Source organism: Paenibacillus sp. FSL R7-0210 (assembly GCF_038009085.1).
GTDB lineage: Bacteria > Bacillota > Bacilli > Paenibacillales > Paenibacillaceae > Paenibacillus_AQ > Paenibacillus_AQ silagei.
In genome coordinates this window covers 57,672-114,489 of sequence record NZ_JBBPAR010000002.1, presented here as the reverse complement: position 1 = coordinate 114,489, position 56,818 = coordinate 57,672, and the positions used below count along the sequence as shown (strand labels likewise).

At 51.1% G+C, this 56,818-nt stretch carries 47 protein-coding genes, 3 rRNA genes and 2 pseudogenes (1 of these 52 running past the window's edge); 14 read left to right on the top strand and 38 right to left on the bottom strand.

From position 1 onward, the window contains the following. Positions 1–109: 109 nt before the first annotated feature. A complete protein-coding gene (ltrA, locus tag MKY64_RS33330) occupies positions 110–1,408 on the bottom strand; it encodes a group II intron reverse transcriptase/maturase (RefSeq protein ID WP_340950427.1) in 1,299 nt (432 codons plus the stop codon). Between the two features lie 665 nt (positions 1,409–2,073). Here ltrA and MKY64_RS33325 point away from each other — a divergent pair. Beyond that, a complete protein-coding gene (locus MKY64_RS33325; RefSeq protein WP_340958357.1) occupies positions 2,074–3,267 on the top strand; it encodes an IS256 family transposase in 1,194 nt (397 codons plus the stop codon). A gap of 380 nt (positions 3,268–3,647) precedes the next feature. On the opposite strand, the gene rrf is transcribed toward MKY64_RS33325, so the two are convergent. The 6 genes from rrf to MKY64_RS33295 form a co-directional block, all read right to left on the bottom strand. Further along, positions 3,648–3,764: ribosomal RNA gene (rrf, locus tag MKY64_RS33320) — 5S ribosomal RNA — on the bottom strand. Positions 3,765–3,920: 156 nt separating this feature from the next. Next, positions 3,921–6,849: ribosomal RNA gene (locus tag MKY64_RS33315) — 23S ribosomal RNA — on the bottom strand. Positions 6,850–7,085: 236 nt separating this feature from the next. Continuing rightward, positions 7,086–8,646 (bottom strand): 16S ribosomal RNA (locus MKY64_RS33310). Together the 16S, 23S and 5S rRNA genes form the textbook arrangement of a ribosomal RNA operon. Before the next feature lie 194 nt (positions 8,647–8,840). Next, positions 8,841–9,725: a hypothetical protein gene (locus MKY64_RS33305; protein WP_340958356.1), complete on the bottom strand. Its 885-nt coding sequence runs from the start codon at positions 9,723–9,725 to the stop codon at positions 8,841–8,843. A 156-nt stretch (positions 9,726–9,881) separates the two neighbouring features. Beyond that, the gene (locus MKY64_RS33300) at positions 9,882–10,652 is read right to left on the bottom strand and encodes a dioxygenase family protein (RefSeq protein ID WP_340958354.1); all 771 of its coding nucleotides are present in this window, start codon (positions 10,650–10,652) and stop codon (positions 9,882–9,884) included. Positions 10,653–10,658: 6 nt separating this feature from the next. Then, on the bottom strand, positions 10,659–11,318 hold the full coding sequence (locus MKY64_RS33295) for an alpha/beta hydrolase (protein WP_340958352.1): 660 nt from the start codon (positions 11,316–11,318) through the stop codon (positions 10,659–10,661). A gap of 159 nt (positions 11,319–11,477) precedes the next feature. On the opposite strand from MKY64_RS33295, the gene MKY64_RS33290 reads away from it, so the two are divergent. Continuing rightward, on the top strand, positions 11,478–12,029 hold the full coding sequence (locus MKY64_RS33290; protein WP_340958351.1) for a helix-turn-helix domain-containing protein: 552 nt from the start codon (positions 11,478–11,480) through the stop codon (positions 12,027–12,029). Positions 12,030–12,079: 50 nt separating this feature from the next. Here MKY64_RS33290 and MKY64_RS33285 read toward each other — a convergent pair. The 3 genes and pseudogenes from MKY64_RS33285 to MKY64_RS33275 form a co-directional block, all read right to left on the bottom strand. Next, positions 12,080–12,808, bottom strand: a pseudogene (locus MKY64_RS33285) (Type 1 glutamine amidotransferase-like domain-containing protein). A 105-nt stretch (positions 12,809–12,913) separates the two neighbouring features. Then, positions 12,914–13,720: a TrmH family RNA methyltransferase gene (locus MKY64_RS33280; protein WP_340958349.1), complete on the bottom strand. Its 807-nt coding sequence runs from the start codon at positions 13,718–13,720 to the stop codon at positions 12,914–12,916. Positions 13,721–13,751: 31 nt separating this feature from the next. Then, positions 13,752–14,411, bottom strand: coding sequence for a potassium channel family protein (locus MKY64_RS33275; RefSeq protein WP_036700269.1), 660 nt, complete (start codon positions 14,409–14,411; stop codon positions 13,752–13,754). A 194-nt stretch (positions 14,412–14,605) separates the two neighbouring features. On the opposite strand from MKY64_RS33275, the gene MKY64_RS33270 reads away from it, so the two are divergent. Next, complete coding sequence (locus MKY64_RS33270) at positions 14,606–14,842, top strand: small acid-soluble spore protein SspI (protein ID WP_036700271.1); 237 nt, start codon at positions 14,606–14,608, stop codon at positions 14,840–14,842. Between the two features lie 122 nt (positions 14,843–14,964). On the opposite strand, the gene MKY64_RS33265 is transcribed toward MKY64_RS33270, so the two are convergent. From MKY64_RS33265 to MKY64_RS33220, 10 genes are all read right to left on the bottom strand, one after another. Continuing rightward, positions 14,965–16,551, bottom strand: coding sequence for a peptide chain release factor 3 (locus MKY64_RS33265; protein WP_076082003.1), 1,587 nt, complete (start codon positions 16,549–16,551; stop codon positions 14,965–14,967). 343 nt (positions 16,552–16,894) lie between these two features. After that, a complete protein-coding gene (gene zwf / locus MKY64_RS33260) occupies positions 16,895–18,445 on the bottom strand; it encodes a glucose-6-phosphate dehydrogenase (protein WP_036731156.1) in 1,551 nt (516 codons plus the stop codon). A gap of 209 nt (positions 18,446–18,654) precedes the next feature. Then, on the bottom strand, positions 18,655–19,458 hold the full coding sequence (locus MKY64_RS33255) for a hypothetical protein (RefSeq protein ID WP_340958347.1): 804 nt from the start codon (positions 19,456–19,458) through the stop codon (positions 18,655–18,657). A 146-nt stretch (positions 19,459–19,604) separates the two neighbouring features. After that, a complete protein-coding gene (locus MKY64_RS33250) occupies positions 19,605–20,264 on the bottom strand; it encodes a response regulator (protein WP_036731152.1) in 660 nt (219 codons plus the stop codon). 15 nt (positions 20,265–20,279) lie between these two features. After that, entirely contained in the window at positions 20,280–21,314 is a 1,035-nt protein-coding gene (locus MKY64_RS33245; RefSeq protein ID WP_036731150.1) for a sensor histidine kinase, read from the bottom strand. A 39-nt stretch (positions 21,315–21,353) separates the two neighbouring features. Further along, entirely contained in the window at positions 21,354–22,001 is a 648-nt protein-coding gene (gene liaF, locus MKY64_RS33240; protein WP_209878920.1) for a cell wall-active antibiotics response protein LiaF, read from the bottom strand. A gap of 197 nt (positions 22,002–22,198) precedes the next feature. Continuing rightward, on the bottom strand, positions 22,199–22,906 hold the full coding sequence (locus MKY64_RS33235; RefSeq protein WP_339251092.1) for a PspA/IM30 family protein: 708 nt from the start codon (positions 22,904–22,906) through the stop codon (positions 22,199–22,201). A 3-nt stretch (positions 22,907–22,909) separates the two neighbouring features. After that, positions 22,910–23,389 carry a PspC domain-containing protein gene (locus tag MKY64_RS33230; protein ID WP_036731142.1) on the bottom strand — a complete coding sequence of 160 codons (480 nt, stop codon included), beginning with the start codon at positions 23,387–23,389 and terminating at the stop codon, positions 22,910–22,912. A 4-nt stretch (positions 23,390–23,393) separates the two neighbouring features. Next, the gene (locus MKY64_RS33225) at positions 23,394–24,071 is read right to left on the bottom strand and encodes a PspA/IM30 family protein (RefSeq protein ID WP_036731140.1); all 678 of its coding nucleotides are present in this window, start codon (positions 24,069–24,071) and stop codon (positions 23,394–23,396) included. Positions 24,072–24,118: 47 nt separating this feature from the next. Beyond that, positions 24,119–24,421 carry a LiaF transmembrane domain-containing protein gene (locus MKY64_RS33220; RefSeq protein ID WP_036731138.1) on the bottom strand — a complete coding sequence of 101 codons (303 nt, stop codon included), beginning with the start codon at positions 24,419–24,421 and terminating at the stop codon, positions 24,119–24,121. A gap of 154 nt (positions 24,422–24,575) precedes the next feature. Here MKY64_RS33220 and MKY64_RS33515 point away from each other — a divergent pair. From MKY64_RS33515 to MKY64_RS33200, 5 genes and pseudogenes are all read left to right on the top strand, one after another. Then, positions 24,576–24,665 (top strand): annotated as a pseudogene (locus tag MKY64_RS33515) (S-layer homology domain-containing protein); the annotation flags it as partial. A 174-nt stretch (positions 24,666–24,839) separates the two neighbouring features. Beyond that, entirely contained in the window at positions 24,840–25,526 is a 687-nt protein-coding gene (locus MKY64_RS33215) for a response regulator transcription factor (protein WP_340958344.1), read from the top strand. Then, complete coding sequence (locus MKY64_RS33210) at positions 25,523–26,557, top strand: sensor histidine kinase (protein WP_340958341.1); 1,035 nt, start codon at positions 25,523–25,525, stop codon at positions 26,555–26,557. The genes MKY64_RS33215 and MKY64_RS33210 overlap by 4 nt, the downstream gene beginning before the upstream one ends. A gap of 96 nt (positions 26,558–26,653) precedes the next feature. Further along, the gene (locus tag MKY64_RS33205; protein WP_036731130.1) at positions 26,654–27,352 is read left to right on the top strand and encodes an ABC transporter ATP-binding protein; all 699 of its coding nucleotides are present in this window, start codon (positions 26,654–26,656) and stop codon (positions 27,350–27,352) included. Next, the gene (locus MKY64_RS33200; protein WP_340958339.1) at positions 27,349–29,853 is read left to right on the top strand and encodes an ABC transporter permease; all 2,505 of its coding nucleotides are present in this window, start codon (positions 27,349–27,351) and stop codon (positions 29,851–29,853) included. The genes MKY64_RS33205 and MKY64_RS33200 overlap by 4 nt, the downstream gene beginning before the upstream one ends. 117 nt (positions 29,854–29,970) lie before the next feature. Here the strand turns inward: MKY64_RS33200 and MKY64_RS33195 are convergent, their stop codons facing one another. The 7 genes from MKY64_RS33195 to MKY64_RS33165 form a co-directional block, all read right to left on the bottom strand. Next, complete coding sequence (locus MKY64_RS33195) at positions 29,971–30,924, bottom strand: EamA family transporter (RefSeq protein WP_340958363.1); 954 nt, start codon at positions 30,922–30,924, stop codon at positions 29,971–29,973. Positions 30,925–31,053: 129 nt separating this feature from the next. Then, entirely contained in the window at positions 31,054–31,509 is a 456-nt protein-coding gene (locus MKY64_RS33190) for a hypothetical protein (protein ID WP_340958337.1), read from the bottom strand. Positions 31,510–31,557: 48 nt separating this feature from the next. Next, on the bottom strand, positions 31,558–33,987 hold the full coding sequence (locus MKY64_RS33185; protein WP_340958335.1) for an ABC transporter permease: 2,430 nt from the start codon (positions 33,985–33,987) through the stop codon (positions 31,558–31,560). Further along, positions 33,984–34,658 carry an ABC transporter ATP-binding protein gene (locus tag MKY64_RS33180; protein WP_036731124.1) on the bottom strand — a complete coding sequence of 225 codons (675 nt, stop codon included), beginning with the start codon at positions 34,656–34,658 and terminating at the stop codon, positions 33,984–33,986. The genes MKY64_RS33185 and MKY64_RS33180 overlap by 4 nt, the downstream gene beginning before the upstream one ends. Before the next feature lie 89 nt (positions 34,659–34,747). Then, positions 34,748–35,884 carry a HAMP domain-containing sensor histidine kinase gene (locus tag MKY64_RS33175; protein ID WP_340958333.1) on the bottom strand — a complete coding sequence of 379 codons (1,137 nt, stop codon included), beginning with the start codon at positions 35,882–35,884 and terminating at the stop codon, positions 34,748–34,750. Positions 35,885–35,922: 38 nt separating this feature from the next. After that, positions 35,923–36,597 carry a response regulator transcription factor gene (locus tag MKY64_RS33170; protein ID WP_036731187.1) on the bottom strand — a complete coding sequence of 225 codons (675 nt, stop codon included), beginning with the start codon at positions 36,595–36,597 and terminating at the stop codon, positions 35,923–35,925. A 3-nt stretch (positions 36,598–36,600) separates the two neighbouring features. Further along, on the bottom strand, positions 36,601–37,179 hold the full coding sequence (locus tag MKY64_RS33165; RefSeq protein WP_340958330.1) for a GbsR/MarR family transcriptional regulator: 579 nt from the start codon (positions 37,177–37,179) through the stop codon (positions 36,601–36,603). Between the two features lie 223 nt (positions 37,180–37,402). Here MKY64_RS33165 and MKY64_RS33160 point away from each other — a divergent pair, with 223 nt between their 5' ends. From MKY64_RS33160 to MKY64_RS33135, 6 genes are read left to right on the top strand one after another with little or no spacing between them, the layout of a single operon-like run. Then, positions 37,403–38,284 carry a carbohydrate ABC transporter permease gene (locus MKY64_RS33160; protein ID WP_076081990.1) on the top strand — a complete coding sequence of 294 codons (882 nt, stop codon included), beginning with the start codon at positions 37,403–37,405 and terminating at the stop codon, positions 38,282–38,284. Positions 38,285–38,320: 36 nt separating this feature from the next. Next, a complete protein-coding gene (locus MKY64_RS33155) occupies positions 38,321–39,163 on the top strand; it encodes a carbohydrate ABC transporter permease (protein ID WP_340958328.1) in 843 nt (280 codons plus the stop codon). A gap of 34 nt (positions 39,164–39,197) precedes the next feature. Next, a complete protein-coding gene (locus MKY64_RS33150; RefSeq protein ID WP_340958327.1) occupies positions 39,198–40,613 on the top strand; it encodes an ABC transporter substrate-binding protein in 1,416 nt (471 codons plus the stop codon). Between the two features lie 40 nt (positions 40,614–40,653). Continuing rightward, the gene (locus MKY64_RS33145; protein WP_340958324.1) at positions 40,654–41,460 is read left to right on the top strand and encodes an HAD family hydrolase; all 807 of its coding nucleotides are present in this window, start codon (positions 40,654–40,656) and stop codon (positions 41,458–41,460) included. Next, entirely contained in the window at positions 41,457–41,798 is a 342-nt protein-coding gene (locus tag MKY64_RS33140; RefSeq protein ID WP_340958322.1) for a DMT family transporter, read from the top strand. Before MKY64_RS33145 ends, MKY64_RS33140 begins: the two co-directional genes overlap by 4 nt. Positions 41,799–41,839: 41 nt before the next feature. Continuing rightward, entirely contained in the window at positions 41,840–42,766 is a 927-nt protein-coding gene (locus tag MKY64_RS33135; RefSeq protein WP_340958320.1) for a metallophosphoesterase family protein, read from the top strand. A gap of 124 nt (positions 42,767–42,890) precedes the next feature. Here MKY64_RS33135 and MKY64_RS33130 read toward each other — a convergent pair whose 3' ends face one another. The 11 genes from MKY64_RS33130 to MKY64_RS33080 all read right to left on the bottom strand — a co-directional run. Continuing rightward, positions 42,891–43,739 (bottom strand): MetQ/NlpA family ABC transporter substrate-binding protein, encoded by an 849-nt coding sequence (locus MKY64_RS33130; RefSeq protein WP_051478475.1) that lies wholly within the window; start codon positions 43,737–43,739, stop codon positions 42,891–42,893. 34 nt (positions 43,740–43,773) lie between these two features. After that, entirely contained in the window at positions 43,774–44,436 is a 663-nt protein-coding gene (locus MKY64_RS33125) for a methionine ABC transporter permease (protein ID WP_036731110.1), read from the bottom strand. Then, a complete protein-coding gene (locus tag MKY64_RS33120; protein ID WP_081751369.1) occupies positions 44,429–45,190 on the bottom strand; it encodes a methionine ABC transporter ATP-binding protein in 762 nt (253 codons plus the stop codon). Before MKY64_RS33120 ends, MKY64_RS33125 begins: the two co-directional genes overlap by 8 nt. A 305-nt stretch (positions 45,191–45,495) precedes the next feature. Further along, on the bottom strand, positions 45,496–46,458 hold the full coding sequence (locus MKY64_RS33115; RefSeq protein WP_036731108.1) for a carbohydrate ABC transporter permease: 963 nt from the start codon (positions 46,456–46,458) through the stop codon (positions 45,496–45,498). Continuing rightward, the gene (locus tag MKY64_RS33110) at positions 46,458–47,432 is read right to left on the bottom strand and encodes an ABC transporter permease (RefSeq protein ID WP_036731106.1); all 975 of its coding nucleotides are present in this window, start codon (positions 47,430–47,432) and stop codon (positions 46,458–46,460) included. The genes MKY64_RS33115 and MKY64_RS33110 overlap by 1 nt, the downstream gene beginning before the upstream one ends. A 90-nt stretch (positions 47,433–47,522) precedes the next feature. Continuing rightward, positions 47,523–49,223: a sugar ABC transporter substrate-binding protein gene (locus MKY64_RS33105; RefSeq protein ID WP_340958319.1), complete on the bottom strand. Its 1,701-nt coding sequence runs from the start codon at positions 49,221–49,223 to the stop codon at positions 47,523–47,525. A gap of 112 nt (positions 49,224–49,335) precedes the next feature. Continuing rightward, on the bottom strand, positions 49,336–50,883 hold the full coding sequence (locus tag MKY64_RS33100) for a response regulator (RefSeq protein ID WP_340958317.1): 1,548 nt from the start codon (positions 50,881–50,883) through the stop codon (positions 49,336–49,338). Positions 50,884–50,886: 3 nt separating this feature from the next. Continuing rightward, entirely contained in the window at positions 50,887–52,710 is a 1,824-nt protein-coding gene (locus MKY64_RS33095; protein ID WP_340958316.1) for a sensor histidine kinase, read from the bottom strand. 233 nt (positions 52,711–52,943) lie between these two features. Next, a complete protein-coding gene (locus MKY64_RS33090; RefSeq protein ID WP_340958315.1) occupies positions 52,944–54,491 on the bottom strand; it encodes a response regulator transcription factor in 1,548 nt (515 codons plus the stop codon). A gap of 671 nt (positions 54,492–55,162) precedes the next feature. After that, positions 55,163–55,777: a TVP38/TMEM64 family protein gene (locus MKY64_RS33085; protein WP_339251004.1), complete on the bottom strand. Its 615-nt coding sequence runs from the start codon at positions 55,775–55,777 to the stop codon at positions 55,163–55,165. A gap of 208 nt (positions 55,778–55,985) precedes the next feature. Next, positions 55,986–56,818, bottom strand: partial view of a glycine betaine ABC transporter substrate-binding protein gene (locus MKY64_RS33080; RefSeq protein WP_339251006.1) — the 3' portion only. 55 nt of this gene lie beyond the right edge of the window; the window shows 833 of its 888 coding nt (coding positions 56–888); its start codon lies off the right edge, out of view; the stop codon is at positions 55,986–55,988.

Below are 56,818 nucleotides of genomic sequence, written 5' to 3'. Positions count from 1 at the left end.
GGTCGAGTAGGCGGGGCCTTTCCTTCGTGGATTGTGCCCCTACCCCTCACAGATCCGTACGTGCGCAATTTACGCATACGGCTCTTCACCCCATCGTTCACAATTGGCCTTAATCGTAGATATTGACGTAGATCCGCGGCTTAGGTAGCCTGAATTCGTTTAGCACTTCGTAGAACCTCTCCCAGGTGAAACTCCTGCGCTGACTTCTGCGGTTTAGCCATGTATAGATCAAGTCGAGCGTTTGCATGTAATAGGTTTTTATTTTCTCCGAGTTATCCGTGATTCCATAGTATCGGTAGTGTCCCGACAGTTTGGACCGGATGACGCCTAGGAAATCCTCCTGCTTCATGTGGCGATTCCACCTGACCCAGCTCTTCATGGCTCTGACCTTCTGTCTGAATTTCTTCCCACTCGTTTTACGCTTTACCCGGAAGGTTCCTTTTCGGCTCTTGGCGCAGTAGTGCGTGAAGCCTAGGAAATCGAATGTTTTCGGTTTCCCTTCGCCCTTCCTCCGTGATTCTGCTTCCGCAAAACGACCGAACGCGATGATTTTCGTCTTCTCTTCCGCAATGCTTAACCCGAATTTCTCCAGCCGGAGCACAAGTGCGGTATAGAAGCGTTCTGCATCTTCTTTGTACTGGAAGCAGCATACAAAATCATCGGCGAAGCGCACCATTTCGGCTTGCCCCCCGCACTGCTTCCTCACCGTCACGGTAAACCATAGGTCAAGGACATAGTGCAGGTAGACGTTGGCTAGCAGGGGCGACACCACCGAACCTTGGGGAGTTCCTTCCTCCGTCGGTTCAAAGTGTCCATCCTCCTGAATACCTGCTTTCAGCATCCGTCTCACCAGCCGGTGGATGTTTGGATCTCCGATTCGCAGTTCGAGGAATTTCATCAGCCATTCGTGATTTACATGGTTGAAGAAGCCGGAGATGTCTGCATCGACGACATAGCTGGTTTTTCCCTGCTCGATGACCCGGTTTAGATGTTTCAGCGCACTGTGCATGTTTCGGTTCGGGCGAAATCCATACGAGAAATCCATGAAGTCTTGTTCATAAATGGCTTCCAGTACTCTTTTCAGCGCATGTTGCACCAGTTTGTCTTCATACGCAGGAATTCCTAGGGGCCGCATGTTTTTCCCGTCCTTTGGGATGTACACTCTTCTCGCGGGCTGAGGTCTGTAGCTTCTTCGCTTTAACCGGTCCACCAGGTGTGTTACATTCGCTTCCACGTTGGCTTCGTACGTCTCTTTGGTCGATCCATCGACTCCGGTTGCCTTTCCCGGTTTCATCTCTTTGTGACTTCTCTTTAATGCTTCTGTGTCAATGAGATGTCCGATGGAGTTGAACCGTAACTTCGGATCTGCTTTGGCCATTTCTGCTATTCTTGTTAATTTCGTTTCCATTTTTTTTTCCCACCTCTGTGTGTGGCCAATGTGTCCTTACCAAGATTGATGGGGTGTCGCCTGCCTTTCCTCCGCCCCCATTACAGGGGTTTCACAGGTCTTATGCGGCAATCCGACTCCCTGAACGCCGTTTGACATTCTTACGTGTTACGGCTTGTTTGCCATACTCCTGCAAAGGTTCCTAAATAGTACTTCTCTCGCAGAAGAGCGTCAGGGTCTCCCGAGTTGCTGAGTAACCATGGGTATACATGCCTGGCTCTTCGACCCCGGGGAAGCTCCTCCATCCTCGCCTTTTTTTTTTTTTTTCGGCTGGAGTCATGTTGTCTTCCGGGAAAGTGAGCCCGTCGACCTTCCCGTTTGCTGCATTTCGAGGCTCCATCACTTTCAGGCCTGCATCCTAACTGTCTACGCTTAAACGGCAGGGTTACCCTTGCCGCTCCAAGACTCGCTATTGGTGGCGTGGCTTTCGCCTTTCCAAGCAGGGGTTCCACCTGCTAAGTTACTCAACCTAGGCTCGGTCGCTCCACTTTTTACAGGAATTCTTTAAAAAAGTTACGGGCTAGATGGCGTAAAGTAAGTTGTGTACCAAGATTTGGAGCCTAGTCAGGCACCAAAAAAGTAGGGTATCCTCGGGATTGCGAAACCACCAAGGAGGAACCCTACCAATGAATATTTTACCCGAAAGTTCTCTGAATAATCTATTTGAAAAACTTGTTAAAGATTTTGTGAAAGACAACATGGAACGCCTGTTGCGCGCCGAAATCCAGGGGTTTATGGACAGTGAAGAAGCCGGTGCCAGCAATAGTCGCAACGGCTACTATACGCGAGATTTACACACGAAATACGGCCATATCGAGGATCTTCAGGTGCCCCGGGACCGCCAAAGCCTTTTCCAGACGCAGTTGTTTGAGCCGTACCAGCGGCGGGACGGATGGTTAGAAGAGGCCGTTATCCAAATGTATAAATCGGGCATGGGTACGCGGGATGTGGCCCGGTTCATTGAAAGTATGTTTGGCAGCCACTACTCCCCAACGACGGTCAGCAATATTACGGCTACAGTGCTGGACGATATCCACCAGTGGCAAAAGCGGCCACTGAGCAAACGGTACTCCGTCATCTACTTAGATGGGCTGTACGTGAAGCTGAAACGGGGCACGGTTCGTGGTGAAGTGGTCTACTTTGCGATGGGAATTGACGAGGAGGGACAGCGTCAAATTCTCGGGTTCTACGTGGGTGGCCAAGAGAGTTCAAATGGCTGGCGGGAGGTACTCAAAGACCTGTACGACCGCGGAGCGCAGGAAGTCCTGCTGGGTGTGTTTGACGGGCTACCGGGACTGGATGCGGCGTTTAAAGAGACCTATCCTCAGGCGGATGTACAGCATTGCGTAGTGCACAAAGTGCGGGCCACGTTTCATAAAATTCGGGTGGAGCACAAAACCGATGTCATGGAGGCGTTGAAAACCGTATATACGGCACCGGATGAAGTGGTAGCCCGGGCTAACTTTGATACGGTCAAAGCGAAGTGGAACAAGCTGTATCCGAAGGAAATGAGGTCCTGGGAGGAACAGTTATCCACACTCCTGACGTTCTACAACTATCCGCTGTCGATCCGTAAAGCGATCTACACGTCGAACCCCATCGAGCGGATGAACAAGGAAATCCGCAAGCGTCTGAAACCGATGAACAGTCTGACAAACATGGATGCCGCAGAGAAAATCGTGTACCTGGAGATGCTGGAATACAATGAACGTCATGCAGGGCGGGTCGCCCAAGGCTTTGGAGTGGATGCCGTTAAAAAGAAGCTAAAAGAGCTATTCGAAACACGCTACCCCTCTTTGCCCACACCGGAAGAGGCATAGCAGAGAAATCCAGTTTCTGGGGGTCGAGGTTCCCCCTCCCCCCAGAAACACTACATCCCAACCCGTAACCCGGGGGAGGCACTTCTACTCTTTTACACAAACTTCTTGACGCTACCACGGGCTACGCTACATTGTTGCATTATTTGCACAAATTTCGGTGGTTATAGCAAGTTAGCGCTGAATTTGTTGCATTTCGTGCAGGATTTCAGCATAGACCGCTTCTACGGGGCAGCATTGTTGCACTTCTTGCAGGATTTCTTTATAAATGTTACTGGCTGTGAAGAATGGGACCCATCCCTCGGCGCAGCAGCACCTATTGTGTTCAGATTTCCTAAAAATACAAAAAGACCACTGTCGAGTAATCAACAGTGGTCTTGTGTGCTTGGCAACGTCCTACTCTCCCAGGACCCTTCGGTCCAAGTACCATCGGCGCTGGAGGGCTTAACGGTCGTGTTCGGGATGGGTACGTGTGGAACCCCTCCGCTATCGCCACCAAACGGATTTTTTCCGGTCGGCTTACTCCCTGAACTTCTTCAGGAAAATAATCAACCTTCCAAAATAATCGCTACAGAAAATATCAAACCATCGGTTTAACTTCCTGCCAGGCTTGATCGCCTGAAAACTGAATCCGAAACGAATCTGCGAATTATTTTTTGGATAAGCCCTCGACCGATTAGTATTGGTCAGCTCCATGCATTGCTGCACTTCCACCTCCAACCTATCTACCTCGTCGTCTTCAAGGGGTCTTACATACTGGGAAATCTCATCTTGAGGGGGGCTTCACGCTTAGATGCTTTCAGCGCTTATCCCGTCCGTACGTAGCTACTCAGCCATGCTCCTGGCGGAACAACTGATGCACCAGCGGTACGTCCATCCCGGTCCTCTCGTACTAAGGACAGCTCCTCTCAAATTTCCTGCGCCCACGACAGATAGGGACCGAACTGTCTCACGACGTTCTGAACCCAGCTCGCGTACCGCTTTAATGGGCGAACAGCCCAACCCTTGGGACCTACTTCAGCCCCAGGATGCGATGAGCCGACATCGAGGTGCCAAACCTCCCCGTCGATGTGGACTCTTGGGGGAGATAAGCCTGTTATCCCCAGGGTAGCTTTTATCCGTTGAGCGATGGCCCTTCCATGCGGTACCACCGGATCACTAAGTCCGACTTTCGTCCCTGCTCGACTTGTAGGTCTCGCAGTCAAGCTCCCTTATGCCTTTGCACTCTGCGAATGATTTCCAACCATTCTGAGGGAACCTTTGAACGCCTCCGTTACTCTTTAGGAGGCGACCGCCCCAGTCAAACTGCCCGCCTGACACGGTCCCCGTACCCGATAAGGGCACCAGGTTAGAACCTAGATACGATCAGGGTGGTATCCCAACGGCGCCTCCGCAGAAGCTTGCGCTCCTGCCTCCACGGCTCCCACCTATCCTGTACAGATCGTACCCAAATTCAATATCAAGCTGCAGTAAAGCTCCATGGGGTCTTTCCGTCTTGTCGCGGGTAACCTGCATCTTCACAGGTATTAAAATTTCACCGGATCTCTCGTTGAGACAGCGCCCAAGTCGTTACGCCATTCGTGCGGGTCAGAATTTACCTGACAAGGAATTTCGCTACCTTAGGACCGTTATAGTTACGGCCGCCGTTTACTGGGGCTTCGGTTCACAGCTTCGGGTTTAACCCCTAACCGCTCCCCTTAACCTTCCAGCACCGGGCAGGCGTCAGCCCGTATACTTCGCCTTGCGGCTTCGCACAGACCTGTGTTTTTGCTAAACAGTCGCTTGGGCCTTTTCACTGCGGCCCCCTCGGGCTATTCACCCTACCGAGGCACCCCTTCTCCCGAAGTTACGGGGTCATTTTGCCGAGTTCCTTAACGAGAGTTCTTCCGCGCGCCTTAGAATTCTCTTCTCGCCTACCTGTGTCGGTTTGCGGTACGGGCACCTTCTCCTGGCTAGAGGCTTTTCTTGGCAGTGTGAGATCATGACCTTCGCTACTATAATTTTCGCTCCCCATCACAGCCCAGCCTTAACGATGTGCGGATTTGCCTGCACACCAGCCTCACTGCTTAGACGGACATCCATCAGTCCGCGTCACTACCCTCCTGCGTCACCCCATCGCTCATAGCGGATTACGGTGGTACAGTAATTTCAAACTGTTGTCCTTCGACTACGCCTGTCGGCCTCGCCTTAGGTCCCGACTTACCCTGAGCGGACGAGCCTTCCTCAGGAAACCTTGGGCTTTCGGCGGATCAGATTCTCACTGATCTTTTCGTTACTCATACCGGCATTCTCACTTGTATGCTGTCCAGCGCTCCTTACGGTACACCTTCAACCCACATACAACGCTCCCCTACCCCAGATGCAAAGCATCTAGCCATAGCTTCGGTGGTGTGTTTAGCCCCGTTACATTTTCGGCGCAGAGTCACTCGACCAGTGAGCTATTACGCACTCTTTCAATGGTGGCTGCTTCTAAGCCAACATCCTGGTTGTCTGTGCAACTCCACATCCTTTCCCACTTAACACACACTTGGGGACCTTAGCTGATGGTCTGGGCTGTTTCCCTTTTGACAATGGATCTTAGCACTCACTGTCTGACTCCCGGCAAGAAGTAAATGGCATTCGGAGTTTGACTGAGCTTGGTAACCCTTGCGGGCCCCGCACCCAATCAGTGCTCTACCTCCACCACTCCATTCACCGAGGCTAGCCCTAAAGCTATTTCGGGGAGAACCAGCTATCTCCGAGTTCGATTGGAATTTCTCCGCTACCCCCACCTCATCCCCGCATTTTTCAACATGCGTGGGTTCGGGCCTCCAGTGCGTGTTACCGCACCTTCACCCTGGACAGGGGTAGATCACACGGTTTCGGGTCTACGTCCACATACTAAATCGCCCTATTCAGACTCGCTTTCGCTGCGGCTCCGGCTTCTCACCTTAACCTTGCATGTTAAACGTAACTCGCCGGTTCATTCTACAAAAGGCACGCCATCACCCATAGAAAGGGCTCTGACTTTTTGTAAGCACACGGTTTCAGGTTCTATTTCACTCCCCTTCCGGGGTGCTTTTCACCTTTCCCTCACGGTACTGTTTCACTATCGGTCGCCAGGTAGTATTTAGCCTTAGCAGATGGTCCTGCTGGATTCATACGGGGTTTCACGTGCCCCGCACTACTCGGGATCCGTCTCGGAGAGAACACAGTTTAGGCTACAGGGCTTTTACCTCTATCGCGGGCCTTTCCAGACCTCTTCGCCTACCATATTCCTTTGTAACTCCATGTGAGACGTCCCACAACCCCAAGAGGCAAGCCCCTTGGTTTAGGCTGTTCCGCGTTCGCTCGCCGCTACTGACGGAATCACTATTGTTTTCTCTTCCTCAGGGTACTTAGATGTTTCAGTTCCCCTGGTCTGCCTCTGCATTTCCTATGTATTCAGAAATGAGTAACTGCGAATTACCACAGCTGGGTTTCCCCATTCGGACACCCCCGGATCAAAGCTTGCTTACAGCTCCCCGAGGCAGTTTCGTTGTTCGCCACGTCCTTCGTCGGCTCCTGGCGCCTAGGCATCCTCCGTGTGCTCTTAGTAGCTTAACCAATGTGTTTCCCCTAAGGAAAATCACGGTAGCAACTAATAACTATTTCCACTTGCTTACACAAGTTTCAGCTAAAAGATGTTCTAAAACGCAAATTCGTTTCGGTATCCAGTTTTCAAGGATCAAGTTGCTTACTTGAGAGCTTAAACTCTCAAAACTGACCAACGAGTGAGTAACTAGCCGACCGGCTAGATTTAAGATTTGAATGTCTTCATTGCAGAAGACGATTCTCCATAGAAAGGAGGTGATCCAGCCGCACCTTCCGATACGGCTACCTTGTTACGACTTCACCCCAATCATCTACCCCACCTTCGGCGGCTGGCTCCCTTGCGGGTTACCCCACCGACTTCGGGTGTTGTAAACTCTCGTGGTGTGACGGGCGGTGTGTACAAGACCCGGGAACGTATTCACCGCGGCATGCTGATCCGCGATTACTAGCAATTCCGACTTCATGCAGGCGAGTTGCAGCCTGCAATCCGAACTGAGACCGGCTTTGCTGGGATTGGCTCCACCTCGCGGCTTCGCTTCCCGTTGTACCGGCCATTGTAGTACGTGTGTAGCCCAGGTCATAAGGGGCATGATGATTTGACGTCATCCCCACCTTCCTCCGGTTTGTCACCGGCAGTCACTCTAGAGTGCCCAGCTTCACCTGCTGGCAACTAAAGTCAAGGGTTGCGCTCGTTGCGGGACTTAACCCAACATCTCACGACACGAGCTGACGACAACCATGCACCACCTGTCTCAACTTTCCCCGAAGGGCACCTGATGCATCTCTGCTTCGTTAGTTGGATGTCAAGACCTGGTAAGGTTCTTCGCGTTGCTTCGAATTAAACCACATACTCCACTGCTTGTGCGGGTCCCCGTCAATTCCTTTGAGTTTCAGTCTTGCGACCGTACTCCCCAGGCGGAGTGCTTACTGTGTTAACTTCGGCACCAAGGGTATCGAAACCCCTAACACCTAGCACTCATCGTTTACGGCGTGGACTACCAGGGTATCTAATCCTGTTTGCTCCCCACGCTTTCGCGCCTCAGCGTCAGTTACAGCCCAGAAAGTCGCCTTCGCCACTGGTGTTCCTCCACATATCTACGCATTTCACCGCTACACGTGGAATTCCACTTTCCTCTTCTGTACTCAAGTCACCCAGTTTCCAGTGCGACCTCAGGTTGAGCCCAAGGTTTAAACACCAGACTTAAATAACCGCCTGCGCGCGCTTTACGCCCAATAATTCCGGACAACGCTTGCCCCCTACGTATTACCGCGGCTGCTGGCACGTAGTTAGCCGGGGCTTTCTTCTCAGGTACCGTCACTCCGGCAGCAGTTACTCTACCGGACGTTCTTCCCTGGCAACAGAGCTTTACGATCCGAAAACCTTCATCACTCACGCGGCATTGCTCCGTCAGGCTTGCGCCCATTGCGGAAGATTCCCTACTGCTGCCTCCCGTAGGAGTCTGGGCCGTGTCTCAGTCCCAGTGTGGCCGTTCACCCTCTCAGGTCGGCTACGCATCGTCGCCTTGGTGGGCCGTTACCCCACCAACTAGCTAATGCGCCGCAGGCCCATCCCCAAGCAGCAGATTGCTCCGCCTTTCATTCTCTCCTCAGGAGAAAAAAGAAATTATCCGGTATTAGCTACCGTTTCCGGTAGTTATCCCAGGCTTGAGGGCAGGTTGCCTACGTGTTACTCACCCGTCCGCCGCTAAGTCTGAAAGGAAGCAAGCTTCCTCTCAAACTCCGCTCGACTTGCATGTATTAGGCATGCCGCCAGCGTTCGTCCTGAGCCAGGATCAAACTCTCCAAATTGGTATTTAGAAAGAGCGATTGCTCATTTTGAAACATCTGACGAGAATTTACATTCTCATTTTTGGATCTCGCCGAAGCGATCTCCGATACTCACTCGTTGTTCAGTTTTCAAAGATCAAGCTCGTTGTCAGTGTCGATCAGCTCGTCACCAGCAACTTTTATAATATAACATGGATCAGACAACTATGCAACTATTATTTCAAAAGTTCTTGCTGAAGCAATACCATCAGCTCTTCCGCAGTATCCCAAACCAGAGGACGTATCTCCTGAAGATGGATCCTTAATGTATCTGCCTCATCGCTTCTGACTGTCCAGATTACCGGAATATTCAGTCCAAGCGCATAGCCCGCTGCCAGATACACCTCAGATGACTGGCCTGTGAGGTCCGCAATAACCAGCTTACTGTCCGCCACAGGCTCCAGCGAATTCGCAGCTTCGTTCTTGCTGGCAAGCAAACGGGGGAAATAGCCCAACTGCTCGATTTTGGCCCACAGCTTGTCCTGCCACTCCGCCTGCAGCTTCTCATCATCCGGCAGAAGAACGGTGCATTGCTGTAAGGTCCGGCCTCCTGAGGCAGCCACTGCTTCCTCCCACCCCAGGGAGGTCAATGTGAAGTTCATGCCTTCCCGGACTAACAGATTCTCACCTTGCAGCCTGTCAATAATATAGACCAGCTCCTGCAGATTGGGAGAGTATGTCAGATTGTAGCTGCGGGACAGGGGATGAATCACTACGGGCTCCCCGGGGCCACTACAATGCCTATATAGATACTGCAACAGCCGAGCTCCTTTATCCTCAGCCGTTACCGGAATACCCGGGGCATTCACAATATCCTCCAGATCGCCGAACGCAAGGATCACCTTCTCGCCACAATCCGTCTTTTCGCGGATATAACCTGAGATCAGATGCAGCATGTCCCGCTTCTGCTGGAACGAGAGCGCAAGAATTGATTCATAGCTGTCTCTAAGCAGGCCGTAGCTTCCGCCAGGAGAGCAGGAGCAGTCGATATACTGATCGTACTCACCGTCTGCTGTAATGCGGACAATCTGATCGCAGAATGCACAATGTTTCTTTTGCATAATTATCACCTCTTCAGAATAGCAGTCCCCCTACCTTACCAAGAATGTATTGAAAAGTGGACCGGAAATTCCTTCCTCCCCGACAGCTTGACATGCCTGATTTCGGAATTATGCCAAGGAGATTGCCGAAGCGGAGCATTCGAATTTCACTACATTTTAATTAAACCGCCAGCAGCTCAAGCTTAGATTTCCATACTGATAACTCCGGTGAAGCAGCTGCGCATTACGCCCCGGGTCTCCCGCTCCCATAGCGATGAGCAGCGGAATAAAGTGCTCACTCGTCGGGACCGCCATCTCCGCATAAGGAGCAAGCTCCTCGTATTGAAACAGCGCTTCTGTATCCCACGCTTCTACCTTCTCCTGAATCCAGCGATCGAACTGCTCGGCCCATCCGTTGATCTCATCCGAACTCCAGTTCAATCTCCGCAGATTATGAACGGTTCCCCCGCTGGCGATAATCAGCACATCCTGTTCACGCAGCTCCGCCAGCGCCTTGCCTATCTCATACTGCTGCGCATTAGGCAAGTCACGATTCACAGACATCGCCACAACCGGAATATCCGCTTCCGGGTAGAGGAGCTTCAGCACAGCCCATGCGCCGTGGTCGAGCCCTCTTTGTTCATCCCTGACATTCTTCACACCGCCCGCGGTCAAAAGCTTCTGAATCTGCTCCACGAGAGCCGGATCACCATGTGCGGGATACGTCATCTGGTACAGCTCATCCTGGAATCCGCCAAAGTCATAAATGGTATCATACGTTGCCGCCGCGCCCACTGACTGCACGGGTTCCTCCCAATGCGCTGAGAAGAGAACGATAGCTTTCGGTTTGGGCATATGGTCCTTGAACTCTTTTAACAGCTTGGTGTAGGCATTATCTTCAAGAACGATAGATGGAGCTCCGTGTGCAAAAAAATAGGAAGGCATCATAGTCAATCACTCCTTATTAGTGGTTAATGCGGCATCCTGCTTGAGCCATTGCAAGAAATCACGCTGGTTCTCTTCAGTTACGCCGTGGTCAGACGGATAGAGTCTGAAGTTCAACCGTTCGGTTTGCCCCTTCAGATAGGCGGCAGTCTCATGTCCAATGCTCACCGGGAACACCGAATCGTATTCACCATGTGAAGCGAAGACAGACACGTTCTTAAGGCTATGGAGCTTATACTCCATTTTCACAAATTCAGGAATATATCCATTCAGTGCTACAATCCCCTTCAGCTGATCCCCCATCGTAAGCGCAAGCGTCATAGACAGAATGGCCCCTTGGCTGAAGCCGAGCAAATAACGTTTGTCCGGATCGATCGGATACTGCTGCGCAGCATAGTGAATGAAGGTCTCAAGATCGCTGACAGCTTGGTCAAACATCTCGCGGATAGGGTTGCCCAGGCTTTTCAAATCATAATATTGATACCCCATACCCAGTGGCAGATTCCCGCGAACCCCGATAATAATGAACTCCTTAGCCAGCGGGGCCACCAGACCGAACATATTGCGCTCATCAGAGCCTTTGCCGTGAAAAGTAAAGATCACCGGGTATTTCCTGCCCTGCTCCAGCCCATCCGGTAAGTGAACATCATATGAATACTTAGGGTTCATCTTATTTCCCTCCATCCTGAAGATCACTTTTCAAATATTAGTTATAATAATATATTTTCTATATGAGTAATTTATCGCAATGCACATTGACTTGTCAACAATAAAATTGTTAATATGAAAATAAGTTTAGTATTACAAATATTATAGAGGTGTGAACCTATGGATATCGGCGCTACAATACGGGCAATTCGCAAGCGGAAAAATATCACCATCGCGCAAATCTGCGACACTACCGGCCTCTCCCAAGGCTTCATGAGCCAGGTCGAAACCAATAAGACCTCACCTTCCATCGCTACACTGGAGAATATCGCCCAGGCTCTGAAGGTTCCTCTTGCTTATTTGCTGCTAAAAAAAGAAGAACGCATGCAGATTGTCCGCAAGGATGAACGGAGAATCACCACCAGCGGCGCAGCTAAGCTAAAGGTTGAGCACCTCAGCTCCACCCAGAATGTACGCATGTCGATCGTCGAGTTCCCTCCCGGTGCCATGATTGGGGATGCCCCCCATGCGCATGAAGGGCAGGAGGTCCATGTCGTCATTAAAGGAACCATCTATGCGCAGCAAGGGGAAGATGGAGCTGAATTTACTGAGGGTGATTCCTTTAGCTGGAATGCCTGCACCCCCCATTCCGTCAAAAATACGGGAGAGGACACCGCGATTGTGCTAATCTCCATCTACACTGAAAGCGAAAACGGACAGGATGTCCTCTGAACAATCAAAAGCCCGTACTCTGGCCGGATAGGCGGAGTGCGGGCTTTTAATCACATATTCACTATCTCATTATATTCAGCATGCTTCTCAATCTCCGTCACGATCATCTGCTGATTGATCTCTTGTATCTTATAGGCCTTGGCCTGTTCTCTGGAGGAGATCACTTTATACCCATCATCTTTATAAATAATGGCGCAGTGATTCTCAATGGCTATGCCTGTTGTATCCATTCCCTTAACCATTTCCAAGAAATCTGCCTCGCGGTTGTCTTCATTATAATGAGGACAGTGAATCCCTGGTAAGATCCCCATCGCCTTCAATTTGATATAGATCTATTTCCCTTCATTATCGAACGCCTCTGAGTCACTATGACCGTATTCGTACCAGCAGATCGAACCCGCACTCATTCCTGACAGCACAACCCCCGAGTCGTACGCTTGCTTCAGCAAAATATCCACACCATGCTCCCGCCAGATGTCCAGCATCTTTCTCGTATTACCGCCACCCACATAGATTAAATCGGCGGATAAGATCATGTTTTCGATCTCTTCTGGTGCATATGTATTCTTCGTCAGTAGTAAATGCTGGACCTCACACCCTAAGCGGTCACCGTACACTAATTGAAAAGAGTCACAATACCCTTCCGCATCCATACTGGCTGTAGGAATGAACAACGCTTTGGGATTCTTTTTGTTCGTTAGATCTACAATCGTTTGATCGATTGCCAAAGTCTCCAATTCGCTAATCTCTCCTCCGCCAATCGCCACAATAATCCCCATCTTCATCACTCCTATTTATAATATTGAAGCAAAAAAAGAATACAAAAAAGTCCCGGATGCATTACGTCTTATTCAGACACACCGGGACTGACTTTGTTGTGAAAGTTATATAGGTTGGTTAAGATAATTCCCCCGCTGCCGCATCCCCTCAAACAGCAGGATCGTTGCGGCCATCGCGGCGTTCAGTGATTCGGCGCGGCCGGCCATCGGGATGAGGATGCTTTTGTCGACTAGACGGGCTGTCTCAGGTGAGATGCCTTGGCCTTCGCTGCCGATCAACAGCCACTGGCTGCCGTGAAAATCATGGGTGTAGCAAGAATCCTCCGCCGTCAGCGAGGTGCTGACCAGCAGCGCGCCGCGCTCCCGCGCCTGCGGCAGAATCGTGCCGAGCTCCCCCTCCACTACCGGGAGATGGAACATTGAGCCCATCGTAGACCGGATGGTCTTCGGATTGAAGAGGTCGGCGCAGCCTTGGCCGAGAATCACGCCGTCAGCACCGGCCGCATCCGCGCTGCGGATGATGGTGCCCACATTGCCGGGGTCCTGGACCCCGTCCAGCACCACAACCAGGCTCTCCTGCTTCGCCAGAATGGCCTCTATCCCCTTCTGCTCCTTCCGCACAATGGCGAACACCGGCTGCGGGGTGCCCGTGCTGCTGCACTTGGCAACCACCGCTGCCGACACGCCGATGACCTCCATACCCTGCACCGCCTGAAGCAGCGGCTTCAATTCAGACGGCATTCCTTTATCGAGGTCAAAGGCCAGGCATTCCACATCCGCTTCCGCCTGCAGCGCCTCCTGCACCAAATGAATGCCTTCTACGATATATTTACCGGACTTGTCGCGGTGCTTCTTCTCCTGCAGTCCGGCCCATTCCTTCACCCGCGTGTTCTGCGGCGACATAATTTCCATAGGGTCCTACCTTTCTGATGCTTACAGATTCCTATTGATAAGCCATTTCCAGCTTCGTCAGGTTATCCTTCCGTCCGACAATGACAAGGACATCACCATCGGTCAGGCGGTCCTCCGCTCTGGGGGATATATTCATTTCCTCGCCCTGACGGATCGCCATAACATTGCACCCATATTTGGCGCGTATGTCAAGCTCCTGCAGGTTCTTGCCCAGCATCGGTCCTGAGACCTTCATGTCGAGAATGCTGTACTCCGGTGACAGCTCGATGTAATCGAGGATGTTCGGAGAAGCGAGATGATGCGCCACCCGCATCCCCATGTCCCGCTCCGGGTAGATCACCTTATCTGCTCCGATTTTACCCAGCACCTTGCCGTGCAGCTCACTTTTGGCTTTGGCGATAATGGCAGGTACGCCCAGATCCTTCAAGATCAGCGTTGTCAGAATGCTGGCCTGAATATCCTCCCCGATGGCGACTACCACCACATCGAAGTTACGGATGCCAAGCGCACGCAGCGCCTCTTCATCCGTGGAGTCTGCAGATACGGCATGGGTCACAATATTGGAGATTTCCTGGGTGCGCTGTTCATCCGCATCAATGGCCAGCACCTCATAGCCCATCCCGCTGAGCGCCTTGGCCACACTTGAGCCGAAGCGGCCCATGCCGATGATCGCATACTGTTTTTTTGCCATTAAGCCTTGTCCCTCCCGCCCATATAATACATCTCACACAGTATAGCATAAGCCGTTATAAACTTGAATGTTCAGCGCTCCCGCAGGGCACCTTATAAGAAGGCTGCTTACCTGTCTAAGCCCCTGCTTTCGAAGTCAGTTTTGCGATGCTGATTCAGGAAGCAGATGCTCACAAAACTTTAAGGAGGCCGATTATGCCAGTCACCCTTGATTTGCGCCAGGCCATCATTCACAAGGTGCACGGCCAGTCCGAAGAAGGTCTGCGGGAGGTTATTGAGAATTCCGTGGACGGGCCGGAAGCCGCGCTTCCCGGACTGGGTGTCGTCTTTGAGATGATCTGGAAGGACCTCGACCCTGCGAAGCAGGACCGGGTTCTCTCTATGCTGCACAGACATCTGGACAAGCTTACCCCAGGGTCCATCACCTCCTAGAGGAGGCCCATCCCGTCAAAAACCTCCGCACCCCACCGTGCTGCTGCACAGGTGGAGCCGGAGGTTTTTTATAGCCTAATTGTACATATGCTTAACTGTTCATCTTACTTCTATTACACCCATCAAGGTGCAGTCTCCAGGAACTTCGCGGTCGGATTCTTCTCCATCGCGGTCCGCATAGCGTATTCGTTCTCGAACAGCACTACGTAATTACCCTTTTTGTCCGTAACCAAAGTGGAGTTGATCCGGAACTTGCTGGCATCCGGCTTGTTCTCATCCACGATCCAGCGTGCGAACTGGTAGCTCATGCGCTGAAGCTGCACGTCCACGCCATACTCACCCTTCATGCGGTATTCGAACACCTCGAACTGCAGCTGTCCGACTACACCCAGCAGAATATCGTCGAAGTTGACGGTACGGAACACCTGGATCATACCCTCTTCGGTCAGCTGGTCGATCCCCTTCTGGAATTGCTTCGACTTCAGTGCATTCTTGATGGTGACTTTGGAGAAAATCTCCGGCGAGAAGGTCGGCAGCTCATCGAATTCGATATCTCCGGCCTGACTGAGCGTGTCGCCAATCCGGAAGATGCCCGGGTCGAACAGACCGATAATATCCCCCGGATACGCCTCTTCAACAATGTCCCGGTCCTGGGCAAGGAACTGCTGCGGCTGGGATAGCTTGATGTCTTTGCCGGCACGTACATGCTTCACACTCATCCCGCGCTCGAACTTGCCGGACACGATACGCAGGAAAGCGATACGGTCGCGGTGTGCGGGATTCATGTTCGCCTGAATTTTGAATACATAGCCAGTGAATTTCTCATTCGTCGGTTCTACAGCACCTGCTGTACTGCGGCGTGGTTCAGGCTTCGGCGCAAGCTCCAGGAAATTATCCAGGAACGTCTGCACACCGAAGTTGTTGATAGCACTGCCGAAGAATACCGGAGTAATCTCCCCGCGCAGCACCTTCTCATAGTCAAAAGGATCGCCCGCTACATCCAGCAGCTCCAGATCCGCGCATAGCTGATCATGCAGGTACTCCCCCGCCATCTCACGGATAATCGGGTCGCGGTAGCTCTCCACCTTCTGTACTTTAATTACGGAATGGTCATCGCCCTGGAACAGCTCAACCTGATTCTTCATCCGGTCATAGACGCCGCACAGCTCACGGCCCATCCCAATCGGCCAGTTCATCGGCACCGAGCGGATGCCCAGCACATTCTCCAGCTCCTCCATCAGATCAAACGGGCTGCGGCCTTCGCGGTCCAGCTTATTAATGAAGGTGAAGATCGGAATGCCGCGCTTCGCGCAGACCTGGAACAGCTTGATGGTCTGTGTCTCCACACCCTTGGCTACGTCGATCAGCATGACCGCGCTATCAGCCGCAGTGAGCGTACGATAGGTGTCTTCACTGAAATCCTGGTGACCCGGAGTATCCAGAATGTTCACCCGGTGGTCCAGGTAATCAAACTGCATCACAGAGGACGTAACCGAGATTCCGCGCTGCTTCTCAATTTCCATCCAGTCACTGGTGGCGTGCTTGCTTGCCTTACGGGCTTTGACTGTACCTGCCAGACGGATGGCACCTCCGAAGAGCAGCAGTTTCTCTGTCAGTGTAGTTTTACCCGCATCCGGGTGGGAAATAATCGCAAAGGTTCTGCGTTTGTCGACTTCACTCTGAAGCTTATGGTCCGTTGCTTTATTCATTGCACATATCCCTTCATCTATAAATTCATGCTTACTCCTGCCTCTATTACCGGATCAATCAAATCGGACTATTCATGGATTCAGATCCTTTCCTTAGAGAATCAACAGAGAATCAACGTCTATTTCTTGAACGTAACGTTTACCATGTATAGGATCATCTATAGCGCTAGGCTTAGAAATCTTTATGTTGAAAGCATCCTTCTCAGTATAGCAAAATCCGGCAGAGATTATCTACAAAAAAGCGCCTGTAGTGAAATATCTTGTAATATAAATTCACGATTCATCAAAAAGATCCCCCCGCAGGCGAGATGCAGGAGGATCTGTAACAGTTCTTCTTCAGGGACTAGCGGTTAACCTGCCAGACCACATTGTCTTCATCCTGGCCGTTGACCGGCCACCAGTGGAAGCCTTCTCCGGCAAGCAATTGGTCGGCTTCAACCGGGCCCCAGGAGCCCGCAGGATAGGAAGCCAAGTCGTTGCTCTCTTCCTTCCACGCCTTGGCAATCCGGTCCACGAAGGACCAGGCCGAGGACACTTCATCCCAGCGGGTGAAGTAGGTGGAATCGCCGCGTGCAGCATCATGCAACAGACGCTCATACGCCTCCGGCGAGTTGATGCCGATCATGCAGCTCTGGCAGAAATCCATGGCCAGCGGCTGAATCTCGGATTCCGAGCCCGGCTTCTTCGCATTGATCTTCACGTAGATGCCTTCCATCGGATTGACGCGGATGACGAGCAGGTTCGGCTCGAGCTTGTGCTTCTGGCCCAAGTAGACGTTGGTCGGCATTCCTTTGAATTCTACAACCACTTCGGTGGTCTTCACAGGCAGGCGTTTGCCGGTACGGATATAGAAAGGAACTCCAGCCCAGCGGAAGTTATCCACGAACACACGGGCTGCGAAATACGTCTCTGTATTCGATTCCGGGTCCACTTTGTCTTCCTGGCGGTAAGCCGGAAGCGTCTTGCCCTTGTAGAGACCTTGAGTGTATTGGCCGCGGACTACGTTCTCGCGAACTTCATCAGCGGTCGCATAAGGACGCAGCGAACGTAGAACCTTGACCTTCTCATCACGGATATCTTCAGCCAGCAGACGGCTAGGCGGTTCCATAGCGATCATCGTCAGCAGCTGCAAAATATGGTTCTGGCCCATATCGCGCAGCGCCCCCGCATGATCGTAATACCCGCCGCGTTCTTCCACGCCCACCGTCTCGCCGAGTGTAATCTGAATGTTGGCGATATGCTTGTTGTTCCACAATGGCTCAAAGAAGGCATTGGCGAACCGGATCACTTCAATATTCTGAACCATTTCCTTACCCAGGTAGTGGTCAATCCGGTAGATCTCCTCTTCCTTGAAGACCTGACGGATCTGTTCGTTCAGTTCCTCAGCGGATTCGAGATTATAGCCGAACGGCTTCTCGATGACCAGACGGTTCCAGCCTCTGGCCTGCAGCATCCCGCCTGCCTTGAGGTTGAAGGATACGCTGCCGAACAGCTCAGGCGCAAGCGCCAGATAGAACATACGGTTGCCCGGAATATGGAATTTCTCTTCCAGACGCTCCGTCTGCTCATTCAGCTCACGGAAGCCGTCAATATTATTGATGTCGAGTGACTTGTATTCAAAATGCTGTACGAACTCGTTCCATTCCGCAGCATCACCTGCCTGATAACGGCAGAACTCGCGGATGGATTCTTTCACATCTTCCCGGAACTCATCCTGGGTACGGGGACGCCGAGCCACGCCAATGACCGCAAAATCTTGGGTCAGCTTGCCTTCACGGTACAAACTGTAAATCGCCGGGAAAAGCTTACGCCGGGCCAGATCTCCGGTTGCACCGAAGATAAAGAATACAGCACCGGGTGTATGCAGTGCATCAAGGGTTTGATTTTCAGCCATGGCTCCTCATCTCTCTGTATGTAATATAGTTGACATTCATTCTCATCGCCTGGTATGAAACAACATACGACTATAGGCGTGATGTCATTTTATCATAATTGCACGGAGGATGCCATCACATTCCTGACAGTTTTTCTCGGGATTTCGCACTTTTCCATTACTCTTTCTTATGCCTTCACCGGATTACGCTTATATTACGTCATTTAACCTCAGTATTCGATTGTAATTAATGGCATTCCAAGGGTTATCCGGTTCTCGTCCGCGTTGACGTTCTTGTGAACTGCCAGCTGGAGGGCCAGGCTGTGGTTACCGCTGCTGACTGTGCGTTGAAGACCCGGCACACTATACGAATGACTGGAGGTGGAGATGTCGGCGTAACTCTCCTCTGCCCGAATACCGGGGAGCGGTACAGCCAGTAGCTGCTCCGTAGCAAGGAGTGCTGCCTGCGTTCCGCCCTGCTCCTTCGCAGGTGCCTGCAGCGAAGCATTCCATTCCGCAGCAATTCCCGCCTGCAGCATCGCCTCTCCGGCGGCCGCCGCTGCGGCCGGCAGCTCCGGGGAGCCCAGAAGATCCGCCGTCTCCAGCGTAACAATACAGTAGCTGCGCCCGCCGCCAAGCTCACTCCAGAACAGGGAGACCTGTGTACCTCCACTGAGCTGCGCGGCAGAACGCCAGGCCCGGTGCCCTTCCTCATCTGCGCTGCTCATTTCACCCAGCCCCAGCCGGGTGGCAAGGCTCTGTACGGCAGCTTCAGCAGCCTCTTCGCCGCTGTATTCCCCCTGCCATTTCAATACGAGCCGGAGCGGCGCGCCGGGAGCGGAGGCCTGTCCGCCCAGGGTGGTCAGCAGGGCAAGGGATTCCTGAAGCTCTCCGGCAGCTGTAGAAGCATCAGCACTCTGTACACCGCTTCTTCCTGCGGGTTCCGCGCTTCGGAATCCGCTCAGGAGCATCAGCGCACATATCCCTGCCAGCACCAACACCAGTATCCCCTTACTCTGCCCTTTATTCCCCACTTCGCATCTCCCTCTCAACCGATCTAGTAATCTACTAGACAGGTTATCCAATTTCAGAGAAAGATATACGAACGCATGCAAAAACACTTCCAAGATCGTCCGGGCGGACTCGCTTGAAAGTGCTCCATGGCTTCCATAGACCGTGCTTACTCCGCCAGTCCATTCTTATATGCATAAATAGCCGCCTGAGTCCGGTCTTCAACCCCCAGCTTGGCAAGAACATTCGTGACATGGAATTTCACCGTCTTGATTCCGATAATTAATTGATCAGCAATATCCTGGTTGGATTTGCCCTGGGCTAACAGCTTCAGCACTTCCATCTCGCGTTCGGTAAGCTCTTTGTAAGCCGGTGCCTCTCCTCTTGCATTGGAACGGAACCGGTTCATCATCTTGGACGCCACCTGCGACTCCAGCACGGACTGGCCTCTGGCGGCTGCCCGGATCGCATCTGCAACTTCGCTGGCCCGTGAGGTCTTGAGCAGGTAACTGAAGGCTCCCGCTTCAATCACCGGATACATCTTCTCATCATCCAAATAACTGGTCAACACAATCACCTTGCAATCCGGGTACAGCTTCAGCAGCTGTCTAGTCGTCTCGATTCCGTCCATGCCGTCCATCACCAGATCCATCAGCACCACATCCGGCGTATACTCCTGGGCCAGACGGATGCCCTCCTCGCCGCTTCCCGCTTCGCCGACGACTTCAATGCCATCCTCGGTGCCAAGCACCGCAGCAAGTCCGATCCGGACCATCTCATGATCGTCTACAAGCAGGACCTTGATTGCATTATCTTCTTCTATCTCCATCGTTACACCTGCCCCCTATTCATTGACTACCGGTACGGTAATATCAATCCGCATGCCTTTGCCGGGAGCAGTGATGAACTGGATCGAGCCCCCGATCTCTGTAATCCGCTCCTGCATATTCGACAGACCGTAAGAGGTCTGCTTGCTGTCATCCATCTCGAACCCGATTCCATCATCGCGCAGCGTGAGCCGGACGGTATCACCCCGGCGGTGCAGGCGGATCTCCATCTTCTCCGCTTTGGCATGGCGGAGCGTATTGGAGATAGCCTCCTGCACAATACGGAACAAATGATTCTCCACGCCCTTCAGCAGCTCTACTCCCTGATCCATCTCGAACAGAATATCAATCGGCACCTTGATCTTCAGTTCTTTAATCAGCTCCTGCAGACCTTCTTCCAGCCCCTTACCTTCCAGGTACACCGGTCTCAGGTGCAGCAGCAGCGCCCTCATCTCGGACTGGGCTACTGCAGACATCTCCTCGATCAGCGCGATTTGCCGCTGTGCCTTGTCGAAGTCCTTCTCCAGCGTCCGGCCTACTGCCGTTGCCGTCATCGAGATGGCGAACAGCTGCTGCGATACCGCATCATGCAGCTCCCGTGCCAGCCGCTGCCGTTCCTCGATGATTGCCGTGACCCGGGCCTGCTCGGCAAGCTTCGCGTTATTGGTGGAGAGCCGTTGCAGCGTATTAACCTGATTCTCCCACTTGCCGCTGATCCGCCCGAGCTGTTCCCCGAGCCGCCCCAGCTCATCGTTGCCCAGGTCCGGCATAGCCGGGGTAAGATTGCCTTTCTCCCAGGCGACCAGGGTAGCCCGCAGTAATTCCAGCTTGCGCTTGCTGCGGAAGCCCTGATAGAAGCCGTACCCGATTCCGAAAGCCATCGGCAACAGAATCAGCGTCAATCCTGTCCTTATGCCAATCCGCCAATCCTCGAACGGCCGTAGTAGCCCATATGTATACATAATATATGTAATAACGAGCAGCATGAACAAAGAGAACAGAGCTCCCTCACCCATACTGCGCGTTACCATATTACTGCTTTTTTTGTCCATGCCGGGAGCTCTCCCTTCTCTCTTGGCCCTAACATACTCTTAGGGGAAGCGTATGTCCAGATCCCCCATCAGATAAGAAATGTTAAACTTCACTTTATGCTCGCAGCTGTCATAGTTAGGTGACTTCCAGTTCAGCCGGTTCAGCATCCCCGTATCGCGGTTACTGCCGGACTCAATCGAGCCGAACAGTACGAATGCCTCAATCTCCACTCCGTAATCCTCAGACAGCAGAATGTCCACATCGCCAAAAATCCCCTGATACAGCATAATCGTCTCCTGCTCTTCCGCCATGGCCAGTGAAAGATCCACATCCACCTCGCCCAGCACATGCCAGGCGCTCAGACTGCGCATCACCCACGGCGAGAGATCCCAGTCGAATCTGGAAGAAAAGCTTTGCTTCTGCACAAACCCCGCCTTGCGCTGCATTCTTTTCGATTTGACAAAGAACATCCCCAGCGAAAGCAGGCAGATGCCAAGCACCAGCAGCAAATGATCCAGCAACAGCAGGACTGCTCCGACTCCCATTAGCTTATAACCTTGCTTGACCTTGCCCGACGTCGTCTGGTAGATTCCCAGCAGCAGGAACAGGAGTGCGACAATGGAGAAGAAGCCGATCCATTTGCCAAATATCATCAAGCAGCCTACACCAATCAATCCGATGGCAATCAAACGGTTCCGTTTATCCATTTCCGCACCTCCTGCACAGCATATCAATTCTTATATTTGAAGCAAAACTGACCTCGTAAGCCTTAGCTGAAGTATCGCGAAGCTACATCTTCAACATACTGCATCCGCTACAAAAGCCATACCGGTATGGAGAATCCATACCGTATGGCTTTACCTTGATCAGCATATCATATCCGGCTGCTCTTTAGGAACAGGGATTATTGTTCTTTTTTATTCAAAGGAGGGGCTGCAGGAGTTGAGTTCAGCTTGTTCTTGAGTGCGGCAAGCTGCTCCTCCACTTTCAGTTCCTTCTCAGGATCTACCGGCTTAGCATATGCGGTTGCCGAAGGGCTATACGGAGCGCGCATCACATCTGCTTCCGCTTCGAGCTGCATGATCTTTTCTTCCATGCGGTGGAAACCAAGGGAGGCACTTCCGCTTTCGATGGAATGTACGTTGCTGATCTGGGACATTTGCTTCTTGGCCTTAGCCATCTGAGCGCGGGATACCAGTTCATTGCGTTTGTTGCGCATTTTGTAGAACTCATCCTTCATATCATGAAGCTGCTGCACCAGTTCCTTGGCCTGTACTTCAGCCTGTGCGTGAAGCTCGCCATACTCGGTAAACTTCTGGTCGAAGTAGATTTTCTCTTCCAGCAGCTTGCGGGTAACTTCCTCCTGCCCGTTCTTCAGCGCAAGCTCAGCCTGTGCAGCACGTTGTCCGGCAACCTTGGCAGCTTCGTCCACACGCTGTTTCATACGGCGTTCATTAGCCATCTGCTTCGCTACCGTTACTTCAGCCTCATGAATCTCAGCCTCCATATCGCGCAGATACTGATTCAGCATCACAATCGGGTCCTCTACCTTATCCAACATATCATTTACCGACGCCTTAGTCATATCTTTAATCCGTTTGAATACTCCCATAATTTACACTTCTCCCTTCTCGTATTTAGCAAGTTTTTGTTTGAGCTCTTCCACTTCTTTTTGCAGTGCCTTCTTCTCGATATCCTTCATCATGGCATCCAGGCCGGAATCAGGAGCCGCATGAGCGCCTGCCTTCTCATAACCGGGATTGTAGCCCGGCTGTCCGCCATAGGGGCCATATCCCTGAGGTCCTTGGTGCGGAGCCTGTGGTCCGCGGCCATATTCAGGTCCGCCGGAGTAGGGTCCGCCGTACGGGCCGCCCGGCCCACCCGGTCCGGGACCGAAGGGATTGTACTGGTTAGGCTCCTTGGCAATCACCATTGCTGCGATAAAGTATACGAGAATTGTAGCTCCACCGCTAAATGGAATACTGATCACCAGCAGAATCCGGAACAGTGTAGAGTCAATGCCGAGAGTCTCGGACAATCCGCCTGCCAGCCCAGTCATTACTTTGTCTCTTGTTGAACGATACAATCGGGTCATACTACTACTCCTTTCTGCCATCATTGTTCAGCTTCTCCTTTAGACGGGCCATTTCTCTTTCGAGTACGGTTGCCACGGTCTCTCCGGCCTGCACCGCATATTCCTGTCCCATCCGGCGCAAGTCGCTCAGGCTTTTGGCTTCTAGCTCCCAGTCGTTCATCTTGTCTTCCAGACGGCCGAACATTTTGGGAACATCTCCGCCGCCATAAGCACCGGCTCTTTGATTCATGCGCTGCTGCAGCCGCAGCGACTCCATCCGTGCTGCATAGAACTGGCGTTTGCTATATACCGTCTGATACTCCATTTTGAGCTCGTTCAGCTGGGATTCCAGTTCGAAAAGTGATTGCTGGCTCGTCTCCAGCAGCCCGCTGTATTGCTCCAGCTTTTCCTCGTGGATAATTTTCTCCTGCAATGCCAGCTTGGCCAGATGATCTTCGCCTGCCTTGAGTGCGAGGAGCGCCTGCTCTTCACGTTTGTTCCTCATGGCGGTGGCCTGATTCACCTGCTGCTGCAATTGCTTCGTATGAGAAGCGTACTGCTGGTACAGCCGTTCGGCCTCCCCGATCTCTTCACGGGTTGAATGTAGAAATTGATCAATCAGCTTCACCGGATCTTGGCTCTGCTCCAGTCGTTCATTCAAGTTGGCTACGGTGATGTCCCTCATTCTGCGAAAAACACTCATGATTTCCTGCTCCCTCCCTGCTTCTTAATAAGTATGGACTGTGTGTATTAGTATGTTCTGCTTTGTTTGCCCCTGAGTACCGAGATGCCCCACACTACCAGAGCAATACCCAGCAGCGGACCGATAATCCAGGAAAGCTTGGAGATCAGGGACATGACACCGATGAACAGCACCACCCAGCCGATAATCTTGCGGCCGCTCTTAATTCCGTAGTATCCGAGCACCACCAGCACTGCCGGGAACAGGATACCGAAAATTCCTGAAATCAAGTGAGGCAGAATGCCAAGCAGCATTACCGCTCCGATTACAATCAGCGCAATCGCAAGTCCGTTACCTTTGTTTCTTTGCATTTGTTATCACCGCCTTTCGCTGCTCTCTTTCTTATACCCTTATTCTAGGGCAATCCCGCATCTTTCAAAACAGACTGTGGACGGTTTTATGTACTGGACCTTAGTCGGGGATGGTTGCAGGACTGGGGGCGGCTATATATCCTGAAAGTTTAGCATGCTGAAGAGAAAAAAAGGCTTCAGCGATGTAAGCAACAGCTCATGGATGTACAAATATGTAATGAAGATCGCTGCACTGGGGTTTGCTGAGGGAGATACAAGTAGTCCAAGGCTTTGTGGACAAGAAGTTCAAGGTGGATTTCTACCATGGAGATGCCTTTTTATTGTCCGACGAATCAAGACTGCACCGCCCCACTTGCAGGATATTCCAGGGTTGGCCATAATATTGGGTGAATGCCTGATTACTAAAGGAGTCATGCCCATGAAGACACTACTCATCGTTGAAGACGATCAAAGCTTGAACAAGGGGATAGCCCTGTCACTTGCCCATAATGAATTGCATATTGAACAAGCCTATTCACTGGCAATGGCTGATCAGATTATCTCCTCAACCCCAATCGATCTCATTCTGCTGGATGTGAACCTTCCGGACGGAAGCGGACTGGATTACTGTGAAAGAATCCGCGGAACCTCGCAGGTGCCGATTATCTTCCTGACGGCAAACGACATGGAACCGGATATTGTAACCGGTTTTGCTCTGGGGGCTGATGATTATATCACAAAACCGTTCAGTCTGATGATTCTGCGGGCCAGGGTAATGGCCGTCCTGAGAAGAAGTGATGCGCTTACCAGTGAGAGGATCGTTATAGGTCTGCTTGAATTTGATTTTGGCAAAATGGAGTACTTCAAGAACGGCCGGCCGCTGCTGCTGAGCAAATCCGAACAGAAACTGCTGCGCATACTGGTAACGAATAGGGGAAACATTCTGACCCGTGAGCAGCTGATCGACAAAACGTGGAGCCAGGAGGCGGTATTCGTGGATGAGAATGCACTAACGGTAGCCATCAAAAGATTGCGGGCCAAGATCGAAGAGGATCCCTCTTCGCCTCAATATATCAAGACTGTATATGGTTTAGGGTATACATGGACAGAAGGTCCTGTTCTATGAAGAGACAAGAACGGCTGCCGCTTAACCAATTGGTGAATCTGGCATTTGCTGCAGCTTTTATCATACTGGTGCTGGTATATGTGACTTGTATTATATTACTGGAGATCACTGGTTCATCGCTGCTTGGACTCTCTCTTCTATTCATAATCTGCATGCTGATCCTAGGAGGTGCCTGGTTCCGGTCGCTCCGGAATATGGTTACTTCTTTCATGGGAAAGGTAGAGACATTGGTAGACAATGCTACTCACGGGCGTGAGCCCACCTATAATTATGAAGAAACCCTGCTCTCCTCCATAGAACATAAATTAATGCGGTACATAGAGATTGCAAGAGTGAACGGACAGAATCTGAAAACGGAAAAGAACAAAATTAAAGAACTGATCTCCGACATCTCCCACCAGACCAAAACACCCTTATCCAATATTATGATCTACAGCCAGTTGCTTGAGGAAAGTCTGGTGAATGATGAACATGAGCTTCAGCTTGCTGTACAAGTTAAAAAACAGTCGGAAAAACTCGACTGGCTGATCCAATCCCTGATCAAACTGTCCAGGCTGGAGACGGGCATGATCTCCTTGCGCATGCAGCCTTGTCCTGTGATGCGTGCGGTTTCTGAAGCAGTCTCCCAGATCCTCATCCAGGCAGAGAACAGCCGCATCACTATCAGTATAAACTGTGAACCTCACATCACAGCGTGCTACGACCCCAAATGGACAACGGAAGTGTTATTCAATCTGCTGGAGAATGCTGTGAAATATTCAGAACCAGGGGGCAGTATCCATATCACTGCGGAAGCAAATGAGATGTTTATACGCCTGGATATCGCAGATACCGGCCGTGGAATCTCCCAGGAAGAGCTGCCCCAAATCTTCAGGAGGTTCTACCGGGGAAAGAATGTGTGCGATTCAGAAGGTGTGGGAATTGGGCTATTCCTGGCCCGGGAGATCATCACCGCTCAAGGCGGACATATGAAAGCTGCTTCTGTTCCCGGACAAGGCACTGTGTTCTCGATCTTCCTGCCGCTATTCTGAATATGTCCATTCCGTCAGATTTCAGACACTCTCCTGTTAGATTTGTCTGATACCTTGTAGAGGTGGATACAAACATACGCACAGGAGGAATATAACATGTCTATTCTACGAATAGAGAATCTCAAGAAATATTATGGAAAAGGAGAGCATACGGTCAAAGCCCTGGATGACGTGTCTATAAATGTAGAAAAAGGGGAGTTCGTGGCAATCGTCGGGACGAGCGGTAGCGGAAAAAGCACGCTGCTTCACATGCTTGGCGGTCTGGACCGGGCTACAGAGGGCAAGGTTTATGTCAACGGGCATGATATTTTTCAGATGAGTGATGAAAAGCTGACCATCTTCCGACGCCGTTCTGTAGGATTTGTCTTCCAGAGTTATAACCTGGTGCCGATCCTGAGTGTGCTGGCAAATATCGTCCTGCCCATTGAGCTTGACGGTGGCCAGATTGACCAGGAATATCTGAACCTGATCATCACAAGTCTGGGGCTTCAGGAGAAAGTTGGTAACCTGCCTTCTGCGCTCTCCGGAGGCCAGCAGCAGCGTGTAGCTATCGCAAGAGCGCTTGCCACCAAACCTTCCATTATTCTGGCCGATGAGCCCACCGGCAATCTGGACAGCAGGACCAGCCAGGAGGTACTTATCCTGCTGAAACAGCTCAGTGTCAAATTCGACCAGACCATTGTAATGATCACACATAACGAGAGCATTGCACAGATGGCGGACCGGATCATCCGCATTGAGGACGGCAGGCTTGCCGTGGGATCGGCGCAGGCCCACGGGGAGAGCCGTTTATGATCGCGACGAACAACCGGAAGACCATATTAAATCTGGCGATGACTAGCCTGAGAGCCAACCGGCTGCGGAATCTGGCTGCCATCTGCGCCATTATACTGACTACACTGCTCATCACCTCCATTTTCACCATGGCTCTAAGCATTAACCAATCCATGCAATACGCACAGATGAAGACAGTCGGAAGTGACTTTCACGGAGGGTTTAAATATCTTAGCCCGGAACAAGTGGAGACGCTGCTGAAGCACCCTTCCATTAAACAATCCTCTCTCTCCCTTAATTCCGGCATATTACATAATAAAGTGTTCGACCAGGACCGGGTTGAGGTGCTGCAGGTTGACCAGAATTACGCTGATCACGGCTTCATAGAATTTGTTGAAGGGGGATTGCCTGCCGGAGAGAATGAGGTTGCCCTGAATACCTGGGTTCTGGGCAAGCTAGGGGTGCAGCCGGAGCTCGGGAAGAAAATCACACTGCAGATCGATACCGGAGAACGGATCATTAACCGCAAATTCACCTTGTCGGGTTATTATGAAGCGGACAAGCAATTGGCGATGGCGGGTCTGGCTTTTGTCTCCAAAGCCTTTACCGATAAAAACCTCTCAGACATTGATCCCGTACAATCGAAGGAAAGCGGATCCTACGTAAACACCTCAGAACTGAGTGTCATGTTCAACAATTCATTTCATATTGAGAAAAAAATGAACAGGATTCTGGCTGATACGAGAATTACGGCTCCTATCGGGATCAATTGGGCCTACTCCAGCGTATCTTTGGCGGAAAATGTTGAGAATATCCTTCCATATGCCGCAGTTATCTTTATCATTATGCTTAGCGGCTACCTGCTTATTTACAATATTTTTTATATTTCGGTGGTCCAGGATGTGAAGTTCTACGGCCTGCTGAAAATGATTGGCACCACCCCGAGACAACTGAGGAGAATCATCGCTATTCAAGCCAGGCTGCTGTACCTCATTGCCCTGCCGTTCGGCCTTGGCTCCGGCTATATGACCGGCAGATGGGCTACACCTCTGACTACTTCGCTATCAGGGGAGGTTAAAGGAAATTCTCTATCATCCAGTCCATGGATATTTGCAGGGGCAGCCCTCTTCTCCTTCCTGACCGTGTGGATCGCAGCGCATAAGCCGGGCCGGCTGGCAGCGGACATCGCTCCGGTGGAAGCCGTTAAATTCTCAGGCGTTCAGAATAGCGGAAAAAGAACCCTCAAGCCATCCAGGCATGGAGCCAGACTATACCGGATGTCGTTCTCCAACCTGTTCCGGAGCAAGAAGAAGCTGAGCCTGATGCTATCCTCGCTCTTCTTAAGCATTCTGCTATTTAACACGATATTTACGGTGATCTCCTCTATGGATGTCAATAAATATCTCAGTGCATATATTCATGGAGATTATATGATTCACAACAAGGGAATTGTCCAGCAGGAGGGGGAACGCTCAGTCAATGAAACCGAGCTGTCCGAGGAACTGTGTGCGAAGCTGAAGCATCTGGACGGTGTGGAAAGTATCGATAAAGTATATTATACCCTCTTCTCTTATCCTCCGGATGATTCTGTCCGTGCTTCAGCCGAGTCTTCAGCCACTCCTTCTGCCCTTCCCGCCAAAGTTCACACCCAACTCTACGGGCTTGATTCCGGCTGGTACGATCTCGCTGATCAGGATATACTTGAAGGTCACTTTAACAAGGAACAATTCGATTCCGGAGATTACATACTGGTGGCGGAGACTCTTACAGGGCCAGGTGCTTATACAAGCTACTATCATCCCGGGGATACAATCAGCTATTCCGGATTGAAGAGGAGATACGAAGTGATGGCCGTGTTGAAATATAATGCTTTCTATGCAGCAACCAGTCAAACGTATTTCGGTAACGGCTACAATGCCTTTTTGCCTGCAGCCGAACTCCGGCAAGCCACTTTGGAGAGCGGGACTCCAGCAGACATCCTCTCGCTTACCCTGAATGCAGCCCCAGGCAAGCTTGACGAAACGGGGCAATTGATCAGGGAGGCTATCCGCCCGCTGGATGCTCTGCAGCTGAAATCAAGAGAAGATTACAGGGAGGAGTTAAGTGATAATATCCATATTTTTCAGATTATAGGGTATGGACTGAGTCTCGTAATTGCACTTATTGGCCTGCTTAATTACATTAATTCTGTCCTGACCGGAGTGATCGCACGCAGGCATGAATTTGCCGTTCTAGAGAGCATTGGAATGACCAAACAGCAGCTCAAGCGTATGCTCGTCTACGAAGGCATGTACACCGTGCTTCTCACTGCGCTGCTTACCTCTACTATAGGTGTGCTGCTGACTTACTGGACGGCAAGGGGTATTACCGCAGGGATGGCCTACATGGAATTCCGGATGATGTGGCTGCCGTTTATTCTGATCATCCCGATCCTGGCAGTCCTCTCTTATCTCATCACCTTAAGCGCCTATAAGCCGCTCGCCCGCAGCCCAATCGTCGAAAGGCTCCGTGAAATGGAATAAAGGCATGCTGAAACAGCCGGATGCTCTAATAGAGTACCGGCTGTTGCTGTTATAAGATATGAAATACAGTTTAATAATAGCGTACCTGAACAGTCAGCAGAATGTGGTTATTCGCTCTCAGTGTACCGACTGCTGCGGCGGTTGTATATCAAGCGCTGCTTGAGTAGCCGCCGGCTGTGGCTTACTTCGGAAAAGAGTCACCAAAACCACAGCCCCGATAATGATCACGGCAGCGATCAGGGTGTTCAAGGTAAGCTGTTCGCCTACCAGCAGCCAGCCAAGCAGCACAGCGACTACCGGATTAACGAAGGCATACGTGGAGACGAGGGTAGCGTCAGCATTCTTAAGCAGCCAGATATAAGCTGTATAGCCGACAATGGAGCCGAAAGTGATCAGGTAGGCCAGAGCCAGGTACGAGCGCATAGAAATGCCGGAGAGTTCAATCCTGGACCAGTCGCCGGTAAAATAAGAGAATATCACCAGCAGCGCGCCTCCCGTTAGCATCTGCGCAGCTGTCGACATCAAGGGTGAACCTGGCATGGTTGCGCTTCGGGAGTACATAGACCCTGCCGCCCAGCTTATGGAAGCTGCCAGCAAGGTAATAATGCCAATCATATCGGTAGCGGTACCGCCCTCTCCCTTCCCCGGCTGGAAGACCAGCACGGCGATGCCGAGCAGTCCAAGAACAATTCCTGCGATGACTCCGGTATTCGGCCGTTTGCCGCCGCGTCCAAGCCAGCCCATCAGCATCATCCAGACAGGCACCGCCGCTACGATGAGCGAAGCGATGGAGGAAGAGACTCTTTGCTCTGACCAGGCTACTACCCCGTTGCCCCCAAGCAGCAGCAAGGCGCCTACAATCGCGGAGGATCGCCATTCACGCCCGGCGGGACGCTTCGCTCCGCTTACTCTGGCAATGAGGTACAGGACCACACCTGCCGTGAAAAAGCGGACCCCTGCCATCAGAAAGGGCGGCATCGTCTCGATGGCAATCTTCATGCCGACATAGGTGCCTCCCCAAAATAAATAAACAAATAAGAGTGCTATTCCCACCACATATAACTGATTCATTTTCCCCTTATGCTTCAAGCCGCGTCATCCCTTTTCCCTAAAAACAGGTTTATGAGGGGTCTCCCGTTCTATCATTTATAAGAACATCCCCTGGGCAATATTATAGCATGATCCCTCCCCGTACATTGACTAATCGTTAGAGTATCTCAATGTTAGCGGCTGGTTCTCGTCAAGCCCTACTTTCTCAATATCTCCCTCTTCAATAGTATTATTAACAAAAAGTTTCCAGTGCTTCTCTTTATCATTTTTTATATCACCTACCTTAATTATTTGTCCATTCTGATTTTTTTCGATTAGCATCCCCTGTTCAGCATTGTCTGAAATGGCCTGAAGTGCTTTCCAGACTGTGGGGTTATCATCAATAATCTTAACGGTCTGAAGAAACAAAATATCATCTTCATTATAAATAACTACATTAACTTTTGTTTCCACATCTCCTTGACCTGTGTATTTTACGCCATGATACTCAGGAGAAATCCCATCCCCCTTTTTACTTCCGCATGCTGTTAACGATAATGCAATAACCATTACCACAACTAATATACTGTAAACGGGTTGTGTAGAATTCACTTTAGGTTGAAACACTATTATTTCCCCCTCCAAGATTATATTAAACTATTTGCTGTCCCTCGCTCATTCACTAAACCGGATTCGTTCCATCAAGCTCTCCTTGCTTAAGCGCCACTGCATGTAGAAGGTAGTCCCTATTTGAACTGTGAAATAGGCGAATAATAGGGTTAGCATGGCTGTCATTGGCAGTTGATATTGGACATAGGCGGCGGATTGCTTGAAAATTTCAACACTATAATATCCTACTGGTATACCCAGTGAAAAAGTGAATAACAGACTAATTAGAATAACCATTAAGCCTTCGCTGCCTAATTGTAAAATCAGCTGACTCCGTGACAATCCGATAGCTTCAATTAAGCTAATTTCCCGCTTTCTAGAATTCATACTCGTTAAATTGGAATTTATTAAATTAAATATGCTAATAATCATCAATGCTGAAATAAGACCATTAGCCGCCAACTGAAGCACTTTCTTCATCCCATTGAACTCTTGATATATTTCTTGAAAAGAAGTGAATGTTATTCTTCGATCGGCATTTGCAATCCCTTTGAGGGTTTGCTCTACCTTCCCTTGTTGGCCTTGATCGACTAAAACACTAATCTGCTTAATACGTTGATCTAAGTCCAATCGCTTAAACAGGTTCTGATGCGCAATAAGAGCTCCACCCTCTGAAGTACTACCTTTATACGTAACATAATTGGGCAATACACCGACAATAGTGAATACATGTTCTTTCTTTCCTTCTCCATACTTTGCCAATCGTATTTTATCACCCACTTTGTACCTTCCATCTTCCGCGACCGCAATGAGATTATCACCATTTCTCAGTTCTGTAAGCATAGAATCATCTTTCCCGAGCATCTTGAGTGTATTTTTCATTAAGGCATCATCGTAAGCATAAATATCCGTTCGAATTTCCGGGTTTTTCATACTCGCCATGTCCTTGAGATGAAGGTTTGCATCTTGTTTGTTATAGATCAAGACATCATACATTTCTGTTAATACTGTCTTGACACCAGTAATAGCATCTACTTGGTTTATAACTTTGTTATTTAACAGATCTAGGTTTACATCAGTTCCACGGTAAGCAGCAGTACTTAATTTATAATCACCAGGCACCATACTTCCAGCCATATTATTAATATTAATACTACTAAGAATACTCCAAGTGACCACAAAAATAAGTCCTGTCAGGGTAATCGATGTTATGGTAACCCAAGTGCGTTTACGGTATCGGATCATTTGTGCCAATACCAGAGCAAAACCGCTAATTGAGTTTTTGAATTTTTTTTTGGTCTTATGACTTCTCTTTCCCAAGTCTTCAGCGGGATTATAACGAATAGCTGCAATCTCCGTAATTTTTCCTACTTTTTTAGCAGGAATATAAACAGAAAATACAACGAGAATCAGACCTGTAATTAAAGCAATACAAGCAATGTTAGGAGACAGTTGAACATATAATTCGGAGCTACCACTAGCCATATTTCCTAAGAAGGGAATAAATGCTGCACTTCCCCCTACCCCCAGCAAAAGCCCCATAAAACTCCCAACCAGCGAAATCATAAGTCCTTCCGTAAGAATCATCTTTCGCAGTTGATTAGGAGTCATTCCTATTGCTTTCATCATCCCAAATAAACGGATCTGTTCTGATATATATATATTGAATATGTTATAAATAACCATGGCTGCACTAATTATAATTACAAACACAACAATGGTTACTTTCAGAATAGATAACGGATTCTGCTCATATGCGCCATTGTAACGTTCATTTATTTGTATTTGATCATCTTTTAGCTGAGAGCCCTCACCAATTTTGTGAGCCGTAGATGAAGCATTAAAGTCTGAATTCAAAAGAGCAAATAGAACAACATCCGGGTTAGGACTATATTGCCTGGAAAGGTTTTGAGAAATAAACATTAGACCAGCTCTAACCGTTTTACGTACGGCGATATCATCAATAATGCCAACTAGCTTAAATTTTTTTGTTATATGTTCTGTTTCCCCTGCATTCATAACTTGCAAATTCAATGGAATTACTACTCCTATGTTAGGAGAAAAGCCAAGTTCCTCAATTACCCATTTATCCAATACAATTTCGTCGTCAGTGACCGGAGCCCTCCCTTGCATTAATTGAATCAGTCCTTCATTAATTCCCTCTATATAACTTATAGCCATATTAATATTCAATTTTTCAAACGTGTCCGACTTAACATTTTTACTGATATAGGAAACATAGTGCTTTTTTATCTTCGGATTATTCTCAAGAGCTTGTTGCTGCTCCGGCAACAAATGCTCATACTGCACATGATAGGCACCTAGCTCATTAATCGCTTCACGCTTGCTCCTCTGGTCGTCAGAGTAAAAATAAGTCAGCACCACAAAAATTAAGGCTACGGCTAAAGCAACTGTACCTACAGTCAATAAGGTCCGGCTTTTGTGATGACGTAGATTTTTCAGGGATACATTGTGGACAGTAATCGTATTTTTCATCCTTCTACCTCTACTGCTATGGAACCGTCCACCACTCGAACAGTCCGACCTGCAAGCTTAGCCACTTCGTCATTATGCGTTACAACAATCAAAGTCTGGTTATATTTCTCTACGGATAAACGCAGCAAATCCAAAACGTTGTTGCTAGAACGGCTATCGAGATTTCCTGTGGGTTCATCTGCGAGCACAATAGCCGGTCTAGCTGCCAATGCACGGGCAATTGCCACCCTTTGCTGCTGGCCGCCAGACAATACTGTGGGCAGACTGGCCCGCTTTTCATAGATCCCCAAAGTATTTAAAATATCTTCAATATAGCTAACATCTGCTTTCTTCCCATCCAGCCCAATGGGTAAAATGATGTTCTCCCACACATTAAGTGAGGGTACCAAATTAAAAGCCTGAAACACAAATCCGATTTGGCGGCGGCGAAACACTGCTAGTTGACTCATTGGCAATGTATAAATGGAAGTCCCATTTATGATGACCTCACCGCTTGTAGGAGCATCCAACCCCCCAATGATGTGCATTAATGTACTTTTGCCTGCACCAGACTGTCCAACAATAGAGATAAACTCACCTTTCGCCACTGAGAAATCAACATTGTGGATTGCCTTCACTTGACCTTCTCCACTTCCATAATATTTACATAATTTCTTTCCTTCCAGAATCATATCGGCGCCTCCCTTTATACGTGGATACAAAAATATCCTCCCCTAAGTGGTTCTCTAGGAAAGGATATCCAATAGTTATCTATTATTTATCAACTTTGGTGCAGCAAAATCGAAACTTTCACACAGGCGCCACCTGACTTATTGTTCGTTAGCTGAATACTGCCCCCTTGCTTCTCAGCCAGTACCTTGCAAATATTCAACCCCATGCCATAATGGCTCTCCTCAGCTTCCGCCTTGCTTGTATAAAATGGCGTGGTAGCAAGCTTCAGATCCTGACTTGAGAACCCTTTGCCATCATCACTGACTGTAATTGAAAAGAACCCCTCATCCATTTCAAATCGTACAGAAATCGTCAGACTCGCATAACGAAGGGAATTGGCAATTAAGTTTTCGTATATCCTGGTAACCATTCCTGTATCAATGTTCAACGATTGTTCAGCGATTTGATTTTCAAATGATAATTCCAATGAATGTTCCCGTGCCAGAAATTCAGCCAAACTGCTTAGTTGTTTCAAAAAAACGGAAACCTCTACTTGGGTCCATGCTACCGAGATATCTTCGAGTTTTTGGGCCTCGCCCATAATTTGCACATAATTCTCCAGCCGTAATATATGTATACTCATAGTTGTTATCGTATCCAGCAGCTTCTCCTTGCTTATTTTACCTTCTGGAAGATATCTATTTAAAAAGTCAGTGTATCCGCGCAATACGGTCAGTGGTGTCCGCAAATCATGTGAAAAAGCGGCATTTAACTGTTTTCTGTCCTCTATAGAACGCCACATCTGACGGTTGTTATCCTCCAAAGCAGCTCTCATGCTCTCAAAAGACCTGCACAACTGCCCCATTTCATCTTCGCTATATTGCAGAATATGAAAATCCAAGTCATTATTGGATATTTTAGCAGAAGCTTCGCGCAAAATCCCAATCGGTTGTTTGAGCTTATGGTGGTAAAACAACAAAGAAGCCGCCAGGGTAGCTAGCCCAAAAAATATCAAAATGGACCAGGAGTCCAGAAAACTGCATAACTTAATAATCTGTTCATCTGTATAAGAATAATCTGTATTAAAATCCTTCATGTTATAGATAATGGCTGGGTTCTCAATGTCCGCTGAGGTGTAAGAGTCGTTATACTTCAGAAACATATTATTACGTATCTGGCCTGCCCCAGTAATAGTAATCACACTAAGGAGTCCGGCAATAAGTACAAATACAAGCATATAGATCATAAATGTCACCCTAATGGATAAGTTACGCCAACCTTTTATTACCCTACCCATTTATAGCCCACACCCCATACTGTTGAAATGTATATGTGATCACTAACCTCATTAAATTTAGACCGAATTCTTCTGATATGCTCTGCAACAACGATGCTATCCCCTTCATGATCCAGGCCCCAGACTTTTTCATAGATATGTTCTTTATCAAAGACTTGACCGCTGTTCATGGACAACAACTCAATAATACCAAATTCTTTCTTGGCAAAAGAAAGTGCGCGTCCTTTGTAATACACCCCTCTGGCGGAGTAGTCGATCACTAAATCATCTGAAAATCTGGTTTGTGTCTTAACAGATTGTCTTCGTTCACGGCGCAGATGTGCCTCCACCCTGGCTCCAAGCTCATCAATGCTGAACGGCTTCACAATATAATCATCCCCACCCACTCGAAAGCCATTAATTTTATCTGACTCTTCCACTTGCGCAGTCAGGAATATAATAGGGCAGGATACGAAATCCCGTATACGAGTGCACACCTCAAGACCATCAATCTCCGGCATATTAATATCCAGTATAATAATGTCTGGATTATACACTACTTTGCGTAATGCCTCCCCGCCGCTCCGCGCGGTTAAGACCTTATAACCATTTATCTCAAAATAATCTTTCAGCAGATTAACTATATCCGCCTCATCATCAACAATAAGAATTTGATTATTCATAGCTCATACTCCGCCTTCCTCGCCGGTACTTCCCCGTTCCCCGCCGAATATCGCTCCTTCCGCAAGCCCCGACACGAACCGCTGCAGCCAGGCATAGTACTCGGCCGCGTGCTCCAGCTTCTCCAAATCTCTGAGGCAGGCCTGCCGCTCCTCTTCGGGTGTGTCTGGTGCATAGGCCAGTGCCTGGAGGCCCGGGACCCCGGCTCCCATGGCTTCCTGCATCACATCGATCTCCCGCTGAAGCTTCAGGGTGAAGAAGTTCCGGAAGGCCTCGAAGAAGTCTGTCTCCGCTGCGTACAGTTCCTTCCGCTCACGCTTCTCCGGAAGCTTCGTGACCATCCGGGAGGCGATCAGGGAGCGGACTCCGTAGCTCATATTGCTTTTACTCATATTCATGACCTGCTTCATTTCCTCCAGCGTCATCGGCTTGTCCTCGAAGAACATCACTCCGTACAGCTGGCCGAAGGAATAATTCGCTCCATATAAATCCATGGTCTGGGCTATGGCATCGATCACCGGGCCGAGCAGCTGCTCCCGGGGCGAACGGTGCGGATGTTCCTCGCCGAATGCGGCCTGCTTCATCAGGTGGCACCTCATTTTCACATAGAATCGTTCTCTCTACCTTACACAATACCGCAGCTTTACCGCAATCATCCTACAAATTTTACACAAAATCCGACCGGGTTTTACCCCCGCTTGACCACAAGCCTGCCTCATGAGTGTACAATTTTTTTTGAACAGAGGAGCTGTCCTCTGCATTATACCGCATCAACCAATATGAATGAAATGGAGAATATGGACGAAAATGACACGTTCAAAATTATTCAGCGGCTTGAAGCCCGTGCTGTTCACTCTGCCGGCCATGATTCCTTTCGCCGTATTCTGGCTCGCGCCGCTGCTGTATGTGCTGTATCTCAGCTTCACGGAATGGGATTTCATGAGCCCGGAGAAAACCTTTGTCGGCTGGCAGAATTATACCGATCTGCTCAGCAACCCCGCTTTTTACAAAGCGCTAAGGGTGACCGTTCTCTTCTGTCTCGGCAGTGTGCTGCCGGTGATCCTGCTGGGACTGGGTCTGGCCCTCCTCATGAACAGAAAGCTGAAGGGCTCAGCCCTCTATCAGATCCTGCTGTTCTCGCCTTGGGTGACGCCGACCGTCGCTGTGTCTATCGTCTGGTCCTGGATTTATCAGCCTGAAGCCGGGCTTGCCAATGCGGTGCTGAACTTCTTCGGCCTGGATTCCATCGGCTGGCTGCAGGACCCCAAATGGGCATTAACCGGCGTCCTGCTGGTCACGATCTGGAAGTCGGTCGGCTGGGCAATGATCTTCTATCTGGTGGCGCTGCGCAATGTACCTTCCGACCTGCTGGAAGCCGGGGAGCTGGACGGGGCAAGTCCGGTGCAGAAGTTCCTGCGGATTACATGGCCGCTGATCTCGCCGACTACTCTTTTCTTATTCGTGGTGCAGTTAGTCTCGGCACTTCAGGCCTATGACCAGATTAATGTCCTGACCCAGGGCGGCCCGTCCGGCTCCACCCGCACTCTGCTCTATCTGTATTATCAGTCCGCCTTCGAATCGTTCCAGATCGGAGAGGCTTCTTCCGTAGCTGTCGTTCTGGTCTTGATCTGCATGCTGCTGTCGGTCCTCTCTTTCGGAATCAGCAAGCGGACCACTCATTATCAATAGAAGCTTTACTATCAGCCCTTAAGGAGGTCTCACCGCTTGCCTATATTCACAACTATCAGCAGGCTGGTCCGCCAGATTTTTTTCGCCGCGCTTGCTCTTCTGATGGCCTTCCCGTTCTATTGGATGGTTACGAGTGCCCTCAAGACCAATGATGAGATCTGGCGCTCCCCGCCCACACTCTGGCCTGAGGTGCCGCTGTGGGGCAACTTCGCCGCTGCCTGGAACGAGGCGCCGTTTGCCAGATATATGGGTAACAGTATCTTCGTCGCTGTCTCCATTGTCCTCCTGCAGACAATCAATTCCGGGATGATGGCTTATGCGCTGACGCATATGAAATTCCGCCTGAAGGGCGTTTTTGCCGGAGTGATTCTGTTCGGTTATATGGTTCCTGCAACGGCAGTCTACCTGCCCGGATACCTGGTCCTCTCCGAGTTACACTTGCTGAACTCCTATGCGGGCCTGATTCTCTCCAACTGTGTGAGTATCTTCTCGATCTTTCTGATCAGGCAGGCCTTCCTTCAAGTCTCGCATGAGCTGGTGGAGGCCGGTGAAGTGGACGGTGCCTCGCATATGCGGATTCTATGGACGATCCTTGTGCCGGTCACAAGATCCTCATTCGCCGTACTGGCGCTGATTACCTTCATTGACCAGTACAACAATTACTTCTGGCCGATGCTCATTACGAAGGACCCCAGCCTGCAGCTGGTCTCGGCCGGTCTGCGCAGCTTCTTCGTGGAAGGAGGTGCTTACGGACTGAAATGGCCGCTCATCATGGCCGCCAGTGCCTTCACGATTGCTCCGCTGCTGCTAGTCTTCCTGCTGGCGCAGAAAACGATAATGCAAAGTGTCAACATGACCGCAGGCTCAAGCAAAGGCTAAACCCTAAACTTCAATACCCAAGAGGAGAATGATGATGAACGTATCAAGTGGAAACAGCTTCGCCGTCCTTTTAAAGGACCGTACCGTTCCAGCGAGAAATTCTTCTATTTTCAAAAGGTTGTCTGCAGTATCCCTGATCGCCGGACTCTCCGTGCTCACCGCTTGCGGCGGAAATGCCGCTCCCAACAATGCAGTCACAGCGGACGGAGCAGCTGCCGCAGTCCCTGCTGCCAATGCCGCTCCGGCTGGAGGCGCACCGGTCACGATTGAATTCTGGTATGGGCTCGGCGGCAAGCTGGGTGAAAATATGGAATCGCTCATTCAGAAATTCAACGCCTCCCAGCAGGAGGTCATCGTCAAGGGAATCGTGCAGGGGGATTATACAGAGACCGAACAGAAGCTTCAGGCAGCGATTGCTGCCGGGCAGGTCCCGGCGGCGGTCCTCTCCTCCAATATCGATTGGGCGCGCAAGGGTTATTACGCCGCGATGGATGAGCTGATTGCCGGGCAGCCGGACTTCAATAAAGAGGATTTCGTCCAGACCTTCCTGAACCAGGGCCAGGTTGACGGCAAGCAGTATTTCCTCCCGATGTATGGATCGACCCAGGTGATGTACTACCGTAAGGATGCTTTTGCGAAGAGCGGCATAGACGCCAGCCAGATTAAGACCTGGGAAGACCTCGCTGCGGCCGCAAAAAAGATGACTGTCTCTGCAGGCGGCAAAACCACCTTCTACGGCTGGGAACCGATGTGGGGCTCCGGCAATATGATTGATGCCGCTCTCAGCAAAGGAGGCAGTATTCTTAGTGAGGACGGCACCAAGGTCACGATTGATTCCCCGGAGTGGATCGACGCCTGGGAGTTCTTCCGCAAAGCAATTCATGAGGACAAGACGATGCGCATTCATTCGGGCGGGCAAGGCTGGGAGTACTGGTACAAGACGATTGACGATGTGATGAAAGGCCAGGCGGCCGGATACACCGGCTCCAGCGGCGACCAGGGCGACCTCGATTTCAGCGTCGTCTCCGCTATGGAGCAACCGGGCTGGGCTGGAGCCGGCGAAGGCAAACCTGTCGCGGGGGCGAGTATGGCCGGTATTCCTGCCAAAGCCGGAGACGCCGAGAAGCAGGCAGCGATGAAATGGCTAACCTACTTCACAAGCTCCGAGAATACCGCGTTCTGGTCCATCAACACCGGCTATATTAGCGTCCGCCAGTCTGCGCTGGAAGATCCGGCATTCGTCGCCTTCAGTGAGAGCAATCCGCAGATCAAAATCCCGCTACAGCAGGCGGCTCATGCTTCCCCTCCGTTCCAGGACCCGACAGGCGGCAAAATTAATGATGCCTTGACCATCGCTGCGGATAAGGTGCAGATTGAGAATATCCCTGCAGCCGAGGCGCTGAAGGAAGCGCAGCAGACGGCTCAGGCGGCACTGGATAAACTGAAATAGAACGGCTGAACAAATTTCTATAAATGAAGGGGGACGCTGCGTGATTGAGCTTAACACTCCGCAAGGAAACTATCCCATATCGGCCATCCTGTTCGACAAGGATGGAACCTTACTACAGTTCGTATCCCTCTGGGGAAGCTGGGGTGAGTGCTTCCTGGACCAGTTCACCTGGAAGCTTGAGCAGCGCGGACTAAGCTTCCCTGAGCAGCACCGGGCCTCCCTGCTGGGAACGGTTCATGATGCCGCAGGGAAGATCACCGATTACGACCGCAACGGTCCGCTCGCCATGGGCACGATGAGCGATCTGTACGCCATTGCGTCCTGGCAGGGTTATTCTCTCGGCCTATCCTGGGCCGAAGCGGTAGAACTGGTGGACTCCTGCCGGAATGCAGCGGATGCGATGCTGGAGCAGAGCCGTCCGGTCCGTCCGCTTCCCGGGCTGGTGCCCTTTCTGGACGCGTGCGCAGCCCAGGGTATGCCTATGGCCGTAGTGACTGCCGACGAAACGGCGGCAGCCGAGAGTCATCTGCGCTGGCTGGGCATCCACCAGTATTTCACCGCCGTGATCGGCACAGATCAGGTGGAGCGGGGCAAGCCCTTCCCCGACATGGCGCTGCTTGCCTGCGGGCGGCTGGGGGTATCTCCGGCTCAAGCCGCCGTGATCGGCGATACGAACGGAGATATGCGGATGGCGAAGGCAGCGGGCGCTGCGGCAGCCATTGGGATTGCTGGCGGAATTACCGCCGGGCTGGCGGCAGACACGCGGGCTGCCGGGACTCTTTTGCCGGATGCAGATTGTATCGTGTCCTCTTATGCGGAGCTTGGCGTACGAAGGATGGTACGATGAAGGCCGAAGGGGCCATGGCCTGGGTATTTCTTGCCTTAGCTATTGTCTTCGAGCTATCCGGAACGGTCTCCATGAAGCTGTCGCATGGCCTCACCCGGCCCTGGCCCTCTGTGCTGATGTTCGTATTCTACGGAGTCAGCTTCACCTCACTGAGTGTCGCCCTCACCTCCATTAAGGTTGGAGTCGCTTATGCCGTATGGTCCGGGGCGGGTATCCTCCTGATTTCTCTGGCAGGGGCATTGTTGTTCGAAGAGCGGCTGACGGGCCCCTCCCTCCTATGGGTGACTGTGATTGTAGCCGGAATTATTGGTTTGAACATTAGTACCAAGGGGCATTAGCCTAACGAATATAAAATATTTCAAGGAGGCTTCGCTTGCCTATGAATACATTTGCCACACCCGACGTTACTGAACCGCTGTTGACGTTCCAGATTATTACCGACACCCATGTCACGGCCGATCCCGAGCATGAGTACAATCAGAACTTCGGACGGGCGCTTGAGGATATAGCGGGACATACTCAAGGCAGCAGCGGAATCATGCACATTGGAGATATAACAGACAATGGCTTCCCGGAGGAGTACGAGGAGGTCCAGCGTATTCTTGAGCTGCATCAGGCGTCCTTGCCGCAGCTTCATTACACCTTGGGCAACCATGATGTCGGCCTCGGGCATTGGGAATCCCGCCTTGCGATGTATACTTCCCGTATGGGGATGCCGGGCCCCTATCATGACCACTGGATCTCAGGGTATCATTTCATCTTTCTCGGCACAGAGGAAGGGCTGCCTACGTTCTGCAGTCTATCCGCTGAACAGCTGCAGTGGCTGGACCGCAAGCTTGGTGAACACGCACCGGACAAAGCGAAGTCTAACGGGCAACTGCAGAAGGACCTGGAACAGACTCACCTGCCGGATCAGCCCGTCTTCCTCTTCCTGCACCAGCCGCTGAAGGATACGGTAGCCGGTTCACTGGAATCTCAGGAATGGTACGGGGTAACACAGGATCAGGAGCTGCGCACTATTCTGTCGCGGCATCCGCAGACCTTGCTGTTCACCGGACATACCCACTGGGAGCTGGAGGTCAGCAACACGATGTTTCCCGGCAACGGGCAGACGGCTACAATGTTCAATGCTGCTTCGGTGGCCTACCTCTGGACGGATGCAGATGAACACAAGAGCGGCAGCCAGGGCTATTATATAGAAGTCTATGCTGATAAAGTGCTTGTGCGGGGACGGGATTTCACTACCGGAACCTGGATTGAAGCGGCGCAATATGAGGTGGCGTATCCCGTTATCGCTCTACGGTAAATTAGGGAATCATTGATGTATCAAGCAGGAGCAATGTGCTTCCTGCGCAACAAAAGACGGCCCTCTCTCCCAAGAGAAGGCCGTCTTTCGTTTACTTCGGTATAGGAGTCAATCCGTTTATCTTCTATTTAAAAGCAGGCAGCGCGATGTCCGCGTAATTATCCTCCAGGAACTTCTTCACTTCCGGGCCGCTGATCGCCTTCGCCAGCTTCTGGATGGCTTCGGAATCCTTGTTGTCCTCACGGGCAACGAGGGTGATGGTGAAGGCGGAATCTTCACGCTCGGTGATCAGCGCATCCTTCTTCGGAGTCAGACCCAGCGGGCTCGCGTAGGCTGGCGTCATCGCTACCAGATCCGCATCATCCAGCATCCGGGCCAGCATCAGCAGATCGACCTCCTCGAACTTATAGTTCTTCGGATTGGCAGTAATGTCAGCTTGGGTAGCCTGAATTCCTACCCCATCCTTCAGCGTGATCAACCCGGCATCTGCGAACATTTGCAGGGAGCGTCCAATATTGGAAGGATCATTCGCCATCACGAGCGTTGCTCCCTCGGGCAGATCAGCAATATTCTTGAAGCGTTTGGAGTACCCGCCGTAGATGGCATCATATACAGGCTGAACCGGCACCAGCTTTGCCCCTTTGCTGGCATTGAACTGTTCCATGTACGGGACATGCTGGAAGAAGTTCGCATCCACCTCTTTATTCGCCAGTGCTTCGTTCGGCTGCACATTATCGGACAGCACGACAACCTCCATATCCACGCCTTCTTCCTTCAGAATCGGCTTCACGATGTCGAGGATATCTGTCATTGGCGGAATCAGCGAGGCTACTTTGATCTTCACAGGCCCGGTGCTGGTTGCCGCCGGTGTCTCTTCCGCTTCTTTGCTGTTGCCGCAGCCTGCAAGTGCAAGCGTCAATACAAGCAGTACCAGTGCAAACGTGGTGGTTATTCTTCTTCCTGTTCTCTTCATGATATCTCTCAAGCCCCCATTATTGTATAGTATTCTAGCGTTTGTCCAGCAGTCTGGCTATCGTGCTTCCCGTGAACTGGATGAGCTGCACCAGCACAATCATCACGAGAATGGCGTAGATCATCACCTCAGTCTCGAAGCGCTGATACCCGTAACGGATGGCGAAATCACCCACCCCGCCGCCGCCGACAACCCCCATTACGGTTGAAAAAGAAATGAAGCTGATCGTAGACGCCGTGAGTCCCAGCACAAGCCCTGAACGGGCCTCTACATACAGAAATTTGAAGATGATTCCCAGCTTGGATGCTCCCATCGACAATGCCGCTTCAATCGTTCCCCGCGGAACCTCCAGCAGTGATTGCTCTACCAGCCGTGAGTAATAAGCAATGGCAACGATCGACAGCGGCACCGTGGCCGCCAGTGTGCCAATCGACGTACCTACGACCAGCCGCGTGAACGGAATCAGCGCCACCACCAGCAGCAGGAACGGAAACGAACGGATGACATTGACGATGCTGTTCAGCACCAGGGACAGCCCTCTATTCTCATACAACTGGCCTTTGCGGCAAAAATACAGCAGTGTCCCCAGCGGAAGCCCCACCAGCAGCGCAGCGCCTATGGCAATGCCGACCATAACAAAGGTCTCGCCGATAGACTGCCACATCTGATCCTGGTATTTCAGCATACTCTCAAACATGGGATGCCCCCGTTCTGCCGGTGATTCTCTCCCGGAAGGAGCCTGAATGCGTTCCCGGCGGGAGGAAGCCGCCCTCGCCGCGGGAGAAGGAATCTACGATCCGTCCGCCCTCCATGACGGATACCTCGGAACAGATGCTCCGCACAACGTCCAGCTCATGGGTAACGATCACGATGGTTACGCCCAGGGAAGCATTGATATGGCGCAGCACCTCCAGAATATCCGCAGTGGTGCCCGGATCAAGCGCAGATGTCGGCTCATCGCACAGCAGCAGCTTCGGATTGTTCGCCAGCGCGCGGGCAATCGCTACCCGCTGGCGCTGTCCGCCGCTGAGCTGGGCCGGATATTGCCCGGCTTTGTCTGCAAGGCCTACGAATTGCAGACATTCCTCCACCCGCTTCATCCGCCCTGCACGCGGCACTCCGGCAAGCTCTAGAGAGATCGCCACATTCCGGCTGACAGTGGCATTGCCGATCAGGTTAAAATGCTGAAAGATCATACCGATTCTCTGCCGCTGCCGGCGCAGCTCCTTGTCCGGCAGCTCCGTAAGCCGCTGCCCGTCAACCGTAACCGTTCCTGCATCGGGCCGCTCCAGCAGATTGATCAGCCGCAGGAGCGTGGACTTCCCCGCCCCGCTGGCGCCAATAATACCGTGAATGGCACCCGCCTGTACTTCAAGTGATACCTGATCGACAGCCGTATAAGGGCCGTCCTTCAGAGTGAAGCTCTTGCTAACCTGACTCAGCGAAAGAATATGAAGCCCTCCCTTACAGACTGCCTGAACGTACTCTCTGAACCTCAGGACTTATTGTACTATAATTATTTAAAATCTGTTTCATTAAAAATCTCTTTAAATAATAAGGCATTTCTTCCGCTGTGTCATCATTTTTTTCAAAATGATTGCTAAGCCCTTGGAAGAGCAGAGCATTATAAGGATGCTCGCCGCTCTATGGGATTATTCAAGGGAAGCAGGATAGTAGCACAAAAACGGGTGCAGTCCCTGGTAGGACTGCACCCGTTTTGCTATTTTGCATACATCAGTCTATTCGCTCTGAACGCTTATTCTTTCACACTGCCGACATTAAGACCCACTACGAAATACTTCTGCATGAACGGATACACCAGCAGTATAGGTACGGAGGCGACCACTGTGATAGCTGCCCGGATCGAAATCGGCGTGACCATCGCCCGTGCTGAATTCTGATCCATCCCCACCCCGTTGGTTACGGTAGGGTTCCCGTTAGAGTTCATCGTTGAAGACAGCAGCTTCATCAGCTCATACTGCAGTGTACTCAGATGCTGCTTGGAGGAGGTGTAGATGAAAGCATCGAACCAGGCATTCCAGGCTCCGACCGCCACGAACAGCGCAATCGTCGCCAGCACCGGCTTACAGAGCGGGAAAACGACCCGCATGAAGATTTTGAAATCCCCGGCGCCGTCGATTCTGGCCGATTCCATCAGACTCTCCGGTATCGTACCGATGTAAGTGCGGATGACGATCATGTTGAACGCGCTGATCATCGATGGAATAACATAAACCCAGAAGCTGTTCAGCAGGCCCAGGTCCTTAATCAGGAAGTAGTTCGGGATCAGACCTGCGCTGAAATACATCGTCAGCACGAAGATTACAGTAATAAACTTACGGAAGACATACTCCCTGCGGCTTAAGGTATACGCCAGCATGGTGGTCAGAAAAATATTAAGCAATGTAGAAACCACTGTACGTGCCACTGAGATCAGGAAAGCATCAAAGATCGTTCCGGTAGCAAAAATCGCCTTGTAATTCTGAAAGGTCCACTGTCGTGGCCATAAGTAAATGCCGCCGCGGATCGTATCATTTCCTTCATTAAATGAAACAGCAATGGTATTGATGAATGGATATAAAGTCACAACCACCAGACAGACCATGAAGACCGTATTGAAGGAAGTGAACAAAAACGGTTCAAGTCTGCCGGTGCCTAGGTTTCTTTTCGCCGTAAAGCCTGCTTTATGCCCAGGGCTAATCTGCCGGTTATCCGCCATTATAACAACCTCTCTTCCCCAAGCCGCTTGGAAATCCCGTTAGCCATAAGCAGCAATGTCACGCTGACCACCGTTTTGAAAATCCCGCCAGCGGTTGCGAGTGAATAATTCCCTTGTGCAAGTCCATATTTAAGCACGAAAATATCTATCGTTTCGGCCCAGTCTACTACCAGTCCGTTGCCGAGCAGGTACTGCACTTCAAAGCCTGCTTCCAGCACATGTCCTATGGACATAATCATCAGAATAACAATGGTTGCCTTGATGCCAGGCAGGGTTACGTGCATCATTTTCTTGTAACGGTTCGCTCCGTCAATCTCGGCAGCCTCATACAGGGCAGGGTCAATGGAAGCGATGGCTGCCAGATAAATAATCGTATTCCAGCCTACTTCCTTCCACACATGTGAAGCCCCTACGATTCCCCAGAAATATTTGCCTTCACTGAGCCACAGAATCGGCTCTTTAATCAGATGCAGCTTCATCAGAACGATATTTACAATCCCGTCATTGATGGACAGCGAGGTGGCCACAATACCGGTAACGATAATCCATGACAGGAAATGGGGCAGATAGGAGATTGTCTGCACGGTTCTTTTCCAGAATACTTTCTTAATCTCGTTAAGCAGCAGCGCCAGCACGATGGCTGTAACGAAGCCGAGGATCAGATTGATAACCCCCATAGCCAGCGTATTGCGCAGGACACGAATGAAGTTATCATCGGTGAACAAAAACTTGAACTGCTTCAGTCCCACCCATTCCTGCTCACCGAAGGACTTGGCCGGTCTGTAGTTCTGGAAGGCCATGGTCCAGCCCCACACAGGAACGTAGGCAAAAAGGATAATGTAGAGCATTAAAGGCACAGACATCCAGATCAGCTGTTGTTGATTCTTAATTACGCGCCAGGTAATCGGCTGCTTTTTCCTCTTGTTCTTCTTCGGACGCCGGACGCCAGTATCTATTTCTAAGGTCTCATCCATATTCGTTGTCTCCTACTCCATCAAATTAATGTAAGGTGGAAGGCCGGTTGACGGCCTTCCACCTTCTAAAACCCGGTACCAGACCTTACATTATTTACTCCAGTTCTCAATTCTCCACTTAATTTGCTCATTGATCTTGTCTTCGTAAGCCTTCACATTGGCTTTCTCGATCTGTTCCGTATAATCGGTCCATACGGAATCGAATTCGGCCGGCTTGGCAAGAATGGCTTTCGGCAGGAACTTGGTCTGCAGCTCATTTAGCTTGGTACTGGCGATTTTGGCATCCGAGCCTTCAATCAGGTCGATGGACCAGGCAGGATAATACACAGGGTTTGGCGGCGGATCGCTGAAGAAGTCCACGTAGGAATTGAAGCCATAGGCATCCAGAACTTCCTTATCGTACGGCTTCAGGCCTGCTTTGTATTCTTCCGGCTGTGCAGCGGCATCCGTGGAGTTGCCGTCGCTGTAGCTTCCTTCGGTCTTAGGCAGATATTCGAACAATGATTTGGCCTTGTTGGCCAGCTGCCAGGTTGCATCGGCTGCATCATCACGCTGCTTCTGGGTTCTCATGAATCTGCCGTTCTCAACAATATAATCCTCGCCTTCTACACCCCAGGAGAACAGCTTCTGCCACTTCTCATCCATCAGGGTGTCGAGCAGCTTGATAATCTTCACCGGATCTTTGGCATTAATGCTGATGCCGAAGCCATTGTTAAGATTGAGCACCGCAAGATCGCGGTAGTGGTCTTTGGTCGACTCATCGTATACCAGCGGAAGACCTACATAAGTGCGTTCAATTTTATTCTGGGTCGTCAGTGAATCCTCAGCAGCGTTGAAGTTCCAGTGCTGGTCGAACATCCCCAGAACGGTTCCGCTGGATAGCTTTGCCATATACTGGTCGTAGTTCTGCACAAAGGTTTCTTTGTCGATAATGCCCTTCTCGTTCATCTCGTTCAGCTTCTGATAGTACTTCTTGGCATAATCCTTATTGGCAAATACCTCGGCCACGCCGTCCTTCACGACTACGCCGCCATCATTCGGATGTCCGATCAGATGTTGAGGTGCGTTGAACAAACCCCAGTTTTTCCAGTCATAGTTCAGAATTTCGAACCCGATGGTCGGGCTTCCGTCGATTTTGGGATACTTTGCTTTATATTGCTCAATCAGGTCAAAGTACTGATCCAGTGTCTTAACCTTCGGATAATTGAATTCCTTAAGCACTGCTTTTTGAATCCAGAAGGCCGGTCCTGAATACCATGAGCTGTTGACCTTACCGTTATATACACCGTAGTTAGGCAAAATATAAATATGTCCGTCATTCGGGTCCTTCATCATGTTCCAATATTCTGCATAATGCGCTTTCAAATTCGGCGCATGCTCTTCGATCAGGTCTTCAAGCGGGATATAAGCCCCTGCTGCTGTAAGCTTGGTGCTCCCGGTCATAAGGTCCGGATAATCCTGGCCTGCAATCATAACGCCCAGCTTCTGGTTAATATCGCCTGCCAGGAATTCCATATCGAAGCTGGCACCGGTCTCCTCTTTGATCTTCTTGTAGATCTTGTTGTCCGGTGTCGGCTGTTGCCCGGCTACCCCGATAAATGCGCTAACCTTGAACGGTTCAACCTTTCCTCCCGTGTTAGCTGAAGCAGAATCCGCTGTTGTTGTCGCCTTTGCTTTGTCAGTTGTAGCAGCATTCTTGTCGTTGCCCCCGCCGCAGCCTGACAGTGCGAAGCTTAGGGTTAATAGAGCAACCAGGGAATACTTAAACGTCACTTTCGACTTGCCCCCCATAAAGCACCTCCATAGTGTATTGTCTTTAATTTGTAAGCACTTACACAAGTAAATTATAGAGGTGAACTATCCGCTAAAATACGACCGAACTAAAGGTGTACCCCCGAAAATTTTAGAACTTGGCATGCCGGTACTCATTCGGGCCCATGTGCAGCTCCTTCTCGAACCGCTTCAGAAACTGTCCGTAATTGGCATAACCGACACGTTCGGCAATCTCTGAGAGCTTCAGCCTGCTCCCGCGCAGGAGCTCAGCCGCAGCCTGAATCCGCAGATGATGCAGCTGCTCATTGAAGGTCATCCCGTTCTTCTTAATCAATAATTGCCCCAGGTATACCGGATGCAGGAAGAAGATCTCGGCCAGCTTCTGAATGCTCAGGCTCTCCTGATAATGCTCCCCGATGTACTGGTTGATCTCCCGGACAATCCCATGCGACTTATAATTCTGCTCTTGCACCAGCAGATCTATGGCCTTCCCGCCGTAGGACAATAAGCGGCTGAGCAGCCCGCTCAGCGGGGTCATCGCCTGCTGAATCTCTGATACCTCAACACCCGAGGCCACTCCGCCCTCCTCGCCTGCGGCTTCTGCCCCGGGTGCGAGTGCGAATATCCGGTACATGAGGTGGATTACGAATTTGCGCACCACCTCCGGCGCCACCTGCTGTTCCCGGAAGCTGCGGGCCGCTGCCTCCAGTGCCTCGCGGTAGCCATCCGCGTCCAGGAGATTCACGCAGTCCAGCAGAGCATCCATCAGCCCGATATGGTCATAGTGATAACTGAAGGGCTGGTCCTGCACCGCGCTGTAAGCCAGCACCCCTGCCTGCTCCGGCTCGTAAAAGAAATGTAAAAGAGTCTCTTTGGCCCGGCCATAACTCCCCTCTATGGACACTAAGGAGTCTTCGGGGGTTCCCAGAGCGATGTGGATATTCTCTCCCCCGTACTCGCGCAGCAGGGTAACCAGCACTTCAGCTATTCCGGCAGCGTCCCCGCTGCCTTCCGTCATCCCGTACACGATCCCGAGCAATCCTGCTTCCAGATCGATCGTCACCACTGCCTGATATCCGGCCAGCAGGGAGACTGTGCGGCTCCGTACCTCTGTGTACAGCTCCGGGACCGTCCGGATCAGGCAGATGTTCCAGGAAGTGCTTTCCTTGAAGCCGGGCAGAGTCTCCAGCCATCCCATAAGCTCGGGTTCTCCCTTTTTGCCATATAACAGCCCCTTGATTAAGGTTGCCGCCTCTTCCCCGGAAGCGGTCTCATGGATTCTTCTGCGGTTCGCCTCCTGCTCCAACTCCAGGCGGATCTCCCGCAGCTCCTCGGTAGCCTCCTCCGGGAAAACCGGCTTCAGCAGATAATGATTGATTCCGTAGCTGATTGCCTTACGGGCATATTCAAACTCACTGTAGCCGCTCAGAATGACGAACTTCGTCGAATCCGTCCCCTCCTGCCGCCACTCCCCGATCATCTCCAGACCATTCATCAGCGGCATATGGATGTCGGTAATGACCAGATCCGGCTGAAGCTGCTTCATCATCTGCAGCCCCTCCCGGCCGTTGCCGCAGGTTCCGCACAGCTCGAAGCCCAGCTCCTGCCAATCGATCCACATCTCCATACCTTCCAGAGCGCTAGGCTCGTCATCAATTAATAGAACTTTGTATTTCATCGTCTATACCTCTCTTTCCAGGGAATAATTCTTCTCAAGCAGCTTCAGGGGAATGCCAAAGGTCACTACGGTTCCCTGATCCGGCGTACTGGATATCTCGAAGCGCACCTGATCTGCGTAATTCAGCTCCAGTCTGCGGTATACATTGCGAATCCCGATGTGGGTGCCCGAGTAATCCTCCTTGCGGACCGCGAACATCAGCTCCTTCAGCTTCTCCGGCTCCATGCCCTTACCATTGTCGGATACTGTAATCTGCAGCCTGTTATCCAGCACGAACGCAGCCACTTTGATTACGCCCAGCCCCTCAATCGTCTGCAGGCCATGCTTGCAGGAATTCTCGACCAGTGGCTGCATACTCAGCTTCGGTATTTTATAATCCAGGGACTGCTCATCGATCTCAAAGGTATAATCGAATTTATCCCTGAACCTGAATTTCTCAATCCTCAGATACATGTCGATAAATGCGATCTCCTCGCGCACCGGCACCAGATCCTCCTTCCAGCTCAATAGTCTGCGCAGCAGCTTCGACAAGCTTTTTATAATATCGGTGACATCGTTATATTTGTTCTTGGTGCAGACCACCAGTATCGCATTCAGCGTGTTGAACAGGAAGTGGGGGTTCATCTGGCTCTGCAGGAAATTCAGCTCCGCCCTGACGCGCTCCATCTCCAGGTTCTTGCTCTGGATCTCCAGCTTGTACACATCGTTGATCAGGGAGTGGATTCTGGAGGTCATCCGGTTAAAATTGTGGATTAGCCCGCCAATCTCATCCCGGCCCTCATCGATGGCGATCAGCTCGAACTTCTCGTTCGTCACCTTCTGCATATGCCGGGACAGGCGTTTCACCCGGTAGTTGTAGGAGCGCAGCATGATATATATGAATATGCTGGTCAAAAGAGTAAGCGTGGTGGCTAGGCCCGCTGCGTACAGCCGGATGTCGAGAACCGCCTGGGAGATCCGCTCCCCTTGCGTAATTCCGACAATCCGCCAGCCTTTGAGATAATTCGCCGTCCCTACAGCCATTACCCGCACCCCCTCGCTCTCGTCCTGGCTGTCCCCCCACTGATCGAATACCGGATAGGGATCATCCGTAATATGCTGATAGCCGCTGTCCGCTGACATCACGATCTTGTTCTCCCCATTGATCAGAAAGAGGCTCAGGTAATCCCGTTCCCGGACGATAATGTCATAGATCTCACTAAGGTCCAGATCGATCCGCAGCACCTTCTCATAGTTGTTCAGATTACGGTAATTGTCCATGGTCTCAATAATGCTGAGCGTCGGGGTGGATGAAGCCAGATTCTTGTTCTCCATGATCCGGTAAGCAGCAACATAGACCTGGGTAGTGGCCTTCTTGGCCTGCCGGTACCAGTCACTGAACCATACTTTATCGTTCATTACCTGATAATTCCCCCCGGATACAACCGTCTGGTTGTTCGTGAATATACTGATTCGTTCCAGCTGGTTATTGACAGGCATATAGCTGTTCATCCGGTCTCTCAATTGTTCGTTGAACATACTGTAGAATTCGATAGAGTCCGTATAGGTCCGGTCCAGCATCTCGTACAGATTCTTATCCGCAGCCAGCGTGTAGCCGACAGAGACTCCCCCTTCAATAAAATCATGAATGTCCTTCCGCGCCCGCTCCATGGAAATCTCCAGATTCTGCTGCTCCCGCGATTTGATGAGATCTGTAATCCGCTCCAGGAATACCAGATTCAGCACCATGATCGGCAGGAGCACACCCACAATGTAGATGAGATAGAACTTGTAGCTTAGCGGAATATCATTGACGATGGTGCCGAATTTAAACCGTTTTGTCGCCATCCCTCACACACACCCGGCTTTCTTAAGATTTCGGGGTCCCCGTAAAGTACCTGAGTAACCTTCGAAGCCAACGCCCCACTTTGTGGGGTTACTTTAGTTTTCGGGGTCCCCGCATAGTACCTGAGTAACCTTCGAAGCCAAAGCCCCACTTTGTGGGGTTACTTTAGTTTTCGGGGTCCCCGCATAGTACCTGAGTAACCTTCGAAGCCAAAGCCCCACTTTGTGGGGTTGTATTAGAGCTGTTTATTGTTGTGGGCATTCTTGTACACTGATGGTGATGAACCCACCTTATTCTTGAACTTGTCGATGAAATAATCGGTATTGGAAAAGCCCACCTGCACCGCGATATCCGATATCTTGAGCTGGGTGCGCTTGAGCAGGCTTTTGGCCGCTTCGATCCGCTTCTCATTCAGATAATCGCTGAAGCTGCGCCCCGTCTCCTTGCGGAACAACTGGCCCAGATAGGCAGAATTCATGTGGAACTGCCTGGCGAGATCCTGGAGCTGCAGCTTGCTGCGGAATTCCAGATCTACATATTGAATAACATTATAGATGGTGTTCCCCTCGTTATGGGCCCGCAGCTCGGTGAGGTACGCTGCGGTCTCCAGGCAGAGCCGGTCCACATACAGGCTGAGCTTGTAATAGTCCCTGAGCCCGCCCATGTTGCCGTACTCCTTGTGCATCGCACACATGATCTGGTCGGGGTCTCCCTGCATCTCAGCAATACTCCGGCATAAGGTCATCTCCAGATGGGCTACCTCAGCCTGTGCAGCGTCAATACTCACCCTCTTAGCGGTCATGGCTGCGAAGGCTTCCCTGGCAGCAGCCCGGATTCTCTCAGGCACGCCTTCCTTCACCTCATCCAGCACACGCGTAAAGTGCCCGTCAGTGAAACCGGGAGACAAGCGGGCCGTACGCAGATCATTGTAGTAGAAAATTCCGCCCCGCTCCTTCCGGTATTTAAGCCCCCAGACCTCAAGCGTCTGGGTGTACAGCTCCTGGACCGCGCGCAGGCCTTGCCCCCGGCCGCTGATCATTACAGCCACCGGTACCCCCAGCTTCGCTGACTGCACCTTCTGCACCTGAGCAGCTGCTGCCTCCAGCGCTTCCGTGGACAGTCCGGCTGAGCGAATCAGAAGCCCGGCCCTTCCGGCCGGGTCCTGGAACACATAGCCCAGGTGATCCGGGAAGCCTTCGGTATCCCCTTCATTCAGGCTCACCGTACCTGAACCTGAAATGGCAGCAGCAAGAATGCATTGCAGCTCTGTATCAGGCTGAAGCCCCAGCAGACCGTAGGCGGCGTGTTCCAGCTCCTGACTCCAATCCCCCTGGACACAACGGCTGATCAGATTATGCACCAGAATATTATGCTTCTTCCGTTCCTCTAGTCTGGAAGCGGTTTCATAATGGATAATAGCTCGGATCTTCCCGAGCAGTTCCTCGATCTCCTCATCATCCACCGGCTTCAGCAGGTAGCCGTCCACCTTGTGGCGCAGCGCAGTCCGGGCATAGTTGAAATCGTCATATCCGCTCAGGATCACGAACCGGGGCGGCGGGTCTACCGTTTCCTTCACCGCCGCAATCAGCTCCAAGCCGCTCATCACCGGAAGATTGATATCCGTCAGCAGCAGATCCGGCCTGTGCTCCCGGATCAGCCGCAGGGCCTCCCCGGCACTAAGCGCTTCAGCGCATACCTCGAATCCGGCTTTCTCCCAGTTCACCATCGTCCGGAGTCCTTCCAGAACCCAGGGTTCATCGTCCACAATCATGACTTTCAGCATGAGCTCCGCTCCCCTCTCAATCATCTAAATTTGGTAAGTAATAGAATTACAAGTAATGCTAACATACAAGTTCAATCATGTGAATGTTAACTTAAGCGAGGCTTTCTTTAAACGAAACAGGGAAGTCCGCAGCCAGTATGATCTGGCTGTAGACTTCCCTGTTATCAACTTACCTTCTTAACGGCCTATTGTATTCGGTTTTTCACCTACATTCGGCAAACTTTCCTTCCCATACGAGAACAAAATGCCTGCGGCATCCCCATTGTGATCGGTTTTTCGACCACATTCGGCCCACACGCCTCTGCCGCACCGAATGTAGTCGGTTTTCCGACCATATCCAGCCCACACGCCTCTGCCGCACCGAATGTAGTCGGTTTTCGACCATATCGCCCCACGCCTCTGCCGCACCGAATGTGGTCGGTTTTCGACCATATCCGGCCCACACGCCTCTACCGCACCGAATGTGGTCGGTTTTTCGACCATATCCGGCTGTTCGGTGAAATCAGAGAAGTCATTCCTATTACTGGCCCAGAATATAGTCATCCTGCCGATGCTCCAAGACACTTACCCCCAACTTTATGCACAACTTATCCACATCGGACGCAAATCATAATTTCCTAATCCACAAAAAAAAGAACCTCCCCGCGGCACCACACCGCAGCAACGTTCTTCTAATGCCCCGCCCGTTTGCGCTTATCCTCCTGAAGATGCCCCCAATGCAGCCGGACAAAGATAGCAAGCAGAATCAGCATAAATACGCCATACCACAACAGAAAACCATTCCAGTCCTCACGCGGGACAATGAGCGAGGAGCTGAGCGTACCGAACAGCCAGATAAAAGACAGATTGCCGAGCACCGTCCCCCAGACAAAAGCCGCCGGCTTCATCGGAGACACGGCTGACATCAGATTGATGATATTGCTGGGCACAATCGGAATCGTACGCAGCAGCACCAGGGTCCAGATGCCGTAACGGTCCAGATAGGTCTGCCATTTCTCATACTTCTTGAGCTTGTAGCCCCATTTGCGGTCGAACCAGTCGAAGAGATAGCGCCGGAAGAGAAAATAGACAATTACCGCGCCCAGGTTGCAGGCCAGCCAGCTGACAGCCATCCCGCCGATCACTTCGAATACAGAGACATGCAGCACAATCAGAATCGCCAGGGGGAAAAATCCGAACAAGCTTTGCAGCACGGCGAGCGGAAAGGTAGCAAAAACAATATACGGGCCGCTAAGTCCCAGACTTTGCAGCAGCCAGTCAATCCAGGCATTGATGATCTCGGTCATAGAGCGCTCTCCTTCCCTGACTCTTAGCAGCATGTAAAGGAACCGCTCATTAATGTTGAAGAAAAACACCCCTTGCGGGGTGTTTATTGAACATCTAACTATAGATTCTGCGACATCAGCGTACAAGTTACAGAATTGTTGCTTATTTTCTCCCATCATAGCACACATCGGTCATCGCCGCCAGATCACTGAACCCTACAGAGTTCACTTAAGCAGAGATACCAGCCGTCCACTCATTAACCTTGGCTTCATTACTCTCTACCCATTCCTTGGCCGCTTCTTCAGGCGATTGTCCGCCCTGAATCTTGACCATAACCTGCTCCATATCCTCTGCAGTCCATTTGAATTGGCTCAGGAACTTGTGCACATCAGGCATATCTTCCTTCAGACCTGAGCGGACCATCGTATGAATCTGCTCGGCACCGCCGTAGACATTCTTCGGATCGTCCAGGTACTTGAGGTCCATGTTGGCGAACATCCAGTGCGGAGTCCAGCCAGTGACTACAATTGGTTCATTCTTGTCAAAAGCCTTCTGCAGCTCCTGCGCCATTGCCGCCGACGAGCTCTCCAGCAGCGTATAATCGCTCAAGCCGTAGGCTTCGAGCGCTTTTTCCGTGGCCGTCATAATTCCGGCCCCCGGCTCAATTCCGATAATCCGCTTATCGAGCGTTGCCGCTACTTCTGCATTATTCAGATCTTCAATGGAGTTGATCTCCATATAGGCGGGAACGGCAAGCCCGGTCTTCGTTCCATCCAGATTCACACCGGCATCCTCAATGTCCTTGCCGTATTTCTCCAGATAAGAGGCATGCGTGCTTGGCAGCCAGGCGGCTACCATGGCATCTGCGCTTCCGTCAGCAATCCCGGCCCACATCGGTCCGGCATCGACCTGCAGCATCTCCACCTTCACGCCGAGCTTCGTTTCCAGCACTTCCTTGACTACGTTAGTACTGGCGATCTCGGAATCCCAGGCCACATAAGCCAGCTTCACCGTACTATTGTTATTATTGGACGAACAACCTGCTACCAGAATTACTGCCA

Excerpts from the sequence above, each read along its gene's own strand:
- ltrA (WP_340950427.1), bottom strand. The coding sequence starts at position 1,408 with ATGGAAACGAAATTAACAAGAATAGCAGAAATGGCCAAAGCAGATCCG.
- MKY64_RS33170 (WP_036731187.1), bottom strand. The coding sequence starts at position 36,597 with ATGAATAATCAAATTCTTATTGTTGATGATGAGGCGGATATAGTTAAT.
- MKY64_RS33105 (WP_340958319.1), bottom strand. The coding sequence starts at position 49,223 with ATGGGGGGCAAGTCGAAAGTGACGTTTAAGTATTCCCTGGTTGCTCTA.
- MKY64_RS33215 (WP_340958344.1), top strand. The coding sequence starts at position 24,840 with ATGAAGACACTACTCATCGTTGAAGACGATCAAAGCTTGAACAAGGGG.
- MKY64_RS33175 (WP_340958333.1), bottom strand. The coding sequence starts at position 35,884 with ATGATCTATATGCTTGTATTTGTACTTATTGCCGGACTCCTTAGTGTG.
- MKY64_RS33230 (WP_036731142.1), bottom strand. The coding sequence starts at position 23,389 with ATGACCCGATTGTATCGTTCAACAAGAGACAAAGTAATGACTGGGCTG.
- MKY64_RS33095 (WP_340958316.1), bottom strand. The coding sequence starts at position 52,710 with ATGGCGACAAAACGGTTTAAATTCGGCACCATCGTCAATGATATTCCG.
- MKY64_RS33135 (WP_340958320.1), top strand. The coding sequence starts at position 41,840 with ATGAATACATTTGCCACACCCGACGTTACTGAACCGCTGTTGACGTTC.
- MKY64_RS33110 (WP_036731106.1), bottom strand. The coding sequence starts at position 47,432 with ATGGATGAGACCTTAGAAATAGATACTGGCGTCCGGCGTCCGAAGAAG.
- MKY64_RS33250 (WP_036731152.1), bottom strand. The coding sequence starts at position 20,264 with ATGGAGATAGAAGAAGATAATGCAATCAAGGTCCTGCTTGTAGACGAT.
- MKY64_RS33245 (WP_036731150.1), bottom strand. The coding sequence starts at position 21,314 with ATGGACAAAAAAAGCAGTAATATGGTAACGCGCAGTATGGGTGAGGGA.
- MKY64_RS33275 (WP_036700269.1), bottom strand. The coding sequence starts at position 14,411 with ATGGCAAAAAAACAGTATGCGATCATCGGCATGGGCCGCTTCGGCTCA.
- MKY64_RS33295 (WP_340958352.1), bottom strand. The coding sequence starts at position 11,318 with ATGAACCCTAAGTATTCATATGATGTTCACTTACCGGATGGGCTGGAG.
- MKY64_RS33195 (WP_340958363.1), bottom strand. The coding sequence starts at position 30,924 with ATGAATCAGTTATATGTGGTGGGAATAGCACTCTTATTTGTTTATTTA.
- MKY64_RS33115 (WP_036731108.1), bottom strand. The coding sequence starts at position 46,458 with ATGGCGGATAACCGGCAGATTAGCCCTGGGCATAAAGCAGGCTTTACG.
- MKY64_RS33140 (WP_340958322.1), top strand. The coding sequence starts at position 41,457 with ATGAAGGCCGAAGGGGCCATGGCCTGGGTATTTCTTGCCTTAGCTATT.
- MKY64_RS33280 (WP_340958349.1), bottom strand. The coding sequence starts at position 13,720 with ATGGAAATTATGTCGCCGCAGAACACGCGGGTGAAGGAATGGGCCGGA.
- liaF (WP_209878920.1), bottom strand. The coding sequence starts at position 22,001 with ATGGATAAACGGAACCGTTTGATTGCCATCGGATTGATTGGTGTAGGC.
- MKY64_RS33300 (WP_340958354.1), bottom strand. The coding sequence starts at position 10,652 with ATGATGCCTTCCTATTTTTTTGCACACGGAGCTCCATCTATCGTTCTT.
- MKY64_RS33130 (WP_051478475.1), bottom strand. The coding sequence starts at position 43,739 with ATGAAGAGAACAGGAAGAAGAATAACCACCACGTTTGCACTGGTACTG.
- MKY64_RS33235 (WP_339251092.1), bottom strand. The coding sequence starts at position 22,906 with ATGGGAGTATTCAAACGGATTAAAGATATGACTAAGGCGTCGGTAAAT.
- MKY64_RS33125 (WP_036731110.1), bottom strand. The coding sequence starts at position 44,436 with ATGTTTGAGAGTATGCTGAAATACCAGGATCAGATGTGGCAGTCTATC.
- MKY64_RS33290 (WP_340958351.1), top strand. The coding sequence starts at position 11,478 with ATGGATATCGGCGCTACAATACGGGCAATTCGCAAGCGGAAAAATATC.
- MKY64_RS33265 (WP_076082003.1), bottom strand. The coding sequence starts at position 16,551 with ATGAATAAAGCAACGGACCATAAGCTTCAGAGTGAAGTCGACAAACGC.
- MKY64_RS33100 (WP_340958317.1), bottom strand. The coding sequence starts at position 50,883 with ATGAAATACAAAGTTCTATTAATTGATGACGAGCCTAGCGCTCTGGAA.
- MKY64_RS33225 (WP_036731140.1), bottom strand. The coding sequence starts at position 24,071 with ATGAGTGTTTTTCGCAGAATGAGGGACATCACCGTAGCCAACTTGAAT.
- MKY64_RS33270 (WP_036700271.1), top strand. The coding sequence starts at position 14,606 with ATGCCAGTCACCCTTGATTTGCGCCAGGCCATCATTCACAAGGTGCAC.
- MKY64_RS33325 (WP_340958357.1), top strand. The coding sequence starts at position 2,074 with ATGAATATTTTACCCGAAAGTTCTCTGAATAATCTATTTGAAAAACTT.
- zwf (WP_036731156.1), bottom strand. The coding sequence starts at position 18,445 with ATGGCTGAAAATCAAACCCTTGATGCACTGCATACACCCGGTGCTGTA.
- MKY64_RS33185 (WP_340958335.1), bottom strand. The coding sequence starts at position 33,987 with ATGAAAAATACGATTACTGTCCACAATGTATCCCTGAAAAATCTACGT.
- MKY64_RS33180 (WP_036731124.1), bottom strand. The coding sequence starts at position 34,658 with ATGATTCTGGAAGGAAAGAAATTATGTAAATATTATGGAAGTGGAGAA.
- MKY64_RS33210 (WP_340958341.1), top strand. The coding sequence starts at position 25,523 with ATGAAGAGACAAGAACGGCTGCCGCTTAACCAATTGGTGAATCTGGCA.
- MKY64_RS33150 (WP_340958327.1), top strand. The coding sequence starts at position 39,198 with ATGAACGTATCAAGTGGAAACAGCTTCGCCGTCCTTTTAAAGGACCGT.
- MKY64_RS33200 (WP_340958339.1), top strand. The coding sequence starts at position 27,349 with ATGATCGCGACGAACAACCGGAAGACCATATTAAATCTGGCGATGACT.
- MKY64_RS33090 (WP_340958315.1), bottom strand. The coding sequence starts at position 54,491 with ATGCTGAAAGTCATGATTGTGGACGATGAACCCTGGGTTCTGGAAGGA.
- MKY64_RS33220 (WP_036731138.1), bottom strand. The coding sequence starts at position 24,421 with ATGCAAAGAAACAAAGGTAACGGACTTGCGATTGCGCTGATTGTAATC.
- MKY64_RS33205 (WP_036731130.1), top strand. The coding sequence starts at position 26,654 with ATGTCTATTCTACGAATAGAGAATCTCAAGAAATATTATGGAAAAGGA.
- MKY64_RS33165 (WP_340958330.1), bottom strand. The coding sequence starts at position 37,179 with ATGAAGCAGGCCGCATTCGGCGAGGAACATCCGCACCGTTCGCCCCGG.
- MKY64_RS33160 (WP_076081990.1), top strand. The coding sequence starts at position 37,403 with ATGACACGTTCAAAATTATTCAGCGGCTTGAAGCCCGTGCTGTTCACT.
- MKY64_RS33085 (WP_339251004.1), bottom strand. The coding sequence starts at position 55,777 with ATGACCGAGATCATCAATGCCTGGATTGACTGGCTGCTGCAAAGTCTG.
- MKY64_RS33305 (WP_340958356.1), bottom strand. The coding sequence starts at position 9,725 with ATGCAAAAGAAACATTGTGCATTCTGCGATCAGATTGTCCGCATTACA.